At 56.6% G+C, this 57,671-nt stretch carries 44 protein-coding genes, 2 tRNA genes, 1 other RNA gene and 1 pseudogene (1 of these 48 only partly in view); 18 read left to right on the forward strand and 30 right to left on the reverse strand.

What is annotated here, in order from left to right:
- Positions 1-12 precede the first annotated feature (12 nt).
- The 10 genes from nusA to rlmE all read right to left on the reverse strand — a co-directional run bounded on the left by nusA (position 13) and on the right by rlmE (position 8,589).
- Positions 13-1,494, reverse strand: a complete 1,482-nt coding sequence (nusA, locus tag BK667_RS20905; RefSeq protein ID WP_008024459.1) for a transcription termination factor NusA — start codon at positions 1,492-1,494, stop codon at positions 13-15.
- Positions 1,495-1,541: 47 nt separating this feature from the next.
- A complete protein-coding gene (gene rimP / locus BK667_RS20910; RefSeq protein WP_185058257.1) occupies positions 1,542-2,000 on the reverse strand; it encodes a ribosome maturation factor RimP in 459 nt (152 codons plus the stop codon).
- Between the two features lie 138 nt (positions 2,001-2,138).
- Positions 2,139-2,215: transfer RNA gene (locus tag BK667_RS20915), tRNA-Met, on the reverse strand.
- A 96-nt stretch (positions 2,216-2,311) separates the two neighbouring features.
- Positions 2,312-2,397, reverse strand: a tRNA-Leu gene (locus tag BK667_RS20920).
- 22 nt (positions 2,398-2,419) lie between these two features.
- A complete protein-coding gene (secG, locus tag BK667_RS20925; protein WP_017336473.1) occupies positions 2,420-2,803 on the reverse strand; it encodes a preprotein translocase subunit SecG in 384 nt (127 codons plus the stop codon).
- A 4-nt stretch (positions 2,804-2,807) separates the two neighbouring features.
- Positions 2,808-3,563 (reverse strand): triose-phosphate isomerase, encoded by a 756-nt coding sequence (gene tpiA / locus BK667_RS20930; protein WP_123516465.1) that lies wholly within the window; start codon positions 3,561-3,563, stop codon positions 2,808-2,810.
- 66 nt (positions 3,564-3,629) lie between these two features.
- Entirely contained in the window at positions 3,630-4,967 is a 1,338-nt protein-coding gene (gene glmM, locus BK667_RS20935) for a phosphoglucosamine mutase (RefSeq protein ID WP_123516467.1), read from the reverse strand.
- Between the two features lie 16 nt (positions 4,968-4,983).
- Positions 4,984-5,835, reverse strand: coding sequence for a dihydropteroate synthase (gene folP / locus BK667_RS20940; RefSeq protein ID WP_123598751.1), 852 nt, complete (start codon positions 5,833-5,835; stop codon positions 4,984-4,986).
- An 8-nt stretch (positions 5,836-5,843) separates the two neighbouring features.
- Complete coding sequence (gene ftsH / locus BK667_RS20945) at positions 5,844-7,757, reverse strand: ATP-dependent zinc metalloprotease FtsH (protein ID WP_054050044.1); 1,914 nt, start codon at positions 7,755-7,757, stop codon at positions 5,844-5,846.
- Positions 7,758-7,959: 202 nt separating this feature from the next.
- On the reverse strand, positions 7,960-8,589 hold the full coding sequence (gene rlmE / locus BK667_RS20950) for a 23S rRNA (uridine(2552)-2'-O)-methyltransferase RlmE (RefSeq protein WP_123405147.1): 630 nt from the start codon (positions 8,587-8,589) through the stop codon (positions 7,960-7,962).
- Positions 8,590-8,694: 105 nt separating this feature from the next.
- On the opposite strand from rlmE, the gene BK667_RS20955 reads away from it, so the two are divergent.
- On the forward strand, positions 8,695-9,003 hold the full coding sequence (locus BK667_RS20955) for a YhbY family RNA-binding protein (protein WP_123516471.1): 309 nt from the start codon (positions 8,695-8,697) through the stop codon (positions 9,001-9,003).
- A gap of 9 nt (positions 9,004-9,012) precedes the next feature.
- Here the strand turns inward: BK667_RS20955 and BK667_RS20960 are convergent, their stop codons facing one another.
- The 8 genes from BK667_RS20960 to grpE all read right to left on the reverse strand — a co-directional run bounded on the left by BK667_RS20960 (position 9,013) and on the right by grpE (position 19,477).
- A complete protein-coding gene (locus BK667_RS20960; protein WP_123516473.1) occupies positions 9,013-9,417 on the reverse strand; it encodes an MFS transporter in 405 nt (134 codons plus the stop codon).
- A 28-nt stretch (positions 9,418-9,445) separates the two neighbouring features.
- Entirely contained in the window at positions 9,446-9,922 is a 477-nt protein-coding gene (greA, locus tag BK667_RS20965) for a transcription elongation factor GreA (RefSeq protein WP_123516475.1), read from the reverse strand.
- Positions 9,919-13,140 (reverse strand): carbamoyl-phosphate synthase large subunit, encoded by a 3,222-nt coding sequence (carB, locus tag BK667_RS20970; protein ID WP_123516477.1) that lies wholly within the window; start codon positions 13,138-13,140, stop codon positions 9,919-9,921. The genes greA and carB overlap by 4 nt, the downstream gene beginning before the upstream one ends.
- Positions 13,141-13,258: 118 nt before the next feature.
- On the reverse strand, positions 13,259-14,395 hold the full coding sequence (gene carA, locus BK667_RS20975) for a glutamine-hydrolyzing carbamoyl-phosphate synthase small subunit (RefSeq protein ID WP_123516479.1): 1,137 nt from the start codon (positions 14,393-14,395) through the stop codon (positions 13,259-13,261).
- Between the two features lie 259 nt (positions 14,396-14,654).
- Complete coding sequence (gene dapB / locus BK667_RS20980) at positions 14,655-15,461, reverse strand: 4-hydroxy-tetrahydrodipicolinate reductase (protein WP_123598752.1); 807 nt, start codon at positions 15,459-15,461, stop codon at positions 14,655-14,657.
- Between the two features lie 9 nt (positions 15,462-15,470).
- The gene (dnaJ, locus tag BK667_RS20985; protein ID WP_007933514.1) at positions 15,471-16,595 is read right to left on the reverse strand and encodes a molecular chaperone DnaJ; all 1,125 of its coding nucleotides are present in this window, start codon (positions 16,593-16,595) and stop codon (positions 15,471-15,473) included.
- Between the two features lie 296 nt (positions 16,596-16,891).
- On the reverse strand, positions 16,892-18,808 hold the full coding sequence (gene dnaK, locus BK667_RS20990) for a molecular chaperone DnaK (protein ID WP_123405132.1): 1,917 nt from the start codon (positions 18,806-18,808) through the stop codon (positions 16,892-16,894).
- Between the two features lie 102 nt (positions 18,809-18,910).
- Positions 18,911-19,477, reverse strand: coding sequence for a nucleotide exchange factor GrpE (gene grpE / locus BK667_RS20995; protein ID WP_123516483.1), 567 nt, complete (start codon positions 19,475-19,477; stop codon positions 18,911-18,913).
- Between the two features lie 241 nt (positions 19,478-19,718).
- Here grpE and recN point away from each other — a divergent pair, with 241 nt between their 5' ends.
- Entirely contained in the window at positions 19,719-21,392 is a 1,674-nt protein-coding gene (recN, locus tag BK667_RS21000) for a DNA repair protein RecN (protein ID WP_054050066.1), read from the forward strand.
- A gap of 75 nt (positions 21,393-21,467) precedes the next feature.
- On the opposite strand, the gene fur is transcribed toward recN, so the two are convergent.
- Positions 21,468-21,872, reverse strand: a complete 405-nt coding sequence (gene fur / locus BK667_RS21005) for a ferric iron uptake transcriptional regulator (protein WP_003197684.1) — start codon at positions 21,870-21,872, stop codon at positions 21,468-21,470.
- 97 nt (positions 21,873-21,969) lie between these two features.
- Between fur and BK667_RS21010 the strand changes: the two genes are divergently transcribed.
- Entirely contained in the window at positions 21,970-22,497 is a 528-nt protein-coding gene (locus tag BK667_RS21010; RefSeq protein ID WP_123516485.1) for an outer membrane protein assembly factor BamE, read from the forward strand.
- Positions 22,498-22,558: 61 nt separating this feature from the next.
- On the opposite strand, the gene BK667_RS21015 is transcribed toward BK667_RS21010, so the two are convergent.
- Genes BK667_RS21015 through BK667_RS21025 form a run of 3 tightly spaced genes read right to left on the reverse strand, consistent with a single transcriptional unit; the run spans position 22,559 to position 24,711 of the window.
- The gene (locus BK667_RS21015; protein WP_123598753.1) at positions 22,559-22,873 is read right to left on the reverse strand and encodes an RnfH family protein; all 315 of its coding nucleotides are present in this window, start codon (positions 22,871-22,873) and stop codon (positions 22,559-22,561) included.
- Positions 22,866-23,300, reverse strand: a complete 435-nt coding sequence (locus BK667_RS21020) for a type II toxin-antitoxin system RatA family toxin (protein ID WP_054050071.1) — start codon at positions 23,298-23,300, stop codon at positions 22,866-22,868. The genes BK667_RS21015 and BK667_RS21020 overlap by 8 nt, the downstream gene beginning before the upstream one ends.
- A 7-nt stretch (positions 23,301-23,307) precedes the next feature.
- Entirely contained in the window at positions 23,308-24,711 is a 1,404-nt protein-coding gene (locus BK667_RS21025) for a sodium-dependent transporter (protein ID WP_123598754.1), read from the reverse strand.
- 118 nt (positions 24,712-24,829) lie between these two features.
- Between BK667_RS21025 and smpB the strand changes: the two genes are divergently transcribed.
- Positions 24,830-25,312, forward strand: coding sequence for an SsrA-binding protein SmpB (gene smpB, locus BK667_RS21030; protein WP_008149046.1), 483 nt, complete (start codon positions 24,830-24,832; stop codon positions 25,310-25,312).
- A gap of 135 nt (positions 25,313-25,447) precedes the next feature.
- Here the strand turns inward: smpB and BK667_RS21035 are convergent, their stop codons facing one another.
- Positions 25,448-26,215: an FCD domain-containing protein gene (locus BK667_RS21035; protein WP_123516493.1), complete on the reverse strand. Its 768-nt coding sequence runs from the start codon at positions 26,213-26,215 to the stop codon at positions 25,448-25,450.
- Between the two features lie 261 nt (positions 26,216-26,476).
- Between BK667_RS21035 and BK667_RS21040 the strand changes: the two genes are divergently transcribed.
- From BK667_RS21040 to BK667_RS21080, 9 genes are all read left to right on the forward strand, one after another.
- Complete coding sequence (locus BK667_RS21040) at positions 26,477-28,171, forward strand: lactate permease LctP family transporter (protein ID WP_123598755.1); 1,695 nt, start codon at positions 26,477-26,479, stop codon at positions 28,169-28,171.
- Positions 28,172-28,316: 145 nt separating this feature from the next.
- Entirely contained in the window at positions 28,317-29,141 is an 825-nt protein-coding gene (locus BK667_RS21045; RefSeq protein WP_123598756.1) for a (Fe-S)-binding protein, read from the forward strand.
- Positions 29,138-30,592 (forward strand): LutB/LldF family L-lactate oxidation iron-sulfur protein, encoded by a 1,455-nt coding sequence (locus BK667_RS21050; protein ID WP_123516499.1) that lies wholly within the window; start codon positions 29,138-29,140, stop codon positions 30,590-30,592. The genes BK667_RS21045 and BK667_RS21050 overlap by 4 nt, the downstream gene beginning before the upstream one ends.
- Complete coding sequence (locus tag BK667_RS21055; RefSeq protein ID WP_123598757.1) at positions 30,592-31,263, forward strand: LutC/YkgG family protein; 672 nt, start codon at positions 30,592-30,594, stop codon at positions 31,261-31,263. Before BK667_RS21050 ends, BK667_RS21055 begins: the two co-directional genes overlap by 1 nt.
- A complete protein-coding gene (locus BK667_RS21060) occupies positions 31,260-34,079 on the forward strand; it encodes an FAD-binding and (Fe-S)-binding domain-containing protein (protein WP_123598758.1) in 2,820 nt (939 codons plus the stop codon). The genes BK667_RS21055 and BK667_RS21060 overlap by 4 nt, the downstream gene beginning before the upstream one ends.
- Positions 34,080-34,198: 119 nt before the next feature.
- Positions 34,199-34,477 carry a PA2433 domain-containing protein gene (locus BK667_RS21065; RefSeq protein ID WP_123598759.1) on the forward strand — a complete coding sequence of 93 codons (279 nt, stop codon included), beginning with the start codon at positions 34,199-34,201 and terminating at the stop codon, positions 34,475-34,477.
- Positions 34,478-34,718: 241 nt separating this feature from the next.
- Complete coding sequence (locus BK667_RS21070; RefSeq protein ID WP_123516507.1) at positions 34,719-34,970, forward strand: PA2433 domain-containing protein; 252 nt, start codon at positions 34,719-34,721, stop codon at positions 34,968-34,970.
- A 94-nt stretch (positions 34,971-35,064) separates the two neighbouring features.
- Positions 35,065-35,462: a transfer-messenger RNA gene (ssrA, locus tag BK667_RS21075) on the forward strand.
- Between the two features lie 185 nt (positions 35,463-35,647).
- A complete protein-coding gene (locus BK667_RS21080; protein WP_123598760.1) occupies positions 35,648-36,904 on the forward strand; it encodes an integrase domain-containing protein in 1,257 nt (418 codons plus the stop codon).
- Positions 36,905-37,410: 506 nt separating this feature from the next.
- Here BK667_RS21080 and BK667_RS21085 read toward each other — a convergent pair.
- The 7 genes from BK667_RS21085 to mads1 form a co-directional block, all read right to left on the reverse strand.
- Positions 37,411-38,178 carry an HNH endonuclease gene (locus BK667_RS21085; RefSeq protein WP_123598761.1) on the reverse strand — a complete coding sequence of 256 codons (768 nt, stop codon included), beginning with the start codon at positions 38,176-38,178 and terminating at the stop codon, positions 37,411-37,413.
- Between the two features lie 166 nt (positions 38,179-38,344).
- Positions 38,345-40,327: a hypothetical protein gene (locus tag BK667_RS21090; RefSeq protein WP_259698137.1), complete on the reverse strand. Its 1,983-nt coding sequence runs from the start codon at positions 40,325-40,327 to the stop codon at positions 38,345-38,347.
- Between the two features lie 15 nt (positions 40,328-40,342).
- The gene (locus BK667_RS21095) at positions 40,343-44,806 is read right to left on the reverse strand and encodes an Eco57I restriction-modification methylase domain-containing protein (RefSeq protein ID WP_123598762.1); all 4,464 of its coding nucleotides are present in this window, start codon (positions 44,804-44,806) and stop codon (positions 40,343-40,345) included.
- A 22-nt stretch (positions 44,807-44,828) separates the two neighbouring features.
- A complete protein-coding gene (locus BK667_RS21100; RefSeq protein WP_123598763.1) occupies positions 44,829-47,609 on the reverse strand; it encodes a DUF8741 domain-containing protein in 2,781 nt (926 codons plus the stop codon).
- Positions 47,606-52,900 (reverse strand): DEAD/DEAH box helicase family protein, encoded by a 5,295-nt coding sequence (locus BK667_RS21105; RefSeq protein WP_123598764.1) that lies wholly within the window; start codon positions 52,898-52,900, stop codon positions 47,606-47,608. The genes BK667_RS21100 and BK667_RS21105 overlap by 4 nt, the downstream gene beginning before the upstream one ends.
- On the reverse strand, positions 52,893-53,138 hold the full coding sequence (locus BK667_RS33100) for a hypothetical protein (RefSeq protein ID WP_148060151.1): 246 nt from the start codon (positions 53,136-53,138) through the stop codon (positions 52,893-52,895). The genes BK667_RS21105 and BK667_RS33100 overlap by 8 nt, the downstream gene beginning before the upstream one ends.
- Positions 53,138-53,332 carry a methylation-associated defense system helix-turn-helix domain-containing protein MAD1 gene (gene mads1 / locus BK667_RS21110; RefSeq protein ID WP_123598765.1) on the reverse strand — a complete coding sequence of 65 codons (195 nt, stop codon included), beginning with the start codon at positions 53,330-53,332 and terminating at the stop codon, positions 53,138-53,140. Before mads1 ends, BK667_RS33100 begins: the two co-directional genes overlap by 1 nt.
- Before the next feature lie 230 nt (positions 53,333-53,562).
- Here mads1 and BK667_RS21115 point away from each other — a divergent pair.
- The 5 genes and pseudogenes from BK667_RS21115 to BK667_RS21135 form a co-directional block, all read left to right on the forward strand.
- Positions 53,563-53,953 (forward strand): annotated as a pseudogene (locus BK667_RS21115) (transposase); the annotation flags it as partial.
- 299 nt (positions 53,954-54,252) lie between these two features.
- A complete protein-coding gene (locus tag BK667_RS21120; RefSeq protein WP_123598766.1) occupies positions 54,253-54,582 on the forward strand; it encodes a hypothetical protein in 330 nt (109 codons plus the stop codon).
- A gap of 72 nt (positions 54,583-54,654) precedes the next feature.
- Positions 54,655-55,623, forward strand: a complete 969-nt coding sequence (locus BK667_RS21125; protein WP_123598767.1) for a TIGR03299 family phage/plasmid-derived protein — start codon at positions 54,655-54,657, stop codon at positions 55,621-55,623.
- Positions 55,624-55,719: 96 nt separating this feature from the next.
- On the forward strand, positions 55,720-56,730 hold the full coding sequence (locus BK667_RS21130) for a YqaJ viral recombinase family nuclease (RefSeq protein ID WP_123598768.1): 1,011 nt from the start codon (positions 55,720-55,722) through the stop codon (positions 56,728-56,730).
- A gap of 94 nt (positions 56,731-56,824) precedes the next feature.
- A protein-coding gene (locus tag BK667_RS21135; protein WP_123598769.1) for a recombination directionality factor crosses the window boundary here: on the forward strand, positions 56,825-57,671 show its 5' portion. 62 nt of this gene lie beyond the right edge of the window; only the first 847 of its 909 coding nucleotides appear in the window; it begins with the start codon at positions 56,825-56,827; its stop codon lies off the right edge, out of view.

Here is a 57,671-nt window from a genome sequence, read left to right on the forward strand (position 1 = left end):
GGCCGCGCCTAATTACTCGAACCAGTGGGCTCGGGCGGCCATGATCAACTTGCCGGCACGATCATCGTCAATGCCGTCGATGTCGAGCAGGTCGTCAATAGACTGCTCGGCCAGGTCTTCGCGGGTAATTACGCCGCGCACCGCCAGTTCCATCGCCAAATCCTTGTCCATACCCTCAAGCGAGAGCAGGTCTTCGGCCGGATGGGCGTCTGCCAGCTTTTCCTCAGTAGCGATGGCTTTGGTCAACAAACGATCCTTGGCGCGAGCGCGAAGCTCGTTGACGGTTTCTTCGTCAAAGCCGTCGATGTTGAGCATTTCTTCCAACGGTACGTAGGCAATCTCTTCCAGGCTGGTGAAGCCTTCATCTACCAGCACTTGCGCCAGGTCTTCGTCGACTTCCAGCTCGTCGATGAAGTTGCGCAGGATGTCGCCGGTTTCTGCTTGCTGCTTAGCCTGGATGTCCGATTCGGTCATCACGTTCAGGGTCCAGCCAGTCAACTGGCTAGCCAGACGCACGTTCTGACCACCGCGACCGATGGCCTGAGCCAGATTGTCTGCGCCAACGGCGATGTCCATTGCATGGGCATCTTCGTCAACGATAATTGCCGCCACTTCAGCCGGCGACATTGCATTGATCACGAACTGAGCCGGGTTATCGTCCCACAGGACGATGTCCACACGCTCGCCGCCCAATTCGCCCGACACTGCCTGGACGCGCGAACCGCGCATACCGATGCAAGCGCCTTGCGGATCAATGCGTTTGTCCTTGGAGCGGACCGCGATCTTGGCGCGCGAACCCGGATCGCGGGACGCAGCCATTACTTCGATCAGGCCTTCAGCGATTTCCGGCACTTCGATGCGGAACAACTCGATCAGCATTTCCGGCGCGGTACGCGACAGGATCAACTGCGGGCCGCGGTTCTCGGTGCGGATTTCCTTGAGCAGCGCACGCAGACGCACGCCAACACGGAAGGTTTCGCGAGAAATGATGTCTTCACGAGCCAGCAACGCTTCAGCGTTGTTGCCCAGGTCAACGATCACGTTGTCGCGGGTTACTTTTTTCACGGTGCCGGAAATGATTTCACCCAGGCGTTCGCGATAAGCGTCAACCACTTGTGCGCGCTCGGCTTCGCGAACTTTCTGCACGATGACTTGCTTGGCAGTCTGTGCAGCGATACGGCCGAACTCGATGGATTCGATCTTTTCTTCGACTACATCACCTACCTGGGCGCCCGGATGCGTTTCTGCAACCTTGCTCGGCCAGGTTTCGATGGCCGGATCGTCCAGGTCTGCTTCTTCGACGACCGTCCAGCGACGGAATGTCTCGTAAGCACCGGTGTGGCGATTGATTTCCACACGCAGATCGACTTCGTCCTCGAAACGTTTTTTGGTAGCAGTGGCCAGAGCCAGCTCCAGCGCTTCAAAAATTACGTTTGCCGGTACGCCCTTTTCATTGGATACCGACTCAACAACCAGCAGTACTTCTTTGCTCATCGTACGCCTCGCCTTTCGCAAGCCATTGGATCCGCGGGATCCGCGTCTCAGTCAAAACTGGGAATAATGTTGGCCTTGTCGATCATATCGATCGGCAACAGGAACTCATGGTCTTCTACCTGCACCACGACGTCCTGCTCTTCTACACCGCGCAGAAGGCCCTGAAAGTTGCGTCGGCCTTCGAAAGGCGAGCGCAGCTTGATCTTCACTTGTTCACCGGCAAATTTTGCAAACTGCTCAATCGTGAACAGTGGGCGTTCCATGCCAGGCGAGGAAACTTCAAAGGTGTACTCAACGGCGATCGGATCTTCAACATCCAGAACACCGCTGATCTGACGGCTGACGATGGCGCAATCGTCCACCAGCACGCCGCCTTCTTTATCGATATAAACGCGCAACATTGAGTGGCGACCTTGAGCCGAAAACTCAATACCCCAGCATTCATAGCCTAGGGCCACGACCACCGGGGCCAGCAAGGCCTGCAACTCTTCTAGCTTGCTCGACACCTGAACCCCCTCGTGCATGTATGTGCATGCTATGCAAAATAAAAAAATGGGCGAAACGCCCATCCTTGAAACGCCGTCGAACAGCGGCGTTGAAAGTGTCCAGCTAACAAAAAGCCCCTTAAAAGGGGCTCCTTAAACTGGTTGCGGGGGCCGGATTTGAACCGACGACCTTCGGGTTATGAGCCCGACGAGCTACCAGACTGCTCCACCCCGCGACAAAGCTGGGGCGGAAGTATACGACCGATCCCTGACAGGGTCAATGTAACCTTCCACCTACAAGAAAGCCCGCAACAGCGGGCTCTCCTGATAATTGGTACCGAGAAGGGGACTCGAACCCCTACACCCTATGGGCACAACCACCTCAAGGTTGCGTGTCTACCAATTCCACCACCTCGGCAATACTACGTTTGAAACCCTTCTTACTTTTGCTCTTGAGCTGGAGGCACGTCAGTCGCTGGAGTAGCCGACTTTTGCTCTTGAAGCACCGGTACATCATCAGAAGCCGGTTGTTGCTTTGGAACTTCCAACACTGCTGGATTTGGCAAACCTACTTGAGTCAGCTGGTGAGCTTTCTCTTTAGCAAAGTAACCTAACCCTAAGCTGGTTATGAAGAAACCTGCGGCAAGTATAGCAGTAAACTTACTAAGAAAGGTAGAGGAACCTTGGCTTCCGAACACAGTATTTGAAGCACCTGCTCCGAAAGACGCGCCAGCATCCGCACCTTTACCCTGCTGCAGCAATACCAGAGCAACTACGCCCAATGCACCCAGCAGATGAAAAACGACTACGACTGTTTCCAGCATTTTTTCAGTTTCCCGCGGCGCGACAAATCGCACCGAACTCATCTGCATTCAGGGAAGCCCCACCAATGAGCCCCCCATCGATATCCGGCATGCCGAACAGTTCGACCGCATTGGCCGCCTTCACGCTGCCGCCGTATAGAAGCCGCACACCTTGTGCGACCTCAGAATTCTCTGCCGCCAACTGAGCGCGAATGGCTGCGTGCACATCCTGCGCCTGTTGCGGTGAAGCAGTCAGCCCGGTGCCAATGGCCCAGACCGGCTCGTAAGCAATTACTGCCTTTGCAAAAACACCAACACCCAGCTTCTCGATGATACTGCCCAGCTGATGCCCGACAACCTCAAGAGTTTTACCGGCTTCGCGCTGCTCAAGGGTTTCCCCTATGCACAACACCGGAATCAAGCCACATGCCTGTGCTGCTGCGAACTTGCGAATGAGTGTTTCATCATTCTCGCCGATGATCTGGCGACGTTCGGAGTGGCCCACGAGTACCAGTGAGCAACCTTCTTCAGCCAACTGACTCGGCGCAACCTCACCAGTCAGCGCACCTTGTTTGGATTCCACCGCAGCGTTCTGCGCGCCGACCTTGATCGACTTGCCTTCCAGACCATCAATCACTTGATTGATATGCAAGAAGGACGGGAATACCGCTACATCAACACCGCTCGGCAAGGCCAGGTTACCCAGGCCCTTGATCAGCTCAGCGACGCTGGCGCGGGTACCGTGCATCTTCCAGTTACCAGCTACCATAGGGCGACGCATGCTGTACCTCGTCGGTCAAAGTGGGCGCAGATGTTACCCAACACAATCAAGGCTGGCAAGCCGAATTCAGGCAGAAACTTCAGTAACCAGTTTTGCCAGCTCTTCGGCGTAACCACGAACCTGTGTTTCGTCCTCGCCTTCGACCATGACCCGCACCAGCGGCTCTGTCCCGGACTTGCGCAACAGCACACGTCCGCGACCCGCCATGGCTTGGGTGACACGCTCGCTGGCCTCCTTGACCGATGGATGATCGAGGGGGCTCGCACCACCTGCGAAACGGACATTGATCAGCACCTGCGGACACTTGCGCAGCGCCTGGCGGGCCTGAGCCAGCCCTTCGGAGCGAGTCTTCAGCGCCATCAACACCTGCAACGCAGCGATGATTGCATCACCGGTGGTGGTGTGGTTGAAGCAGACGATATGCCCGGAGTTCTCGCCACCGACCAGCCAGTTGCGCTCCAGCAGATCGGCGATCACATAGCGGTCACCAACATTGGCGCGCACGAAAGGAATCGCCAGATCTGCCAGAGCCAGTTCCAGCCCCAGGTTACTCATCAACGTACCGACCACACCGCCCTGCAGCTTGCCGCGCTCATGCAGATCGCGGGCAATGATGAACAGCAGCTCGTCACCATCGACGATAGCGCCAGTATGATCGACCATCAGGACCCGATCGCCATCACCGTCGAAGGCGATACCCAAATCGGCGTGTTCGGCCAATACGGCGGCCTGCAGCTGGCCCATATGGGTCGAGCCGCAATTATCATTGATGTTCAGGCCGTTCGGCTGAGCGGAAAGCACGACGACTTCGGCGCCCAACTCACGGAACACACTAGGCGCCACTTTGTAGGTCGCACCGTGCGCGCAATCGATCACGATTTTCAGGCCAGTGAAGGTGGTGCCGGTCGGGACGCTGCTCTTGCAGAATTCGATATAACGACCCGAAGCGTCGTTGATGCGCGATACCTTGCCGATCTTGCTCGACTCAACCACGGTCATCGGGGTGTCGAGCAACTCTTCGATCATCAGCTCAACTTCGTCCGGGAGCTTGGTGCCCTTCCCGGAGAAAAACTTGATACCGTTGTCATCGTGAGGATTGTGCGAAGCGCTGATCACGATGCCAGCCTCGGCATGGAACGTCCGAGTCAGATAGGCGATGGCAGGCGTCGGCATCGGCCCCAGCAGCATCACATCGGCGCCTGCGGAGGTAAGACCGGCTTCAAGCGCCGATTCGAACATGTACCCGGAGATACGGGTGTCCTTGCCTACCAGCACTTTGCATGCGCCCATTTTGCGGAATGCCATGCCAGCCGCCCAGCCGAGCTTGAGCATGAAGTCCGGAGTGATCGGATACTCGCCGACCCGACCACGAATGCCGTCGGTACCAAAATATTTCTTAGTCATAAGTGCTCCATCATTCTTATTCGGCTAATTCCACTGCGGCGATCATCCGCACCACATCGACTGTTTCGGCCACATCGTGGACGCGCAATATACGCGCACCCTTGACCGAAGCCAGCGCTGCGAGCGCCAGACCGCCAAAAAGGCGTTCGCCAACCGGGCGATTCAACGCCTGCCCAATCATGCTCTTTCGCGAAACCCCGACCAACAGGGGCCGCCCCAAGGCATGCAAGGCTTCCATATGTTTAAACAAGCTTAGATTGTGCTGCAGGGTTTTCGCGAAGCCGAAACCCGGATCAAGAATGATCCGTTCAGCCGGGATTCCTACCGATGCACATTGCGTCATGCGTTCGGCGAGAAACTCGCCAACTTCTTTCGTCACATCCCGATACTGCGGATTGTCCTGCATGTCGCCAGGCTCGCCAAGCATATGCATCAGACATACCGGCAACCCCGTGGCCGCAGCTGCATCCAGGGCGCCGTCACGCCGCAATGAGCGCACGTCATTGATCAACCCCGCGCCCAGTCGTGCAGTTTCGCGCATGACAGCTGGCGTGGAGGTATCAACAGAGATGATGACATCCAACTCACGATGGATGCGCTCGACAATCGGCGCAACACGCTCCAGCTCTTCGAGCGGCGAAACCGCCTTCGCGCCGGGCCGGGTCGACTCACCACCGACATCAATCAGCGTCGCGCCAGCCGCCACCATCGCTTCGGCATGGCGCAAGGCCGCATCGAGCTGACTATATCGGCCACCATCGGAAAAGGAGTCGGGAGTGACATTGAGAATGCCCATGACATGTGTATGGGCCAAATCAAGAACCCGGTTGCCGCAAGGCAACCAGGTCAGGGACTGAACAGAAGTCATTTCAAGCCTTAAACGTCAGCAGCCGGACCGCCGATCGGTGTTTCCGGACGCGGATCCTGCGCCACCGGAGGTGTTCCGGATGTGCCGGCACCACCGCCTGACCAGTCACGAGGCTCGCGAGGCGTACGACCGGCCATGATGTCGTCGATCTGATCAGCATCGATCGTCTCGTACTTCATCAGCGCATCAGCCATGGCGTCCAGCTTGTCCCGGTTGTCCGTAAGGATCTGTTTGGCCGTGCCGTAGCACTGGTCAATGATGCTGCGCACCTCAGAATCGATCAGCTTGGCCGTCTCGCCAGAGAAACTTGCACTCTGACCGCCGCCGCCACGACCGAGGAACACTTCACCCTCTTCTTCGGCATACATCAACGGACCGAGTTTTTCCGACAGGCCCCATTTGGTCACCATGTTTCGCGCAATCTGGCTGGCACGCATGATGTCGTTGGAGGCACCGGTAGTAACACCGTCGAAGCCCAAAGTCATCTCTTCCGCAATACGACCGCCATACAGTGAGCAGATCTGGCTGATCAGTGCACGCTTGGACAGGCTGTAACGATCTTCTTCCGGCAGGAACATGGTCACGCCCAGCGCACGACCGCGGGGAATAATCGAGACCTTGTAGACCGGATCGTGCTCAGGAACGACGCGACCGACGATAGCGTGGCCAGCCTCGTGGTAAGCGGTGTTCTGCTTCTCTTTCTCGGACATGACCATCGATTTGCGCTCGGCGCCCATCATGATCTTGTCTTTGGCCAGTTCGAATTCTTTCATCTCGACGATGCGCTTGCCGGTACGGGCAGCGAACAGCGACGCCTCGTTCACCAGGTTGGCGAGGTCGGCGCCGGAGAAACCAGGCGTACCACGAGCGATCACGGCCGGGGCGACGTCGTCACCCATTGGCACTTTGCGCATGTGGACCTTGAGAATCTGTTCACGACCACGGATGTCTGGCAGACCGACCACAACCTGGCGGTCGAAACGACCCGGACGCAGCAACGCAGGGTCCAGGACGTCCGGACGGTTGGTTGCGGCAATGACGATGATGCCGTCATTCATTTCGAAGCCGTCCATCTCTACCAGCAGCTGGTTGAGAGTCTGCTCACGCTCATCGTGACCGCCGCCCATGCCGGCGCCACGATGGCGACCAACGGCGTCGATTTCATCGATAAAGATGATGCATGGCGCGTGTTTCTTGGCTTGTTCGAACATGTCGCGAACACGACTGGCGCCGACACCGACGAACATCTCGACGAAATCAGAACCGGAGATGGTGAAGAACGGCACCTTGGCTTCGCCGGCGATCGCCTTGGCCAGCAAGGTTTTACCGGTACCCGGAGGACCGACCATCAGCACGCCGCGAGGAATGCGACCGCCCAGGCGCTGGAACTTGCCCGGATCACGCAAGAACTCGACCAGCTCGCCAACTTCTTCCTTGGCTTCGTCGCAACCGGCAACGTCACCCAAGGTGGTTTTCACCTGATCTTCGGAGAGCAGTCGTGCCTTGCTCTTGCCGAAGCTCATCGGCCCGCCCTTGCCACCGGCACCGCCCTGCATCTGCCGCATAAAGAACATGAAGACGGCTATGATCACCAGGATCGGGAAGCTTGCGACCAGGAGCTGAGTCCAGATGCTTTGCTGTTCAGGCTGCTTGCCTTCGACTACGACGTGGTTATCCACCAAATCGCCGATCAGGCCATTGTCCTGGATTGCCGGACGAATGGTCTTGAAGCTGTCGCCATCGTTGCGTTTGCCGGTAATCACATAGCCGTCTACGGCTACGCGCTCGACCTTGCCATCCTTGACCTGCTGGATGAAGTCGGAATAGTTGAGGGTCTGCGGCTCGTTAGGGCTGGAGAAGTTGTTCATCACCGTCACGAGGACAGCCGCGATGATCAACCACAGGATCAGATTCTTTGCCATATCGTTCAATTAACTACCCTCTGAAGCAAGCTCCGCTAATGGCGCGCGCTTCGCATGATATTCACCGGCCTAACTTACTACATTACCTACGACTCTGGCAGGCGCCGTCTGTAACCCTTTGTGAAACACTTTCTACACAATATTCGCTAATGCTCACGGGGCGAAATACGAAAATCCTATCGACCCGCAAAAAAACCTCGATTTACTCACTACGGCTGCGGTAGCCCCAAGCCAGCATGTATTGCTCGCGGGAACTGCCACGGGAAGAGTCCGGCTTGATCATCTGGACCTTGTCGAATTTCTGACGAGCGTCCTTCACGTAAGCATCAAACCCTTCGCCCTGAAACACCTTGATCACAAAATTACCACCCGGCTTGAGTATCCGAGCCGCCAGATCAAGAGCCAGCTCACATAGAAACATGGCTTTGGGCATGTCCACCTCAGGCGTACCACTCATATTGGGGGCCATATCGGAAATCACAAGGTCCACCTGCGAATTACCCACGGCTTCAAGGATCTGAGCGAGCACTTCGTCCTCGGTGAAGTCACCCTGGATGAAAGTCACGTCCGGAATGCTGTCCATTTCCAGAATGTCCGAAGCGATCAGGCGCCCCTGACCACCGATCAGCCGACTGGTGACCTGCGACCAGCCGCCGGGCGCAGCTCCCAGGTCGACAACACTCATACCTGGACGGATAAGTTTGTATTTCTCCTGGACCTCCAGAAGCTTGTAACTCGCACGCGAGCGGTAACCATCCTTCTGCGCCTGCTTCACATAGGGATCATTGACATGTCTTTGCAGCCACTTAAGGCTTGTCTTGGAACGGGCCACTGGCCACCTCGAAAATAAAACGGGTCGTGATTAACTGGGCGGTCCCGGACTCGCTCGGGTAAACTGGCCGCCGCTTTTTACAAGATCAGACACAGGGGTCAGATTATGCCGCTCAAACCAGAGCAGAAGAAACAATACAAATCCATTGGCCACCATCTGAAACCAGTTTTGACTGTGGCTGATAACGGTTTGACTGAAGGTGTGTTAGCCGAACTTGAACGCGCGCTGGCGGATCACGAGCTGATTAAAATCAAGCTCAACATCCTCGATCGCGAATCCCGCGTGGCTACCATTGCAGAAATTTGCAAGGCCGGCAAAGCGGACCTGGTTCAGGTCATCGGCAAGATGGCATTGATTTACCGCAAGAACTTCAGCGTCAACAAGCAGCTGTCGAACGTCCATCGCTTCGCGTGATGACAAGGGTCAAGGGTGTGCTTCGCGCACCCTGCCACTCCATCCAGGCACCGGTTGCAACACCAGCACCAGCCCGGAAAACCCCAGAACCAGATAGCTGAACGTTTCCCAGCGCACCGCTTGCGGCCAGCCGGAGCGGACGATGAAAAACATCCCGCACGCATACAGCGCCATCATCAGCAGTTGCCCGCGAATGTCCCGCCATAGACTGGCAAGGCCCTCGGCCTGAACCAGCACCAAAGCCTGAAAAATCACACACGCTGTGGCGAATCCCACCATCAGCGCATCCAGCATGCCTTCGATTTCGTCGATCAGCAGCGGCGCCAGGCCAATCTTGCCCAGCACCGGCAGCAGACCGATATGCAACAACCACAGGCCGCCAACCCACAACATCTGAGTCAACTGCCAAAGCATGGCGCCCGCACGCAGCGGGCGCCTTCTTTCAGATGTGGCGGACTTCAACAATCTCGTACTCGATATCGCCACCAGGCGTCTTCACCATCACTACATCGCCTTCTTCCTTGCCGATCAAGGCACGAGCCAGTGGCGAACCCACGGATATCTTGCCCTTTTTGAAGTCAGCCTCGTCTTCACCGACGATATGGTAGGTGACGCGCTCATCAGTGTCAGTGTTGGCGATTTCAACAGTAGTGCCGAAAATCACCTTACCGGTGTGAGCGATGGTGGTGACATCAATGATGACCTGATTCTGAATCCGGCCCTCGATGTCACGGATCCGCGCCTCGACCATACCTTGCTGCTCGCGAGCAGCATGGTATTCGGCGTTTTCCTTCAGGTCACCCAGCTCGCGGGCTGTGCCGATGTCCTGACTGAGCTTCGGACGGACGACCTTGGTCAGGTGAGCGTGTTCTTCTTCCAGGGCTTTGGCGCCCTGGACGGTCATTGGGTACTTGATCATGCCTTCAATCCTGCGTGTAGGTCCTGCAAGCGGCGCACGGTCTTCTCGGGACCGAACTTCAGCGCTTCGCAGATAGCTTCGCCAGCAGCAATGGTGGTTGTGCAGTAGATCTTGTGCTGCAGGGCATTACGACGAATGGAGTAGGAATCAGCGATCGACTGACGACCTTCGGTGGTGTTGATGATCAGGGTGACTTCGTCATTCTTGATCATGTCGACCACGTGCGGACGACCTTCGGTCACCTTGTTCACACGACGCACTTTCAGGCCTGCGGCTTCGATCAGCTTGGCAGTACCGGCAGTGGCAACCACTTCGAAGCCCAAGTTGATCAGATCACGGGCTACGCCTGCAACCAGTGGCTTGTCGTCATCACGCACGCTGATGAACGCGGTACCGCCGGTCGGCAGCACTTCGCTGGCGCCCATCTGGGCCTTGGCGAACGCTTCGCCGAAGGTGTCGCCCACGCCCATCACTTCACCGGTGGACTTCATCTCCGGGCCCAGGATCGGGTCCACGCCAGGGAATTTGGCGAATGGGAACACCGCCTCTTTCACGCTGTAGAAGTTCGGAATGATTTCCTTGGTGAAGCCAATTTCTTTCAAGGTTTTACCAGCCATCACGCGAGCCGCGATCATGGCCAGGGAAACACCGATGCACTTGGACACGAACGGTACGGTACGGGAAGCGCGCGGGTTGACTTCGATGACGTAGATGTCCTCGCCTTGCAGCGCCAACTGAACGTTCATCAAGCCGACAACGCCCAGCTCCAGAGCCATTTTCTTGACCTGTTCGCGCATCTCGTCCTGGATGTGGCCAGGCAGCGAGTACGGCGGCAGGGAGCACGCGGAGTCACCGGAGTGAACGCCCGCCTGTTCGATGTGCTGCATGATCGCGCCGATCACCACGTCGGTGCCGTCGCAAACTGCATCCACGTCCATTTCGATGGCGCAGTTGAGGAAGTGGTCGAGCAGCACCGGGCTGTCGTTGGACACTTTCACCGCGTCACGCAGGTAGCGCTTGAGCTCTTCTTCTTCGTAAACGATTTCCATCGCCCGACCGCCCAGTACGTAGGACGGGCGAACCACCAGCGGGTAACCGATCTTGGCAGCGGCACGAATCGCTTCGTCTTCGCTGCGCACGGTGGCGTTTGGCGGCTGACGCAGGTTCAGGCGCTCAACCATCTGCTGGAAGCGCTCGCGGTCTTCGGCACGGTCGATGGCGTCAGGGCTGGTGCCGATGATCGGCACGCCGGCTTCTTCCAGGGCGCGCGCCAGTTTCAGCGGGGTTTGGCCGCCGTACTGGACGATGACGCCTTTTGGCTTCTCGACGCGGCAGATTTCCAGCACGTCTTCCAGGGTCACTGGTTCGAAGTACAGGCGATCGGAGGTGTCGTAATCGGTAGAAACTGTTTCCGGGTTGCAGTTGACCATGATGGTCTCGTACCCGTCGGCGCGCAGGGCAAGGGCCGCGTGTACGCAGCAGTAGTCGAACTCGATGCCTTGGCCGATGCGGTTTGGACCGCCGCCCAGGATCATGATCTTGTCGCGGCCCGTCGGCGCAGCTTCGCACTCTTCCTCGTACGTCGAGTACATATAGGCGGTGTCGGTGGCGAACTCGGCCGCGCAGGTGTCAACGCGCTTGTAGACCGGGAACACTTCGAGCTTGTGACGATGGCGACGCAGGTTTTTCTCGGTCACACCCAGCAGCTTGGCCAGACGCATGTCGGAGAAGCCCTTGCGCTTGAGCTTGAACATCATGTCGCGGTCGATGCTGGCCAGCCCCAGGGTCTTGACCTTCTCTTCTTCCTTGATCAGATCTTCGATCTGCACCAGGAACCACGGATCGATCATGTTCATGCCGAAGATGTCTTCGACCGACAGGCCGGCGCGGAAGGCGTCAGCCACGTACCAGATACGCTCGGCGCCCGGCACGGTCAGTTCGCGCTTGAGCACGCTCATGCTTTCCGGGTTGCTCAGGTCGAGCTTCTCGTCCAGGCCGCAAACGCCCACTTCCAGACCGCGAAGGGCTTTCTGCAGGGATTCCTGGAAAGTCCGGCCGATGGCCATGACTTCACCGACCGACTTCATTTGAGTAGTCAGGCGTGCGTCGGCTTTCGGGAATTTTTCGAAGGCGAAGCGTGGCAGCTTGGTGACGACGTAGTCGATCGACGGCTCAAAGGACGCAGGCGTAGCGCCGCCGGTGATTTCGTTCTGCAGCTCGTCCAGGGTGTAGCCGATCGCCAGCTTGGCAGCGATACGCGCGATCGGGAAACCAGTGGCTTTCGAGGCCAGTGCCGAAGAGCGGGATACACGCGGGTTCATCTCGATCACGACCATACGGCCAGTGTCCGGGCAGATGCCGAACTGGACGTTTGAGCCGCCGGTTTCCACGCCGATCTCACGCAGTACCGCCAGGGAGGCGTTACGCATGATCTGGTATTCCTTGTCCGTCAGAGTCTGTGCTGGCGCAACGGTGATCGAGTCACCGGTGTGCACGCCCATCGGGTCAAAGTTTTCGATAGAGCAGACGATGATGCAGTTGTCCTTCTTATCGCGGACAACCTCCATCTCGTACTCTTTCCAGCCGATCAGGGATTCGTCGATCAGCAGCTCTTTGGTCGGCGACAGGTCCAGGCCACGGGCGCAGATTTCTTCGAATTCTTCGCGGTTGTAAGCGATCCCGCCGCCGGTGCCGCCCATGGTGAAGGACGGACGGATGATGCACGGGAAGCCAAGCTTCTCGAGCACTGCGTTGGCCTCTTCCATGCTGTGGGCGATACCCGAACGCGGGCAGTCCAGGCCGATGGATTTCATCGCCTTGTCGAAGCGCGAACGGTCTTCAGCCTTGTCGATGGTGTCAGCGTTGGCGCCGATCATCTCTACGCCAAACTTCTCCAGAACGCCTTCGCGCTCCAGGTCCAGGGCGCAGTTCAGGGCAGTCTGGCCACCCATGGTCGGCAGCAGCGCGTCCGGACGCTCTTTCTCGATGATCTTGGCAACGGTCTGCCACTTGATCGGCTCGATGTACGTGGCGTCGGCCATGTCCGGGTCGGTCATGATGGTCGCTGGGTTGGAGTTCACCAGGATGACGCGGTAACCCTCCTCGCGCAGGGCTTTACAGGCCTGGGCGCCGGAGTAGTCGAATTCGCAAGCCTGGCCGATAACGATCGGGCCAGCGCCGAGAATCAGGATGCTTTTTATGTCTGTACGTTTTGGCATGGGTTTGTCACTCAAATCCGCAGGTCAGTCGGCAAGCCGTCTTGTTCAATCTGTGAAGCCTTGAGGGGGCCGCCGGTGTCGGGACCACCCTCAAGCTTTGCTGCATCAGTGCTAGCGATTAGCGTCGCTTGGCCATTTCGTTGATGAAGCGATCAAACAGAGGCGCTACGTCGTTCGGGCCAGGGCTGGCTTCAGGGTGACCCTGGAAGCTGAAGGCGCTCTTGTCGGTACGTTCGATCCCTTGCAGCGTGCCGTCGAACAGCGATTTGTGGATCGCCCGGACGTTGGCTGGCAGGGTCGCATCATCTACCGCAAAACCGTGGTTCTGGCTGGTGATCATCACAACACCGGTGTCCAGGTCCTGGACCGGGTGGTTGGCGCCGTGGTGGCCGTGACCCATTTTCAAGGTCTTGGCGCCGGAGGCCAGGGCCAGCAGTTGGTGACCGAGGCAGATGCCGAACACCGGAATCTCGGTTTCGAGCACGTCCTTGATCGCCTGGATTGCGTAGTCGCAAGGCTCCGGGTCACCAGGGCCGTTGGACAGGAACACGCCGTCCGGCTTCAGTGCCAGGACGTCGGCGGCTGGAGTCTGTGCCGGCACCACGGTCACGCGGCAGCCACGCTCAACCAGCATGCGCAGGATGTTCAACTTGACGCCGTAGTCGTAGGCCACCACGTGGTACGGCAGCTCGGAGGCGTCGATGGTCGCGTGGCTGTCGGTCTTCAAGTCCCAGACAGTCGAGCGCCACTCGTACTTCTCTTTGGTGCTGACGACTTTCGCCAGGTCCATGCCCTTGAGGCCAGGGAAGCCCTGGGCGGCGGCGATGGCGGCTGCTTCGGAGATGTTGTCGCCGGCCATGATGCAGCCGTTTTGCGCGCCTTTTTCACGCAGGATGCGTGTCAGGCGACGGGTGTCGATACCGGCGATTGCCACAACGTTGTTGGCTTTCAGGTAATCGGACAGGGACATCGTGTTACGCCAGTTGCTCGCAACCAGTGGCAGGTCACGGATGACCAGGCCAGCGGACCAGACGCGGTCAGACTCGGCGTCTTCCGGTGTAGTGCCGGTGTTGCCGATGTGCGGGTAAGTCAGGGTAACGATCTGTTGGGCGTAGGAAGGATCGGTAAGGATTTCCTGATAGCCGGTCATGGCGGTGTTGAACACCACCTCTCCAACGGTCTGACCGTCGGCTCCAATGGCTTCGCCGCGAAAAATGCTGCCATCAGCAAGGGCGAGTATGGCTGGCTTAGTCAAGAAGACCTCCCGTAAATAAAGCCTGAAAGGGCGATCGCAGGTTGTAAAAAAGCGGAGTGACGTATGGACACGTCACCCCGCTTCTTCACCGAATTATTCTGCGCGCTTTTAGTGGACACACTAAAGCTGTAGCTTACAGAAAAAGGCATTTTTGGTCTACCGCCAATGAGCCTGAAAGGCTATGGAATGCGACAGGACGTCGCTTGGCGGAGTAAAACCGGGCTCAAACACGCTGTTTGAACCCGATTTCGGGCGCATCTTAACGCAGGTCGAGCACGTCTTGCATGTCGTAGAGGCCAGGCTCGCGCCCATCCAGCCACAACGCGGCACGTACCGCGCCCTTGGCGAAGGTCATGCGACTGGACGCCTTGTGCGTGATCTCCAGGCGCTCACCCTCGCAGGCGAACAGCACCGTATGATCGCCCACCACATCACCACCGCGAACGGTCGCGAAGCCGATGGTTTCCCGCTCGCGGGCACCGGTATGGCCTTCACGACCATAAACCGCGACCTTCTGCAGATCACGATCCAACGCACTGGCGATCACTTCACCCATGCGCAGCGCCGTACCTGAAGGTGCATCGATCTTGTGCCGATGATGCGCTTCGATGATTTCGATGTCCGCGTCATCACCCAGCACACGAGCCGCCATGTCGAGCAGCTTCAGCGACAGGTTCACACCCACGCTGAAATTGGCCGCGAACACGATCGGAATATCCTTGCCCGCCTCGGCCAGCAACTGCTTCTGCGCAGCGTCCAGACCCGTGGTGCCGATCACCATGGCTTTGCCTGCCTTACGACAGAACGCCAGGTTTTTCAGCATCACTTCCGGGAGGGTGAAATCGATCAACACATCGAATTCTTCAGCCACCGCTTCCACATGACCGGACAGCGGCACGCCGATCCGCCCGAGCGAAGCCAGCTCGCCAGCATCCACGCCGATCAACGTGCTGCCGGGGCGCACGATGGCCGCCGTCAGACCGGTGAGCGGCGCGCGTTGCTGCACCGCTTCGACCAGGATCTTGCCCATGCGCCCGGCAGCGCCCATCACCGCAATACGTCGCATGTTCACTCCTTACAAATCGCCGAAGAAGCGCTTCACGCCTTCGAACCAACCGGTGGTTTTCGGCGAATGGCTGTTGTCGTCCGCCAGGGAGCTGCGGAACTCTTCGAGCAATTCGCGCTGACGACGACCCAGGTTGACCGGGGTTTCCACCGCCACGCGACACATCAGGTCGCCAGCACCGCCGCCACGCACCGGCGCAACGCCTTTGCCGCGAACACGGAACTGCTTGCCGGTTTGAGTCCCTTCGGGGATTTTCAGTTTGACCCGGCCATCAAGGGTCGGAATCTCCAGCTCGCCGCCCAACGCCGCATCGACAAAACTGATCGGCACTTCACAGAACAGGTGCTTGCCGTCACGCTGGAAGATCGCGTGCTCGCGCACGTTGATCACCACATACAGGTCGCCAGTCGGACCACCCTGGGCGCCCGCCTCGCCTTCGCCGGACAGACGAATGCGATCACCGGTATCAACACCGGCCGGCACTTTGACCGAAAGGGTTTTGTACTCTTCGACACGGCCTTCGCCGTGACAGGAATCGCACGGATCGGAAATGATTTTGCCTTGGCCATGGCAGCGCGGGCAGGTTTGCTGCACCGAGAAGAAACCCTGCTGCATGCGAACCTGGCCGATACCACCGCACGTTGGGCAGGTAATCGGCGAGGAGCCTTTCTTGGCACCCGAACCGTCGCAGGGCTTGCAGTTAACCAGTGTCGGAACGCGGATATTCACGGTCGTGCCGCGCACCGCTTCTTCCAGGTTCAACTCCAGGGTGTAACGCAGGTCGCTGCCGCGCTGGGCACCGCCACGGGAACCGCCGCGACCGCCACCGAAGAAGTCACTGAAGACATCGCCAAAGATGTCGGAGAAGTTCTGACCGCCAAACCCGGCACCGCCACCACCCATGCTCGGGTCGACACCGGCATGACCATACTGGTCGTACGCCGCGCGCTTGCTGGAATCGGACAGCACTTCGTAGGCCTCGTTGGCCTCCTTGAACATCTCTTCCGACGCTTTGTCATCGGGATTACGGTCCGGGTGGTGCTTCATCGCCAGGCGACGGTAGGCCTTTTTCAGGTCTGCTTCGCTTGAGCCGCGCTCGACACCCAATACTTCGTAATAGTCACGCTTTGCCATAAGTCTTTGCACTCTTAAGGACGTTCGGCAAATCCCTCCTGAGCTTCGCCAAACTCGTTGAGCCCCAATACAGGCCCGGACCCAACTCACGTCAATTCAACGATCCTGGTCTTTGTTCACTGCGGTACTTTCGGCGCGAAAAGCAGGAGCATTCCCGGCCATACCACCAACATCCGAACGATGTCGCATGCTGTAAAAATTCGCTAACTCCAGACGCGCCAACGCGGGAGCAAGCCCCCGCGCGGCGACATCCTACCAGTCACTGCCCAAAGGCAGTCAACCGGCCGACCAACAACTTACTTGTGGTCTTTGACTTCTTCGAACTCAGCATCGACAACGTCGTCAGCTTTTTCAGCTTTTTCGTCGTGCGGTGCAGCGCCTTCAGCAGGCTGAGCCTGTTCGGCGTACATTTTCTGAGCCACTGGCGCGGAGACTTTCGACAGTTCTTCAACCTTGGCGTCGATGGCAGCCTTGTCGTCGCCTTTAACAGCGGCTTCCAGGGCAACTACGGCAGCTTCGATTGCAGTCTTCTCTTCAGCACTCACTTTGTCGCCAGCGTCAGCGACCATTTTGCGCGTCGAGTGAACCAGTGCGTCGCCCTGGTTGCGGGCAGCAGCCAGCTCTTCGAACTGGCGATCTGCGTCGACGTTGGCTTCAGCATCGCGAATCATCTGCTGAATTTCTTCCTCGGACAGACCCGAGTTGGCCTTGATCACGATCGACTGAGTCTTGCCAGTAGCCTTGTCTTTGGCGCCTACGTGCAGGATGCCGTTGGCGTCGATGTCGAAGGTCACTTCGATTTGTGGCACGCCACGTGGTGCTGGTGGAATCTCGGCCAGGTCAAACTTGCCCAGGGACTTGTTCTGAGCCGCTTGCTTACGCTCACCTTGCAGCACGTGAATGGTCACAGCGCCCTGGTTGTCATCGGCAGTCGAGAACACTTGGGATTTCTTGGTAGGAATCGTGGTGTTTTTCTCGATCAGCGCAGTCATCACGCCGCCCATGGTTTCGATACCCAGGGTCAGCGGGCTGACGTCCAGCAGCAGAACGTCTTTCACGTCACCGGCCAATACTGCGCCCTGGATAGCAGCACCCATGGCAACGGCTTCGTCCGGGTTCACGTCTTTACGAGCTTCTTTACCGAAGAACTCGGTCACCAGCTTCTGAACCAGTGGCATACGGGTCTGACCGCCAACCAGGATCACGTCGTTGATCGCGCCAACGTCGATACCGGAGTCTTTCAGAGCGATGCGGCAAGGTTCGATGGTGCGTTGAACCAGGTCTTCTACCAGCGCTTCGAGCTTGGCGCGGGAGATTTTCACGTTCAAGTGCTTAGGACCGGTGGCGTCTGCAGTGATGTACGGCAGGTTCACGTCGGTCGAATTGCTCGAAGACAGTTCGATCTTGGCTTTTTCAGCGGCTTCTTTCAGGCGCTGCATGGCCAGCGGGTCACCTTTAAGGTTCATGCCGCTTTCTTTCTTGAATTCGTCAACGAGGTAGTCGATCAGACGAATGTCGAAGTCTTCACCGCCCAGGAACGTGTCACCGTTGGTGGCCAATACTTCGAACTGGTGCTCGCCATCGACTTCAGCGATTTCGATCACGGAAACGTCGAAAGTACCGCCGCCCAAGTCGTAAACGATCACGGTGTGATCGCCTTTCGCTTTGTCCATACCGTAAGCCAGAGCGGCTGCGGTTGGTTCGTTGATGATACGTTTAACGTCCAGGCCCGCGATGCGGCCGGCGTCTTTAGTCGCTTGACGCTGGCTGTCGTTGAAGTAGGCCGGAACAGTGATTACTGCTTCGGTCACTGGCTCGCCGAGGTAGTCTTCGGCGGTTTTCTTCATTTTCTTCAGAATTTCAGCCGAGATCTGTGGCGGCGACATTTTCTGGCCGTTCACTTCAACCCAAGCGTCGCCGTTGTCAGCCTTGGCGATTTTGTACGGAACCATCTTGATGTCTTTCTGCACGACTTCTTCGTCGAACTTACGACCGATCAAACGCTTCACCGCGTAAAGGGTGTTGTGCGGATTGGTCACAGCCTGACGCTTGGCCGACTGGCCAACGAGGATTTCGCCATCGTTGGCATACGCGATGATCGACGGCGTGGTACGCGCGCCTTCAGCGTTTTCAATAACTTTGGCTACGCCGTTTTCCAGCACGGAGACGCAGGAGTTGGTAGTCCCCAGGTCGATACCGATAATTTTGCCCATGTTAACTCTCCCGAAACTTTGGATTTGGTTGCCGCAGCAGTGGTGGCTAACTGCGGTAGCACTTAAACGCTTGACTTCTAAATGGGGGCCTTGCGGCTAATTTCAAGCCTGCTCATCAATCGAAGGCGAAACCGGCGAAGGTGCCTTGCTGACCACGACCATGGCCGGGCGCAGCAGGCGACCGTTGAGCTGGTAGCCCTTCTGGAACACCTTGAGCACGCTGTTCGGCTCGACATCGGCGCTTTCTTGCATGGCCATCGCCTGGTGATGAACGGCGTTGAACGGTTCGCCATGGGGATCGATCGCTTCCAACTGATAACGCTTCAGGGTGTCCTGGAACATTTTCAGGGTCAGTTCGATGCCTTCGCGCATTGGGCGGATGCTCTCGTCATCCGGGTTGGACAACTCCAGACCACGCTCCAGGCTGTCGATGATCGGCAGCAGGTCGCCAGCGAATTTTTCCAGCGCAAACTTGTGAGCCTTTTCGACATCCTGCTCGGCGCGACGGCGGACGTTCTGCAGATCAGCCGCTACACGCAAAGCCTGATCATGAGCACCAGCCAATTGCTCTTCGAGCACTTGTACACGAGCCGCCAGCTCATCACCCGAAACCTGGGCAGCCTGATCGGCGTCTAGATTTTGCGTATCCACTGTCTGTTCGTCAGCCATAGATTTTCTCCTTTCAATATCGTCCGCGAGCTCAACTCGCGCTTCTGCCCAGCTATATGGGGCCGCAAAATTCAGCTTCAAGGGGTGCGGGAGGATTAACCCTACAAAAAGAGCAGCATTGTCATTCCCTGGCGTGCTAACGATTTCGTCGGATCAAGCAAATCGAGCTAAGGGAGGGCATTGTCAGCCAGAAACAAAACACTGTATAAATAACCAGACCTAAAGCCTGGGAGCGGCCTTTATGCTGGTGCACCTGTCCGTACACAACTACGCCATCGTTGAACATCTCGATCTCGAACTCGATCGCGGGATGAGCGTGATCACAGGGGAAACCGGCGCCGGCAAGTCGATCATGCTCGACGCCCTGGGCCTGACCCTGGGTGATCGCGCCGACAGCGGCGTAGTCCGCCCCGGCGCCGACAAGGCCGACATTCTGGCGACCTTCGACTTGATCGATATCCCGGAAGCCAGTGCCTGGCTGGCCGAGCGCGACCTGGAAAGCGACGGCCCGTGCATCCTGCGCCGGGTGATAACCGCAGAAGGTCGCTCCCGCGGCTATATCAACGGCACACCCTGCCCGCTTGGCGATCTCAAGGCCTTGGGCGAGTTACTGATCGATATCCACAGCCAGCACGAGCACCAATCCCTGCTCAAGACCGATACCCATCGCCGCCTGCTTGACGAGTATGCCGGCGCCACCGACCTTGCCCGCCAGGTACAACTGGCCGCCCAGCGCTGGCGCCAGACCCGCCAGGAGCTGGAACGCCTGTCCAATTCCGGCGATGAGCAACGCGCCCGCCATCAATTGCTGAGCTACCAGCTCGAAGAGTTGGAAAACCTCGGCCTCGGCGAGAACGAACTGGAACAACTGGAGCAGGAACACAAAAACCTGACCAACGCCGAAACCCTGCTGGGCATCTGCCGACAAGTGGTCGAGCAATGCAGCGAAAGTGATTCAGGCAATGTGCTGAACGCCCTGACCGCAAGCCTCAACCGCTTGTCGAGCGTGAACAACTCGATTGGCGCCTTGGGCGAGGCCAGCAGCCTGCTGACCAGTGCGCAGATTCAGGTTGAAGAAGCCGTCGGCGAACTGAACCGGTTCCTCGATAATTTCGACGCAGACCCGGCGCGTCTTCAATATCTGGAAGAACGCCTCGACGCGATCTACACCCTGGCGCGCAAACACCGGATTCAGCCAACTGAAGTGGCTGAGATGCAACAGAAGCTACTGGATGAAATTGAAACCCTGAATGCCAACGACGAATCCATTGAGCGCCTGAGCGATGAACTGGCGTCCTATGCCCGTCATTATCAGGAGAAGGCGCGCGACCTGAGCGACCTGCGCCATCAAGCCTCGGGCAGCCTCGCCAGCGCCGTGGAACAAGAGATCCAGCGTTTGGGTATGCCCGGTGGACGTTTCACCATCGAACTGCGCCCCAACAGCAGCAACGAATTGCTACCCAACGGACTTGAACAGGTCGAACTGCTGGTCAGCGCCAACCCGGGGCAACCGATGAAAGCCCTGGCAAAAGTGGCCTCGGGCGGCGAGCTGTCACGGATCAGCCTGGCGATCCAGGTCATCACCGCACAGACCTCCAGGGTTCCAACCCTGGTGTTCGATGAAGTGGACGTGGGCATCGGCGGCCCGACTGCGGAGATTGTCGGCCAATTGCTACGCCGGCTCGGGGAGCGCGGGCAAGTATTGACAGTCACTCACCTGCCGCAAGTGGCAGCACAGGGTCATCAGCATCTGTTTGTGCACAAGGTACGTGGCGAGGATGCAACCCATACGGCTGTGTCCAAGCTGAGCAAGAATGATCGCGTCGAGGAAGTCGCGCGCATGCTCGGGGGCATCGACCTGACGAAGGAATCCCTGGCCCACGCGAAGAAAATGGTCATCACTGCCAAAATTTAAGATCAGCAGAAAGCACGAAGGCGACCCTGGGGTCGCCTTCGCTCGTTTCGCGAACATCCTGTTCGCGCGACATGCTTACTTTTTCTTGCGTACGTACAGCACGAGATTGTGATCCACCATCTCGAAACCATACTTATCGACGATAGCCTTCTGAAGGCGCTCGATTTCTTCGTCGAAGAACTCGATCACTTCACTGGTTTCGACGTTGACCATATGGTCGTGATGCTTGCCGTCGTCCAGTTCGAAGACGGCGTGACCGCCGTCGAAGTTATGTCGCACCACAAGCCCAGCTGCCTCGAACTGAGTCAGTACACGGTAAACCGTGGCCAGACCGACGTCCTCACCAGCCTCCATCAGCGCCTTGTAGACATCCTCGGCGCTCATGTGGCGTTGCTCGGCGGAATCGAGCATTTGCAGAATTTTGACCCGTGGCAGGGTCACTTTGAGGCCGGCTTTGCGTAGTTCGCTATTTTCAACCATGGTCAGCTTTCTCGCGATGCTGCTTCGCAGCTTCTCTTAATGCGGGTATGATCGGCGTTTACGTTGTCCCAGCCAAGATAGTGGAAGTCGCCCACCGATGCAAAACACCAAGCTCTTGCTAACCAGTTTCACCTTCGTGGGACTGCTCGCACTCGCCGGTTGTTCATTCCCCGGGGTTTACAAAATCGACATCCAGCAGGGCAATGTCGTCACGCAGGACATGATAGACCAGTTACGCCCGGGAATGACCCGTCGGCAAGTACGGTTTATCATGGGCAACCCTCTGCTGACCGACACGTTCCATGCCGATCGCTGGGATTACCTGTATAGCCTGCAACCGGGTGGTGGTGAACGCCAACAGGAACGCATAAGCGTTATCTTCAACCCTAATGACCAGCTCGTCAGCCTGTCGGGTGATTTTATGCCTGGCGTGAGCCGCGACGAAGCCATTCTCGGCAAGGAACCCGGCACTAACGTGACCGCTCCTGCAGAAAACACCGAGAAGCCAAAACCAGAAAAACCGGTGAAACCAGGTTCGTTGCTGGACCAGATCCAGAAGGATGTAGACGGTGTAGAAACCGTTCCAGTCCCGAGTCCGGAACCATTGGACACCGCACCGCAATAATTTGCGACGCAATAAAAAACCCGGCATGTCCGGGTTTTTTATTGTCTGGCGTTTGATCAGATCACTGATTGCGCGCCTTGGCCTCGGCTGCTTTGGCCGCACGCAAGCGACGAACCTCTTTGGGATCGGCAAGCAGCGGTCGGTAAATCTCGATGCGATCACCCGCCTGAACCACGCGAGTATCGGGGTCCGCAATCGCTTTGCCGAAGATGCCGACCGGACAACCGGTCAGATCCAGCTCAGGAAACTCGGCACCCACGCCAGATTCAAGCAAAGCGGCCCGAACCGTAGCGCCCGCCGGCACTGCCACGCTCAGCAGTACCTGACGATCAACGGCGGCATACACCACCTCAACCTCAATCACCGACTCAACCATGCATCTGCTTGGCGCGCTGACAGAACGCGTCCACCAGGGTGTTCGCCGCCTGATTGAACAAAGGTCCCAGTGTCGCCCGCACGATTGGCCCGGCGTAGTCGAACGACAAGTCCAGGCTGATCTTGCAGGCTTTCTCGCCCAATGGCTTGAACACCCAGACGCCATGCAACTGGTTGAACGGGCCTTCTTCGAGATTCATCTCGATCGAATGCCCGGGCACCAGCGTATTTCGGGTGACGAAATGTTGACTCAAGCCACCCTTGGCCACGCCGACACTGGCACGCATGTGCTCAGGGGAGCTTTCCAGGACTTCGGCCGCTGAGCACCACGGCAGGAATTCCGGATAACGCGCCACGTCGTTGACCAGGTCATAGAGGGCTTGCGCCGGGTACGGCAGCAGGGCCGAGCGTTGAATATGTGTCGTCATGTCAGCGTCACTTCCACAGCTGGGCGGCAAACACTACGAGAATGCCGATGGGCGCCACATAGCGCATCAAAAACAAGGACAGGCCGAACAACATCGGGCTGCGGATCGACAATTCATCGCGAACCGCTTCACGCCCCATGATCCAGCCTGCAAACACCACGAAACACAAACCACCGAGGGGCAGCATGATCCGCGAGGTGAAGAAGTCGATCACACCAAAGAAGTCCAGACCGCCAGCGGCGCCCCATTGGTAGAGATGGAACATTCCACCTTCGTTCACGAAAAATTTGGCCTCCTTCCAGATATTGAAGGAAAACACCGTACCCAGCCCCACGAACCAGCAGGTAAATGCCAGCCAGAATGTGACCCAGGCGCGGCTGATTTTGGTGCGTTCAACCAGGTAAGCCACCATCGGTTCAAGCAATGAAATCGCCGAACTCCAGGCCGCCACTGCCACCAGCACGAAGAACACTACGCCCATCAACTGCCCGAACGCTACGTTACCAAAGGCAAATGGCAGACTGACAAACATCAGACCAGGACCTTCGCTCGGGTTCAGGCCCGCGGCGAACACAATCGGAAACAATGCAAGGCCGGCCACCAACGAAACAAAGGTATCGAGCAGCGCCACGCCAACCACGGTGCCGGAAATCGATGAGTTCTTCGGCATATAAGCGCCGTAGATCATGATCGAACCGACGCCCACGCTCAGGGAGAAGAACGCGTGCCCCATGGCGGGCAGCAAGCCGTCGAGGACTTTTTCAGGGTGGAAGTCGAACATGAAATGCACGCCCTCCATGAAATGGCCGGTGGTCATGCTGTAACCCAGCAGCACAATCACCATCACGAACAGCAGCGGCATCATGATCCGCAGACTGCGCTCAAGCCCGGCGACCACACCTTTGGCGATCACCACGGCGGACAACAGCATAAAAATCGTGTGCCAAAGTGTCAGGCACCACGGATCAGCGATCACATTGCCGAAATAGGCCCCCACCTGATCCGCCGTCACCCCCTGGAAGTCACCACGCCCCATGTCGATGATGTAATCCAGCGACCAGCCGCCGACCACACTATAGAAAGACAGAATCAGCAGTGCCGTGATCATCCCGGCGAATGCGCCCCAGGACCACTTCCCGGAATGCCCCGCCTCCAGCGCCAGCACCTTCAAGGCGTTGGCCGGGCTTTGACGGGCGCGGCGGCCGATCAGGGTTTCCGCCAGCATGACCGGCACACCGATCAGCGCGATGCACACCAAAAACATCAACACGAAAGCACCGCCGCCGTAGACGCCAACCATGTACGGGAATTTCCAGATGCTACCCAGGCCCACGGCCGAACCGGTCGCGGCGAGTATGAAAACCCAGCGGCTAGCCCAACTGCCGTGGACAGAAACCTTGTCTGTCGACATCGTTATCACGCCCAAGCGTTCAAAAAAGAGGCCGCATTGTCCGGGATTCAATCAACCTGCTCAAGCACGTAGCGATACCGTAGCCGACTTGCGTGCAACTCCCTATAATGCCGCCCCTATGGCTAAACAGAAGAAACACCCAACAGGGACCATCGCGCAAAATAAAAAGGCGCGACACGATTACTTCATCGAGCATAAGTTCGAGGCTGGTCTGGTCCTGGCCGGCTGGGAAGTAAAAAGTCTGCGGGCAAGCAAGCTACAGCTTGTTGACAGTTACGTACTGCTCAAGGATGGCGAAGCCTGGCTGCTCGGCAGTCACATCACGCCGCTGATGACAGCCAGTACGCACGTCATCGCTGATCCGACCCGCACACGAAAGTTGCTGCTCAACCGGCGCGAGCTGGAAAAGCTTGCCACCGCCGTGCAGCAAAAAGGTTATGCCTGCGTATGCCTGTCCTGGTACTGGAGCAAGCACATGGTCAAGTGCGAGATCGCTCTGGGCAAGGGCAAGAAGGAATACGACAAGCGTGATACCGAACGCGAACGCGATGCCGGTCGCGAGCTGCAGCGCGCGGTGCGCAACAAGGGCAAGGAAGATTAATCTTCTGGCCTGATGATCGTTCCCACGCTCCCGCGTGGGAATGCATCCCGTGACGCTCTGCGTCACAAAGCGGACGCAGAGCGTCCATTGCTGCATTCCCACGCGGGAGCGTGGGAACGATCATGATCTACCTGGCTACATTCCTTTGCGCCGCTCCGCCCGAGCCATGCGCTGCACTTCCTGACGCACCTCCTCCAGCACTTCCTGCACATACAAAATGTGTCGGCTGGAGACTTCCCGTGCCTGCTCCGCCCGCCCTTCGATAATCGCCAGGTACAACTCCCGATGCTGACTGATCAGCATGTCGCGAGTCTCAGTGCGCTGCTTGTACATGCCACCAATGTTGGTCACCACGTTGCGCTTGAGCAGGTCGAACAGCCCGCGAATGGTGTGCAACAACACGGCGTTATGACTGGCTTCGGCAATCGCCAGATGGAATTTCGCATCCGCCGCGCCCTCTTCCACCCGGCTCACTTCATCGTGACGCGTATAGCAATCCTGCAATTCGTCGAACGCCGCCGTCAGCCGTTCGCGATCCACATCGGTGGCGCGCAACGCTGCGTAATAGGCGCAGGAAGCTTCCAGGGTATGACGAAACTCCAGCAAATCTCGCTGGGCCTCGGGGTTGCTTTCCAACAGATGCAGCAGCGGATCGCTGAACGTCGAGCCCAGGGAGTCCACCACATAATTGCCGCCGCCCTGGCGACTGACCAGCAAGCCTTTGGCCGCCAGTTTTTGAATCGCTTCGCGCAACGAAGGGCGTGACACACCGAACTGCTCGGCCAACGCGCGTTCGGCCGGCAAGCGCTCACCGGACTTCAGCGTGCCCTCGAGAATCATCCCCTCGAGCCGCTCGACAATATCGTCAGACAAACGGCGCTGACGAATCTGATCAAACCCCATAACTCAATTCTCCACGATCCCGGCAGCTCGCCGGGCTCTCTATTCTGGCCTATCGGCGCTGTGGCAGCACCTACCAGACGACGCTTGATCGAACAGATCAGATGCGTTCTGCACCGCTTATTCGACAAAAGTTTTAGGGCGACAAATTGACACACCGCCTACAACGCTTTTACCCTAGCCAACAGCGATTGTAAATTGGTATTACCAATTAACCAAGAACGCTGACAGTGCCTGACCAACAACAATTAGGGGCCACCCCATATGCAAACCTGGCAACAGCTCTACAGCCCGCTCGGCAATCTCGGCGTGTCCGCACTCGCGGCCGTCATCCCCATCATATTTTTCTTCCTGGCCTTGGCCGTGTTCCGTCTCAAAGGCCATGTGGCCGGCAGCATCACCCTGGCCTTGTCGATTGCCGTGGCGATCTTCGCCTTCCAGATGCCGGTGGATATGGCGTTCGCCGCTGCCGGGTATGGCTTCGCCTACGGTTTGTGGCCGATTGCCTGGATCATTGTTGCGGCAGTGTTCCTCTACAAACTGACGGTCAAGAGCGGCCAGTTCGAAGTGATCCGCAGCTCGGTGCTGTCGATCACCGACGATCAGCGTTTGCAGGTTCTCCTGATCGGCTTCTGCTTCGGCGCGTTCCTGGAAGGTGCCGCCGGTTTCGGTGCGCCGGTAGCGATTACCGCCGCACTGCTTGTAGGACTGGGCTTCAACCCGCTGTACGCCGCCGGCCTGTGCCTGATCGCCAACACTGCGCCCGTCGCATTCGGCGCCTTGGGGATTCCGATCATCGTCGCCGGGCAAGTCACCGGCATCGACGCGTTCAAGATCGGCGCCATGACCGGCCGCCAATTGCCTCTGTTGTCGCTGTTTGTGCCGTTCTGGCTGGTGTTCATGATGGACGGCATGCGCGGCGTTCGTGAGACCTGGCCGGCCGCACTGGTAGCGGGCTTGAGCTTTGCCATCACCCAGTACTTCACTTCGAACTTCATCGGCCCGGAACTGCCGGATATCACGTCAGCACTGGTCAGCCTGATTTCCCTGACGCTGTTCCTGAAAGTCTGGCAGCCAAAACGCGCCGCCGGCCAACACATCGCCGGCGCCGTGTCGGCGTCCGTGGTGACTGCGAGTGTCGGAGGTTTCGGCCAGAAACGCACAACCGTGGCTTCGCCTTACAGCCTGCTGGAAATTTTCAAGGCCTGGTCGCCGTTCCTGATTCTCACCGTGCTGGTCACCATCTGGACCTTGAAGCCGTTCAAGGCCATGTTTGCCGCAGGCGGTTCGATGTACAGCTGGGTATTCAACTTCGCCATTCCGCACCTGGACCAACTGGTGATCAAGGTCGCGCCGATCGTAACCGTTCCGACCGCCATTCCAGCGGTGTTCAAACTTGATCCGATTTCCGCGACCGGCACGGCAATTTTCTTCTCCGCGTTGATCTCGATGCTGGTACTGAAGATCAACTTCAGAATTGGTCTTACCACTTTGAAAGAGACCTTCTACGAACTGCGCTGGCCAATTCTGTCCATCGGCATGGTGCTGGCGTTTGCCTTCGTCACCAACTATTCGGGCATGTCATCGACCATGGCTTTGGTGCTGGCAGCAACCGGCGCGGCATTCCCGTTCTTCTCGCCATTCCTTGGTTGGCTGGGCGTGTTCCTGACCGGTTCCGATACCTCGTCCAACGCACTGTTCAGTTCGTTGCAAGCGACCACCGCGCACCAGATCGGCGTCAGCGATGTTCTGCTGGTGGCGGCGAACACCAGCGGCGGCGTGACCGGCAAGATGATTTCGCCGCAATCGATCGCCGTAGCCTGCGCCGCGACCGGGCTGGTGGGCAAGGAGTCGGACCTGTTCCGCTTCACCCTCAAACACAGCCTGTTCTTTGCCACGATCGTCGGCCTGATCACCTACGCCCAGGCCTACTGGTTCACCGGCATGCTGGTGCACTAAGCCTACGAGCAACACGGAAAAAACCGACGCCGGACCACGACTCCGGCGTCAGCTATTCACAACCCGGTCTGTAAGGCTGCTGAAAGCTTGCCGCTTTATATTCAGCAGCCTCAACGGACGGGTAACCGGCCGAGAGACACGCCTGATGAGCGAGCTTTTTTACAACGCGGTGCCGAACGCGACCCGTGTCGCCCCGCCACTGCCTGAGCCTCGGCAATACCCCAACGAGAAACCGTCACGGGTCTATCTGTTCGGGACCTGCGTGGTGGATCTGTTCTATCCCGAAGCCGGGATGGACGCGATTCACCTGCTGGAACGCGAAGGCATTCGTGTCGAATACCCGCAAGGCCAAAGCTGCTGCGGGCAACCGGCCTACACCTCGGGTTACACCGAACAGGCGCGGACCGTGGCGCGCTCGCAATTGGCGCTGTTTGCCGGGGATTATCCGGTGGTGGTGCCGTCGGGTTCTTGCGCGGGCATGTTGCGCGAACACTACGCCGACTTGTTCAAGGACGAACCGGACACGTTGAAACAGGTTCAGGCGCTTGCAGCCCGGACTTATGAATTGGCGGAGTTCTTGCTGTTTGTTTGCAAGGTTCAGCTAAAGGACAGCGGCACACCGGTAAAAGTGGCGCTGCACACGTCGTGCTCGGCACGCCGGGAGATGAACACTCACCTGCACGGCCGCGAGTTGTTGGCGCAGTTGAGCAACGTGGAACGGGTCGAGCACAGCCACGAAAGTGAATGCTGTGGCTTTGGTGGGACTTTCAGCGTCCGTATGCCAGACATTTCCGGCGCGATGGTGGCTGACAAGACCCGCTCGTTGAAGGAATCCGGCGCGCATCAGGTACTCAGTGCCGATTGCGGCTGTTTGATGAACATCAACGGCTCGCTGGAGAAACAAAAGGAAGCGTTGCGCGGCCAACACCTGGCCAGTTTCCTTTGGCAGCGCACCGGGGGTGTTCTATGAACGCCTCCGCGATTATTCCTACGGTTGCCGTAGAAGAAGATTTTCGCAGCCGGGCTCACGAGGCTTTGGCTGACACGCAATTGCGAAACAACTTTCGCAGCGCGATGGATTCACTGATGACAAAACGGGCAGCGTCTTTCAGCGATGCCCATGAAAGAGAACATCTGCGAGTGCTGGGCAATGCTGTCCGCGCCCGTGCGTTATCCAAGTTGCCCGACCTGCTCGAGCAGCTTGAACAGAACCTGACCCGCAACGGTGTGACAGTGCACTGGGCGGAAACGGTGGACGAGGCCAATGGCATCGTCTTATCGATCATCCGCGCTCACGAGGGGCGGCAAGTGATCAAGGGCAAATCGATGGTCAGTGAAGAAATGGAGATGAATCATTTCCTCGCTGATCAAGGCATTGAATGCCTGGAATCGGACATGGGCGAGTACATCGTCCAGCTCGACCACGAGAAGCCTTCACACATTATTATGCCGGCGATCCACAAGAATGCCGGTCAGGTCGCGTCCTTGTTCCACGACAAACTTGGCGTGGAATACACCAAGGACGTTGACCAACTCATTCAGATCGGTCGCAAAGTCTTGCGACAGAAATTCTTCGAAGCGGACATCGGCGTCTCCGGCGTCAACTTCGCCGTGGCCGAAACCGGCACCTTGCTGCTGGTGGAAAACGAAGGCAACGGGCGCATGACCACCACCGTGCCACCGGTGCACATCGCTGTCACCGGCATCGAAAAAGTCGTTGAAAACCTGCGGGACGTGGTGCCGCTATTATCGCTGCTGACCCGTTCGGCCCTCGGCCAACCCATCACCACCTACGTCAACATGATCTCCGGCCCGCGCAAGCAACATGAGCTCGACGGCCCTCAGGAAGTGCACCTGGTATTGCTCGACAACGGTCGCAGCCAGGCGTTTGCCGACAGCGAACTACGCCAGACCTTGAACTGCATTCGCTGCGGCGCGTGTATGAATCATTGCCCGGTCTACACCCGAATCGGCGGCCACGCCTATGGGGAGGTTTACCCCGGGCCCATCGGAAAAATCATCACCCCGCACATGGTCGGCCTGGCGAAAGTCCCGGATCATCCGAGCGCGTCGTCGTTATGCGGTGCCTGCGGTGAAGTCTGCCCGGTAAAAATTCCGATTCCCGCATTGCTGCGACGCCTGCGGGAAGAAAACGTCAAAGCCCCGGACAGCCCGCATCCAGTCATGCGCGGCCAAGGTAGCAAGTACTCGCGCAAGGAACGCTTTATCTGGAACGCCTGGGCCCGGCTCAACAGCTCGCCGACGCTCTATCGTTTGTTCGGCTTCTTCGCCACTCGCTTGCGCGCCCTTGCGCCGAGCAATGTCGGCCCCTGGACGCAAAACCACAGCGCGCCAAAACCCGCTGCCCGCTCGCTGCATGACATGGCCCGCGAGCATCTGGCCAAACAGGGAGACCGTTGATGAGCGCCAAGCAAAATATCCTCGCTAAATTGAGGAATAGTCTGACCGGCACCACGCCGGTGGCCGACGAATTCGACGTCGAACTGCTAACCAAGCCGTACACCTACACGCCTGAGCAACGCATCCCGCAACTGCGCAAACTGATGGAAGCGGTGCACACCGAAATCCACCTGACCACGGATAAAGATTGGCCCGAATTATTGGGGCAACTTTTAAGGGATCGTCAACTGCCGAGCCTGTTGATCGCGCCGACGACGCCCCATGGTCAACGAGTCACTCAGCACTGGTCGGAAAATCCCGACCTGCCAACGCTCAAATCCTACGACCGCCCGGTAGAAGAATGGAAAGCCGAGCTGTTTAACGACACGCCGGCCAGCCTCACGACTACACTCGGCGCTATCGCCGCGACGGGCAGCCTGATTCTCTGGCCGACGCGGGAAGAACCGCGACTGATGAGCCTGGTACCGCCGGTGCATTTTGCGCTGCTCAAGGCCAGTGAAATCCGCGACAACTTTTATCAGGTGCAACAGGAATTCGAGTGGGCTCAAGGCATGCCGACCAACGCGCTGCTGGTGTCCGGGCCATCGAAAACCGCCGATATCGAGCAAGTGCTGGCCTACGGCGCCCACGGTCCGAAAGACCTGGTGGTGTTGATCCTGGAGGACCAATGACTTTACCGGCAGCGTTTCTGCGTGATGCGCAGCAATTGATCCCTGAAGATCGACGTTTCGACGATCCATTGTCGACGTTGGCCTTCGGCACCGACGCCAGTTTCTACCGTCTGATTCCACAACTGGTGATCCGCGTCGAGTCCGAAGACGAGGTGGCCGAGCTGCTGAAACTGGCGCAACGGGATCAGGTCCCGGTGACGTTTCGTGCGGCCGGCACCAGCCTGTCCGGGCAGGCCATCAGCGATTCGGTTTTGATCGTGCTGGGGGATAACTGGAACGGTCGCGAGATTCGTGGTCAAGGCACACAAATCCGCCTGCAACCGGGCGTGATCGGTGCCCAGGCTAACGCCTGGCTGGCACCGTTCGGGCGCAAGATCGGACCGGACCCGGCCTCGATCAACGCCTGCAAAATTGGCGGCATCGTCGCCAACAATGCCAGCGGCATGTGCTGCGGCACCGCGCAAAATACCTATCACACGTTGGCCGGGATTCGTCTGGTGCTGGCCGATGGCAGCCGTCTCGATACCGAAGACGCCGCCAGTGTGGCGGCGTTTCGTCAGAGCCACTCCGAGCTGCTTGAGCGTCTGACAACATTGGGCCGCGAGACCCGCGCCAATTCCGAATTAGCCGCAAAAATTCGCCATAAATACCGTCTGAAAAATACCACTGGCCTGTCTCTCAATGCTCTGGTGGATTTCGATGAGCCTGTGGATATCTTGAGCCACTTGCTGGTGGGCTCCGAAGGCACCCTCGGGTTTATCAGCGCGGTGACTTACGACACGGTCATCGACCACCCGAACAAAGCGTCGGCGCTGATCGTGTTCCCCGACGTGGAAACCTGCTGCAACGCCGTCACCGTGCTGAAAAGCCAACCAGTGTCGGCCGTGGAACTGCTGGACCGCCGCAGTCTGCGCTCGGTGCAGGACAAACCCGGCATGCCCGATTTCGTACAACAGCTGTCGAATAATGCCTGCGCCTTGTTGATCGAATCCCGCGCCGCCTCGTCCACTTTGCTGCGCGAACAACTGACGCAAATCATGGCGTCCCTGACGTCGTTCCCGGTGGAGAAGCAAGTCGACTTCACCGAAGACCCGGTGGAAAACGCCCGGCTCTGGGCAATCCGCAAGGACACCTTCCCTGCGGTCGGTGCTGTGCGCAAAACCGGCACCACGGTGATCATCGAAGATGTGACCTTCCCGGTGGAACAACTGGCCATCGGTGTTAACCGGTTGATCGAGCTGTTCGAAAAACATCACTACGACGAAGCGATCCTTTTCGGACACGCCCTGGAAGGTAATCTGCACTTCGTCTTCACTCAAGGCTTCAACAACCCGGAAGAAGTCGCACGCTATCAAGCGTTCATGGACGACGTGGCGCAACTGGTGGCCGTGGAGTTCGGCGGCTCGCTGAAGGCGGAACACGGCACCGGTCGCAACATGGCGCCCTTCGTCGAACTGGAATGGGGCAGCGATGCCTACCAGTTGATGTGGCAGCTCAAACGCCTGCTCGACCCTAACGGCATTCTCAACCCGGACGTGGTGCTCAGCGACGATCCACAGATTCACCTCAAGCACCTGAAGCCGCTGCCCGCCGCCGACGAGATTGTGGATAAGTGCATCGAGTGCGGTTTTTGCGAGCCTGTCTGCCCGTCGAAAGGACTGACCCTGAGCCCGCGTCAGCGCATCGTTATCTGGCGCGACATCCAGGCGAAGAAACGTGCCGGCGTCGACACCACCGAACTCGAAGCCGCTTACGAATATCAAGGTATTGATACCTGCGCCGCCACCGGGCTTTGCGCACAACGCTGCCCTGTAGGAATCAATACCGGCGAACTGGTGAAAAAGCTTCGCAGCCGTAAGGCGACGCATACGAAAACCGCCAATTGGCTTGAAGGAAATTTCGCCACTGCACTGCAAGGTGCGCGTTTTACCCTGCACGTGGCCAACGGTGCCCGAATGCTGCTGGGGGCGCCGCGTCTGGCGAAGCTGTCGGCAACGTTGACGCGATTGTCCAAAGGCCAGGTTCCGCAATGGACCAACGCCATGCCACAGCCGGAAAAAGCTATTCGCTTCAGCCCGGTCGTGTCGGACGAACGCCCTCGGGTGGTGTACCTGGCGGCCTGCGTCTCGCGGGCAATGGGCCCGGCGGCGGGGGATAAAGAGCAGATGTCGCTGTACGACAAAACCCGCGGGCTGCTGGAAAAGGCCGGTTACCAAGTCGTCTTTCCAGACAATCAGGACAACCTCTGCTGCGGTCAGCCGTTCGCCTCCAAGGGCTACGCCGAACAGGCTGAACACAAACGCCAGGAACTGATCGGCGCGCTGCTGCACGCCAGTCGAGGCGGGCTCGATCCGATCTACTGCGACACCAGCCCCTGCACGCTGCGGTTGGTTCAGGACCTCGGCGACGTGCGCCTGGATCTGTACGACCCTGTGCGTTTCATCCGCACGCATTTGATGGATCGACTGGACTTCACCCCTCAGGAAGCGCCGATCGCAGTCCACGTCACTTGCAGCACTCAGCACTTGGGCGAGAGTCAGGCGCTGATCGATCTGGCGCGCAAGTGCAGCAACAACGTGGTGATTCCCGAAGGCATTCATTGCTGTGGGTTTGCGGGCGACAAGGGCTTCACCACGCCAGAGTTGAATGCGCATTCACTGCGCTCGCTCAAGGATGCGGTGCAGCATTGCAGCGAGGGGATTTCCACCAGCCGCACCTGTGAGATTGGTCTGACGCAACACGGTGGAATTGACTACCACGGGCTGGTCTATCTGGTGGATCGGGTGACCCGGGCGAGGGCCATGCAAGAAAAATAGAACCCTGACGAGGCGCCGTAGTCCACAGATTAAGCCCGGTAAATGCTGGGCCTTACCCAAACTCGGCAGCCCGTCCTGATGGCCAGCGATGCCTGGACCCTCAGTTCAAGGAGATACTCATGAAACGTTCTGTACTGTTAGGTCTGTTCGTTACTGCCTCGCTGATGGCGTCCACCTCGTTCGCCGCCGAAAAAGATCTCTGCGCGACCAATTTGCAAACCATCGAGGATTCCAAAGCTCAGATCTCTCCAGAGATGACTGAGCAGGTACAGGCCTCCGTCGACAAAGCCAAAGCCGATCACGCGACGGGCACCAAAAAAGGCACTGAAGATTGCATCGCCGAAACGACCCAAACGATTCAGGATATTCAGAAGTCCGGTGACGGCGGCAAGCAATAGCCCCCGACGAGGCCAACCTTTGGGCTGGCCTAGTTCGCAGACATTGATGTTAAACACACAGGCCTGTTGCTCAGCACGATTCACAGAGCAACAGGCCTGTGGCCGTTCAGAAATGCCAAAACCGAATTACTGCGCAGCGCCGTGGTCTTTTAAGTAGGCCCCTTTTTCAGGGTGGCCTGTTTTCGACCTCGGCCGCCCGCTCATACGGCAGCACCGAGACCATCAGTACTAGGAGATTTCCATGAAACGTACCGCACTCGCTGGTCTGTTCATGTCTGCTGCAATGTTGGCCTCTCCCGTGTTTGCTGCGGACAACAACCTGTGTACGAGCAAGCTGCAAGAGCTCGAAGCCAAAGTGAACTCACTGCCGGCGACCTCCCCCAACGCACCGGAGATCAAAAGACTGCTGGCCAGCGCCAAAGCTTCACAGGCCTCCAAAGATGACAAAAAATGCGCCACCGAGGCCAGCCAGGCGTTGTCGATGGCAAATTGAACAACGAGGCCAACCTTGCGGTTGGCCTTCTGAGCTGCATTGGCGTACACTGCGCAGGCCTGTTGCTCACTATGATTCACCGAGCAACAGGCACGGGGCCGTTTAGGATTCGACGCCGGTCGCGAAACTTTAGGTGCATGCCGAGTTGGTAACAGAACTCGTAAATCCACTGTTGCAACTTCTTATAGTTGCCAATGACGAAACCTACGGCCAGGAATTCTCTCTCGCTGCGTAAGCAGCTTTAGATCCTGAGCTTCTGGTACCTTCGGGTCCAGCAATCACCAGGGGATGTCTGTAAACCCAAAGTGATTGTCATATAGAACAGAATCGCCGTGCAGTACGTTGTGGACGAAGCGGCTAAAACTTACACAACTCGCCCAAAGCACCCTGCCCTTCGGGTCGCTGAGGGTTAACTTAATAGAAACGGCTACGCATGTAGTACCGACAGCGGAGTACTGGCGGACGGGGGTTCAAATCCCCCCGGCTCCACCAACTTTACATCTAAAGACGTCCACGGACGTCTTTTTTTGTGCCTGAAATCCAGAAAAATCAAGGCTTTAGGGTCTATTAGGATCCATGGACGTCCGGCACAATCCACGACATCGGGTATTCCAGATGGTATTCCAAGCCCTTCAGTGGTAATTTTTGGAATACCAATTGATGTCATGGAACTCCTCATGTGCGCCCAAGCCACCCGCCTCTCTGACCGCCAGCTCAAAGCGGTAAAGCCGAAAGACAAAGACTACGTCCTCAGCGATGGAGACGGTTTACAGCTGCGCGTAAGGGTCAATGGTTCTACGCTCTGGAACTTCAACTACCGGCAGCCGATTACCAAAAACCGCATCAATATGGGCCTTGGCACCTACCCAGAACTCTCACTTGCGCAAGCCAGGAAGAAAACTGTCGAAGCCAGAGAGCTTCTCGCTCAGGGCATCGACCCGAAAGAACAACGTAGCGAGTTGGAGCAGACAAAAAGGCAGGCAACCGAGCACACATTCGAGAACGTGGCGTCTGCCTGGTTTGAACTGAAAAAGGATTCTGTGACTCAAGCTTATGCCGAGGACATCTGGCGCTCACTCACGCTGCATGTCTTTCCATCACTTGGCACAACACCCATCTCGCAGGTCAATGCCCCGAGAGTTATCGAGCTTCTTCGCCCTTTGGAAACCAAAGGCAGCCTGGAGACAGTGAAACGACTGACCCAACGGCTCAACGAGATCATGACCTACGGCGTGAACTCTGGAATGATCTTTGCCAATCCGCTCAGTGGCATCCGAGCGGTTTTCAAAAAGCCGAAAAAGCAGAACATGGCCGCCCTTCGTCCTGAAGAGCTGCCAGAACTGATGGTCGCCATTGCCAATGCGAGCATAAAAAGAACAACTCGCTGCCTGATAGAATGGCAGCTTCACACCATGACCCGTCCTGCGGAAGCCGCGACGACTTCTTGGGCTGACATCGATCTCGACAAGAAAACTTGGACGATTCCAGCCGAGCGGATGAAAAAGCGACGTGCACACGTCATACCGCTGACCGGACACGCACTAGCTCTGCTTGAGACTATCAAACCCTACAGCGGCCACAGAGAGTATGTGTTCCCTGCTGACAGAAACCCACGAACTCACTGCAACAGCCAGACAGCAAACATGGCCCTGAAACGCATGGGCTTTGAAGGTCGATTGGTGAGCCATGGCATGCGCTCCATGGCGAGCACTATCCTAAACGAACAGGGATGGGATCCAGAGCTGATCGAGGTCGCACTTGCTCACGTAGACAAGGACGAAGTGCGTAGTGCCTACAATCGTGCGGATTACATTGAGAGAAGACGCCCGATGATGATCTGGTGGAGCGAGCACATCCAGCGTGCGGCTACCGGTAGTTTGTCGATCTCAGCCGTTCAGGGGTCAAGGAGTCTGAAACTAGTATCGACCGGTTAACCACACCTCAATTGAACTTATGCAATTGCCATTGCATCAACTTGACCAGAATTAATGGTAAGGATGTCGCGTTTATGCTTAAGTTGACGGCTACAGTAAAGAAGAAGGAGAAGAAACCACTTCAACCTACAATCAATCTACTGAATGGGGAAGCTAGTGTGGGGAATGAAAATCTCTTAATAGCTAAATACTGAGAACTACGCCCTGCAATTTCCCACCCGGGGGAAATTTAACACATACACACCCTTATAGTTGTTCATGAAACGAAATTTTGCAATCGAGCCATGAGGGTAATATTTTCATGAAATCATGTATCGAATGTGAAGATCGCAGCCTACTTCGATCAAGCACATGACTATAAACCTAAAACAATCAATTCATGCTTACTCAGATTTCTAAATTCAGTATTGCAGCCCTCGGGCTGCCATACTGAATCATTATTTTTTTGCTTTAGCTTACGGCTAACGATTGTCAAAAATACACTACCATGGTTAAACATCTCCTGCTTAACCGAATGACTTATAAATTGAGCGGTGGAAGCACAAGTACCTCCTATGCTCATCCGCCAACCAGCGCAGCCTCATCCCAGGATGAATGCCTAACTTCTGTAGATCCACACCAAGAAGTCGAGAAGAAACCAGCAGACCTCCCTGATCATCGAAGCTGATCAAAAATCGATCGAACAACGCGTCCAGATTTGCGGTAAGAAGAAAGCCGTTAAAAACATCTAGCCGCTCAGCATCGGATGGACATTCCGCCCAGGGTTTGGCGTGACTGGCACGCAATACCTCAGGCAGTGAGACACCTGTCACGGCACATGAGCTGCCCCAATACTCAAGCAAAGCCTCACGGAATTTTTGCTGCCCCACACGCAGGCGCACCAACCGCTCGATTTCGGTACCTGCCAAACCATCAGGCAAAGCTGACAATGCCTCGGTAACAGCCTTACTGTAGCCAGCTGCAGCCTGGCTAGGTAGTGCAATGGATAAACTAGCAGTACGACGCAGCAAAGCTGCTAATGCTGCTTCGTTGGTTACTCTAAATTCGCCGCTGGCCTGCTGTTCTGCTGAAAAACTGCGTATCAACTCGGGCAGCAAAGAAGCGATGCCTGACATGACGAAGATGTCGAAACCACTGCCAACAACCGTCACTGTGGCACAGGTCGGGTGTCGGGCCGACGCAAGGGTGACGCTACCTACTTCATCAGCAAGTGTGTGTTCAAAGCCATTATCCGTACCGCTTTTTTCTATTAGGGCTCGCTGAAGAGAATTCATCGAAACATCATCCGTGCTTGCTTATGCTGGTTGAATAGGCAACAGAGCTGCACACGTTTTTTGGATTTTCCAGGTAACGTCATGACAAAAAAGCCCTGCATCGAGCAAGTTCGACCTATAAGCCGTATCCGACTAACTTGTCTGAGCCATTGAGAGAAATTCGCTATTATAGCGCTCCAGAAAATCGACGTTTGAAAAGCATGCCATCGTCAAAACTCGGATCAAGTACCAGGCACACCTGCTCGCTACCGATCAGCTCCTCTGGCGGAGGTGTGGTCGTGGTCACTATGTACTGAAACGGAATATTCGCGCCGACGTCAAAAGCTTTCTGCAGACGATCGGTTAACAACAGGAACCCCTCATAAAGCCCGGCGCTCATATCTGCTTCGCGTGGGCAATCGTGAATGACTAAACCAGGAAACGCATTACCATCTCCTGCGCTTTCCACAAGGCATGCGATATCGCCCAATAGAACCTCCAGCACACGGTAGGCTTCACCGCCTCGCATCGAAATTCGGAAAGGTCGATTTTCATCGCGGGGATCAAATGCGCCAAACGCGTCATTGGACAGAAGTTCTCCTGTAAAACGATCCATGATGCTGGCTATACGTTTTTCCCGGGTTGATAAATCTTTCTGTACTATCGCCAACTGAATTCGGGTGCTACTTATATCGCGTCCAATGCCGTCAGACTTGGCACAGGACTGATCAATAGCAGCTTGGGAAACGGAGGAGCCTGCCGACCTCTCCCAACGTTCCATTTCAACAAGCAGTTCTTCTCCGCGACGAGCCTCATGAGACGTCTTATCCCGAACTTCACGAATTTTATTGCGCTTGCCAACCAATTCAGTTTCGACCATCTCCAGACTTTGAAGCTTAGCTTCGAACTGCTTCTTACGTTGAAGTACAGCTATTGCCCGTGATGCAGATTCCTCCATGGCACGACTCAAGCTTTTCTTATCACGCTCATCTCTTAGATTAGCCACCTGCAAGCGCCCAACTTCTGCCTGGATGTGCTGGCATTTCGAAAATGGAAGATTCCCCTCTTGGCAGTCCCCTGCAAGTTGAGTGAGCCTCAGTAGTTTCACACCAATTGTTTTATAGGCGTCCTCATCTCCCACCCTTGCTGCCTCAACATAGTCGTACTCCAAGCTTGCCCTGTTGAGCTGAGTCTGTAGTTCCGCTACTTCTGCACGCAGCTTTGCCAGATTTTGTTCGGCTTCGTCTTGACGCTCATTCCAGTCCTGCAATACAGACGCTGTTTTATCAGCAGCATTACGCACTTCCTTTACCACTGAGTTAGCAAACAAATCCTCAGCGTGCATCGGCAAACTATCCGATAGATTCCGCCAAGCACGTAGGTCAGACTCAATGCGCCTGCGGATCAAAACTGGCTCATGCAACAACGCGATCGTTTGCTTCTTAGCATGTTCCAAGTCCGCTTCCAACTCAGCCAAGCGACTCATGAGACTTGATTCCGCCTGATCCAGCAAACCCAACACTGCACGCATGATAATGGGTGGATCCTGGCGACTGCGTTGCAAACCTGTGCCCTCGCCCTCGCGCCAAGAGAAAAAAGACTTAAAGCGCGAACCTTGGTCCCGGCTGATCCAAGCCAAGAGGTGGCGCCATTCAATAGCCTGGTCTGTTTCCGGGATGACGCGTGGCGTAACCTTAGCCATCATTACGTCGGAAAGGTGTTGTATAAATGAGCGGTCTGTATCGCCGGTTTCCTCGCCCCATAGCGCATTGATGTCGTCACCTTCCAGAGCAATGCCTTCCTTGTAGGTATTGAAATGGCGGAACAGAGTAAATACTTGGTCCTCTACATGCAAAACGGCCGCGACACCACCTTGCGGGAACTCACCGAACAACTCCTCACGCACCTCACTGACAGCCTTGGCTGTATCTCCCAGACACAGACGCAGTAATAGGCATAAAGAGGTCTTGCCAACTCCATGGCCTGCTGCACGTGCGCCAGAGGCACTACCAGCCACAGGTTCCTTGGCCCAGACAATATTCAGGCCACGCCGAAAAGCTACGGTGCGAAGAATGTGGTCAGGGCCCGCTTCACGAAAGAGGGTCAAACGTTCGAACCATAAACGTGGACTGTGCCTCACTTCTGGTAATTGCTGGATCAATTCCTGCACCGTTTCGCTCCTTGCTTAGGCTTTTTTGCTTGATTGTTGGCTGGTCTGGATCTCTTCGTCAGCGGCACCAAGCTGCATCTGTTCCGCAGCGTTCAACAGAATGCTCGCGACCGATGTAGCTTGAGTATCGACAATCAAATGAGCTGGGATATCTCGTCCCTTTAGCGCGACAAGATGGTCGGACTCTACCCTCACCAGCCCCGAGGCCTCAAAATAACGAATCCAACTCTGTATACGATCACCTGCCAGTCGTGTGGATTCGAAGATTCCGGCATACTGGTTTTGATAGGTCGTAACATTTTTTGCGTTCGTTTCCCCTACATAAGACGACAACAACTCAGAGCGGGCCGCAAGAAGCGAGGCATCGATTAGCTTACGACGCGCCAAACGTCCCGCTTTCTGAATAAGCGTGAGCAGCAGGCCAGCCAGGCGAGCATCTAGCTCATCGCGAAGAGCGCCACGCTCCGAATAAGTTGGCTGCGCCTGTTGTCCAGGTGGCGGCACTAGGGGACTGACATAGGCTTCACCACTGGCTTCCGCCAATGTCATTCGGTCGAATTCACGCATAACCAAACGTTGAGTGCGGTATTCGCCGAACGCCTTAGTCTCATTGTTTTTGAGTACACGAAAGGTTTCACTTGGATAGTCTGGGCCCATCAGGTCGGCAGGATCGAGGATGTAGCGCAGCTCGTCACGGGTGAGACCATAGAGTCTTGCGTAATACGCATCAAGTTCAGCACGTAGTTGGGACCGTCGTATTTCGTCCCAGATGAAGGGTTGCCCAGCAAAGCCGAGATCTTGTGCCCAAGCTGTAAGGTCATAGGAAATATAGGTGAGCTCCAGCACACGAGGAACAATAAAGGCCAAATCAACTTCGACATAGTGGCTAGGCGGTAGTACTGGGAGTTGCTTTGGAATGAAGAAATTGAAGTTAGCACCTCCAATTTTCTGACGAGCAACGAAATCAAAAATCAAGACCGAAATGTTTGAAATTAAGCAAGCAATTTGCTGTGGGGCAATTTCATTCGACGGCAATACCAAATGACAACTATTACCAACACCAGATAATGGCAATATTCCTCCAATGACACTTCTCTCATCCGATGCCCTAGCAATCCCTCGCCACCCCATTAACCACCCCTTGTTCCAACCTTTAATTTGCAACCGATCACTCACCTCTTTCGCGCTCACCCAATAGCGCGGGGTGATAGAGTAATCCGGGTCGGCTTTCTCAAGTAGACTCACATCGCGACTAGTACCATCCGGCGTGTATGTGCCCCAGCGGTGGTCGTACTGGTGGATCATCTTGGCCTCATACAATGGCAACAATCCAGGACCAAAAGAGTTCTCAAATAGGTGACTGTCATTAGACATGTGCATCATTGTCATAAAGGAAATGCCCCAAGGGTTGCCTTCGGGGTTACCTTCTTCAATTAGCACCGGTACGGCACGGTAGATCTTTTTGGTCAGTTCGGCATCGCACTCACTGCGAAACACCGGGCAAGTGAGCGTGTTAGGGTTGATGAGGCGGAACTCATTGCTAGACAAACTGAAAATCCGTCGTCTATCAAGCAAATCTGATGAGTTCTTTGCCAGAAAAATAAACTCCGCTGTTTCACTGAAACCCAGCGTAAGAAGACAGAATGGATCTCGGCTATCCGTACCAGGGAAAATTCGGCGAATCTCCCAAAACCCTTTCATACTCACTAAATGTCTGTTTTGGGTAATGTGAGAGAAAAAGGCTTTAGTGCTGTCGTCGGTGGCGATGCCGGTAGGCACGATAAAACCGGCGCGCCCCTCTCGTTGTGTAATCTGACTAATTGTTTCTGCAAACAGTGCGTAGGTGTTCACGTCGCCCACGCCTGTGAGCGGATAGCGGCCACCATCAGCTTCCTTTACATGGGCAAACAAGCTTGCCGCTTCAGCGGTGCGGCGAGCACTGATGAACTCCGCATACAGGCGCTGTTCAGCCTCGCAATCGGGTGGGCTGTGGTCGTGCTGCCGGTACAGGTTCTTCGCTAGCATACCCTCGCTTAACCAACGGATACGCTGACTGCGTTCGGCCTTGTTTTTGGCTTTCACCACATCACTGTGACGAGTAGCGAAGAACTCTTCCTCTTGCAGCTTGATGCGTTCCCATGGAGGGTTACCAAGCACGCAATCAAATCCACCAGCGGCAAATACTTGTGGAAAGGCCAGCGGCCAGTGAAGCACACGAGCCTCTAAACACACTGCTTGTGCTGCGGCGAGTTGGTGGGCGTTTGCGATAGGGAGCACATCGCCAAGTAACGTTAGATAGAGAGTGCCACTGGTGGGAATTGCGCTTTGGTTGGCCTCGGTCTTAGGTAGTAAAAAAGCTCCCAGCACTAGATCAGCCGCATGAGCTAGGCGGCTGGTTTTGGCCTTCGTCAGAAACTCGTGGTATGCGGCTTCTTTGTTAGCAATCTGTTGGGCGCTGTCTTGTGGTAGAGCTTCGATGGTCTGCAGTGCAGCCAACCCACTACCTTCCGTATAAATGACCTCAAATTGACCAAAAGCATGTGCATTGCGCTTTTTCTCTAAGTCTCTTAGTGCGGTGGCATTGGCCTTAGCAAAGACCTTACACACCTCTTTATCGTCACCACTCAAAGGCCTGAAAGCATCTTTGGCGATGCCCAACTGCAGTGACTTTAAGTCGGTCAGGCCCAGCAGCGCATCACCACATTGCAGGTGGTGATCGAGAAAGCCGAGAGGGCGGCCTTCTTCAAATCCTTCTAACCACAGGGCCGTGCGCGCCAGCTCCAGCGCCATCGGATTGCGGTCCACCCCAAATATACAGCGGCTGACCACTTCGCGCAGAGCGTGGCGGTAGTCCTGCGGTTTCACTGCGCCTTCGGATGTTTGCAGGTGCACCAATTTTTCCGCCAGGCGGCGGGCAGCTGCAAGCAGAAAATGGCCGCTGCCGCATGCCGGATCTATCACACGGATCGCCAGCAGGGCCTCCACTGGATTGGAGGGATTGTCAGCCAGACGCTGCTGGATCACAGGGTCGAGTGCTGACTTGATCAGCTCCTGGACCAGTGAGTCGGGTGTGTAGTAGCTTCCGGTTAGCTTGCGAGCGTTGCCTGCGGTGCTGCCCTCACTGGTCAAACCGATAAAGCCGAAGCGTTTGGCTGGCAGATCGATTTCCGGTACCAATTCCAGCAGGCTTTCGTACACACTGCCGAGCTCTTCTGGCCCCATATTGCGATAGTCCACCGGGGCGGGCGTGCCACCGTGGTTGGCCCAGCGAAGGTTCTGCATCACGGCTAGCAAGTCAGCGTTGCTCAGGTGTGCCGCATCCAACGAAGGGCACTGACTTTGGGCAAACAGTCCCCCGAGCGCAGGCAAGGCGAGGCGCGGCTCGCCTGCACTCAGCCCCTTGAAGACGATGCGCAGAGCTTGCCAGTGATCTTCAAAACGATTACGGGCGCGACGTTTCAGGCACAATTCACGCAAGCGAGCTACAGCATACCCCTCTGAATAAGCACGACGGGCGGCGATAGCTTCCTTATTCTCGTCTGCTGGATGCAGCAGGCCACGCTCCTCCACGCTAAATAGAAAGATCAGCCGATAGACAAGGCGCAACAATTGCTGGAAATACGCATCCTTGCTCAGCTCGCCGTCGTGCAAGGCACGGCGCAGGGCCTCGTTGCTGTGGTGTTGCAAAAAACCTTCGCCGAGGGTGAGCAGAGCTTGGGTAACTCCCAGGCGCAGACCATCGCGCACACGAGTGCCTTCCTCCTGCCCGGCTTCGCGCCAACTTTCCCAGATGCAACTTTGTAGGCCATTGCCAGCACGGCTGGCGTGCAACAGGCGCCAGACGTTGGTGAACTCAGCATAGCGCTGACCGCTCAGTAAATCTTGCAGGTCCACTTCCAGAAAGCTGGGGCGGGTGAGTGTGGCCGCATCGCGCAACAGCCGAAGTTGTTTGCCATTGCTGACAATCGCCCACAGGTGTTCGGAGCTGGCGTTAAGCAGTTCCTGTGCGAGCTGGAAAGCGGACTTTTTTCGGCTACCACTTCCCGCGATAGCAAAGCGTGCATCGGCATCATCCAGACCCATTGTGTGCGGTGCGACAACGATGGGCAGGTTGCCTGCGAGTAGCTGCACTGGGTAGTGCCGTTCACCCACGGTGATACATTTGACTTGCGAAAGATTGCTGTAGCCAAATGCATCGCGCAGAAGCTCGAACACCAGGTGTTGCGTGATCGCCGCAGCATCCACATCTGCACGATCCATTTGCGCAGCGAAGTGTTTGTACTGGGCACTGGCAATCTGGAAGGCCCGGCTGTAATCGTCCTTGAGCTTAAGCCCCTTAGGGATGAGGTAATCTGTTTCGGTTTGCCATTTGGCACTTCCAAGAGCGGCCTTTTCCAACTGGTCAGGCAGGAACAAACCTCCTTCTAGCTTAAGCGTAGGTAAGTTGAGCGCGGCCTGGGTTTTGCGGAGCTTTCTCATTTTTGACTTTCCTTAGGCGCGCTTACAGCGAATCCGGTAGCAACACATACACACCAATCACATCCACTGGTAGACAGGGGCTAACGCTGTACTGGCCAACATCTCGAGCGGCCTCGCGCACACGCCGATGGTCGTCCAACAACGAATTGGCGCGATCGGTAGCCAACGTTTCTAGCTGCTGCTGGTTGCTGACAAGGAAATCAAGAGCGGTGCGGATTTCGCGCTGCATGGTTTCAGTGGGTAGGTTGCCACTAGGAGTACATTGCAATAGTTTGCTGGCCGATTCATCACTCAACCACTGCGGATTACTGCGACCTTTAACGGCCAGCGCTACTGTCTCTTCGGCCATCATCTGAAAGGGCTCGCGGCGACGTACATAGCCGAGCTGGTGGCGTAGTCGCAGCAGGTAAATGGTGGTAACCACGTCCACCGCATCGGTGAGAGTGGCAGCGCTGCGGGCAGCGATGGCATGCTCACTGGAAAGGCTATCTTCGAGCAGATATTCAGCCAGCACGGTAACCAGTGGATGGCTGCGGTGCAGTTCGTTGAAATCAATTATCAGTGGCTTACCGATCCCTTCATCGGCTAGACGCATCCTTAAAGCCTCGGGCAAGTGCTGTGGCAGCAATCGCTGGTGATGCGGCTTATGCGTGGGCTCCAGGGGGGCATTCAATCGGGCGCAAGCACTATGTACAAAGCGTTGAACGTCGGCCTGGGTACCGAGAGCCTGCTGCTGTTTTTTCCATTCTGGCAACACTTCATCAGGACGAATACGTCGCTGGGCGAACACTGTGCGGTTTGCCTTGGCTTTTTCCAATGCGTCCTGCCACTGGGCTTGCAGCGGCTGCAGTTCGACATTCGCGGCAGCAAACATATCTGGCGTATAAGGAGCATTGATGCCGCCGCGCTTCATAAGGGCTGCTTTCACCAGCGCCTGACTGATGCGCTGCTCGTCTTCGGGCATGGGTACTAACACGCCGAGTTCTTTCTGGATGGCCTCGCCCTTGCGCAGAATGACGTTAATCACAAAGCCATCAACTGGGTTGTCCTGCCCATAGAGCATCGTGCAGCGCACTTCCGCCGATTGCTGACCAAAGCGGTCGACACGGCCTTCACGTTGCTCGTGACGGGTAGGATTCCAAGCTAGGTCGTAGTGGACGACGGCGGTGAACAAATGCTGCAGATTAATGCCTTCAGAAAGGCAGTCTGTGGCGACCAGAATGCGCTGGCTGCACTCCTCCATCGCATCGACCCGCTCGCGACGCTCTTCTGGTGTGTATTCGCCGGTGATGGCGTCGATGGTGACCTTGGGGAAGGCTTTTTTCAGGTGCTCGGCGACATAGTGCGCGGTAGCGATATAGCGACAGAACACCACCGGCTGATACCCGTCCTTAATCAGGGATTGCAGGTGCTGAATAAGGCTAGAGAGTTTAGGGTCGCCGGCCTTGCCAGAAAGGCGCTCAGCCTCTTTGATGAGGGTTTGCAGGCGACTGGCATCTTGGAGTTGAGCTGGCGGCTCCAAGTCGCTGCTTTCAAGATCGTCAGCCTCGCCGTCATGCAAACGTCCGTCGGTTAGCAGATCGTCGAATTCGAGAGAGCCCTCGATTCGGGTGGTCAAGGCTTTAACTGCCGCTGCCGGAGAGGATGCAACGCAACGCAACAGGGCAAGGGTGGCGTACCAGATCAGACGTACGCTGCCGGACTTTGACTGCTCAATGCTTTCGGCCAGCTCACGGCAGTAGCTTTGTACTGCATCGAAAAAACGGCCCCAGTCACCACTAAGCTGGTAGGTAACTTCGGTTTTCATGCGGCGCGGAAAACCACGGCCATCGCCGGTTTCCGCCTGCCATTCGGCTATATCCTTGCGGCGACGCTGGACGAAATGGCGGGCGAGCTCCTGGCGCAACGGATCAGTGGTGGACATGCGTCCTTGCAATGCAATAAAGCGCGGGTCAAGCAAGGAAAGTAAGTTGTAGAACGCGACTTCGTCGCCAGAATGCGGTGTGGCGGTGAGCAGCAGCAGATGGCGACTTTCGTCTTTCACTAAGCGCTGCAGCAGCTCAAAGCGCAGTTGCTTGCCAGCACCACTCCTAACGCAGGTATGTGCCTCATCGACGATTACACATTCCGGAGCAATGGAAAGGAAGTGTTCGCGGTGGCGTTCGCTTTTGATGTAGTCGAGGCTGACTACAACCACAGGGTAGTGGTCAAACAGGCTAACACCGTGTGGCAGTTCACGCTCAATGCGGCTAGCGCTGCTAGAGGTAAGCGCCACAGCTTGCAGATTGAAGCGGGTTTCCAACTCACTTTGCCATTGTTCGACGAGGTGCGGCGGACAAAGTACAGCTAGGCGGCTGATCTCACCACGATCCATCAGCTCGCGGGCAATCAAGCCGGCTTCGATAGTTTTTCCGACACCTACGTCATCGGCAATTAGTAAACGTACAGTCGTCAACCGTAGGGCCATCAACAGCGGCACCAACTGGTAACCACGCGGCTCGACGGCGATATTGCCAAAGCAGCGGAATGGGCCACCACCGTTGCGAAGCTTTAAACGCAGAGCATCGCGCAATAACAGAGCCGCCGCATGGTTGCCAGCCTGTTCGGGCTGTGGCCATGGGAAGGTAGCAGGCTCGACGGGCTCAAACTCAAGCTCAGGAATCAAGGCGATGATGTCGTCATCTGCGCCACCCAGTGGGCGCAATCGCAGCCAGTCACGTCGAGAGTCGCTTTGCACCACCCACTCTCGCCCACGGGCGCGAATCAAGTTGCCGGGCATGAAATCGTGTTCGAGTGTAGTCATTGTTGTTTCTCTGGCATGTCAAACACGTCAGCATGGCGGGCGAACTTGACTGACCATTGTGATGGGTCGGAAAAGTCAAGCACTTGCCAGCCTTTGTCGACTAGTAGGCTATGCAACTCATTAGATACCGCCTTAAGGAATACCAATGCGCGGACAGCTTTGTACTGTCCGGCTGCAGTAGCCATCCCATTAAGGACTGACAAATTGACGGTATCGGGCTGGCGGTGCCCTGCCCGACTAAGGACTTGCAGCCATTGCTCCAAAAGGTCATCACTGCTGTTGACTGAATTGCATGCCGCCGCAACAACAGGTACCTGACTCGGTTGTACTTGGGCATTGGCCAACGCGACCAGAAGCTTGAGCGCATCGGCGTTGCGGCGATTGATGTGTTCGTGATCGGGCTGATTGAAGTAGGAAAGTAGGCATTGGTAGCAGCCGGCTTCGCAGATACGGCTTCCTTGTGCGTCGGTTTGTTCCAGCTCGGGTAGGTTGTCGAACTGCCACCCACCTTGCGGTACGTTGTAATGCATAAGACTTAGGGCGCTGCTAGCGACTTGCGCAAGGCTGGCAGGCTCGCTTGCTAGGCGGGTTAGCACTCCTGCACCGCCTTCGGCTGCCTCGTAAAACATCAACGCTCGGCGTTCGTCGCCTTTGGGCAATGGCTCAGCGACCAGTTCGGATTCTTCGATCTGAAAGGTCATTTCAATACCGCGCTTGAGCGCCGCCTGCAAGGTAGCCATCGCCTCGGTGGAAAGCGGGTGCAGCGGTGCCAAAATCAACAGATTTCGATGATCCTCGACAAAAGGAACGATGCGCTGATTGGGTATTTTGTCGAGTAAGGCTTCGTCACTGCCGCCGTCTTCGCTGCCACTAGGGTCGTCCTGCTTGCTCCAGGTACCAGTAATGGGATTAATGTAGAAACCGAGCTGTTCCTTATTCTTACGCCGGCGCCAGCCTCGATTTATCCGCCACAAGCGGGCGGCGGGAGCATAGGTGAGCTCGGCCAGTACGTCTCCGCCCTGATGTATTTCCGCCTTACGCTTCTGGATGACACCATCAGGCCCAGGCAGGAAGCGGTAGGTCGTTTGTAAGTCGAAGCCTTGACGTTGTCGGTCTTCATCATTAATTGAGATGCGCTCGACAGCTACGGTTTCGACAGTCTCGATGCGATACAGCTCGCGCACCCAATCATGCTCGGTTAGCAGTGCATCACAGTTTTCACAGGTGTTAACGGCGAGCTGCCCGCCGCCGGGCTCGCCAACGTGACCATAGCCGCACTGGCTACAGACCAATGAGGCAACCGTAGCCAACTGACTGTTGCCCGAAATGTGATCAGACGAACCGACGTTAAGTTTGGCACGCACCACGCGATACATGCGGCCTTGGTGGTAGATAAGGCTGCGCGGGCCAAATTCAGAAAGGCCTAGAAAACGCGGACGGCTTACCATACTGCCTTCGTCGTCCTTGCCGGAATTAGAAATACCGCCACGGGCGGGAATCCAAGCCATAAGCGGCAAACGAGGGAAGTTGTAACCGGGCAGGAATCCTTGACTGGCCAAGTAGCGATAAGTATAGAAATCCGAGTTCTGCGTATTACCGCTCTTGAGCAGTACGGCGTACTGGCGAGCGGCATCCCCATAGCGACGCTGGGCGTTTTGTCTTTCGCTGTTGGAGGCGGTATGACTTTTTACAATTTGGTCAGCCATATTCATCTGTGCGCGGGTGGCATCGAACAAGACCCGCCAGCGCTCAAGTGCGTTGGAGAACTCTTGTGGCGCCTCTTTAATGACCTGTTGCACGTAGTCGGGTTTAAACCAGTCGCTGCCATTTAGTTCGTTTTGCAACTGGGCGATGACTCGAGAGGCGCTGAGCTGCGCTCTTGCCTGAACCGCGGGATCATTGAGGGCATCGTAATAATGCTGGATAAGTGGTTTTTCTGGCGGATCTAGATCGAGCATAAGTGCGATGCTGGAGTCCAGGGCTACTTGTGCGCAGGCTAGCCAGACGGCGTTCAGGTGACTTTGTACGAGATCACGGTTGGCCAAATCGAGAGTAGGGGGTCGTACTACGCCATGCACCATCTCATTGGCATGATGGAAAAACCATTGGTCGTGCGGGCTCTGAGAAGCGCAGTAAGTGATGACCAAAGCCTGCTGTCCGGAGCGGCCTGCCCGGCCACTACGCTGCGCATAGTTAGCTGGGGTAGGTGGCACGTTTCGCAAGTAAACGGTGTTAAGCGCAGAGATATCTACACCCAACTCCATGGTTGGCGAACAAAACATGACAGGTAAACGCTCAAGCGGCGCTTCATGTGCCGGGTTGCTCGCCCAATCCTTGCGGTCTTTCTCGGTATAGCGGAATCGCTGCTCCAGCAATTGCCGCGTTCCTGCATCGACTTGGGCAGTGTGTTCATGGGCCTCAAAATCGAACAGCGAATGGCCGCTCTGTCTCAACACCGTGGCGACACTGAGATAGAGCGTACGGAAGAAAGCATTAGCTCGACTATCGTCACCCTGGGCATCGTCAGTGATCAGACACCAGTCCAGCGCCGCTGCATTCAAACGCCAACCCACCAGTCGCTGGTCAATCGGGTGCTTTTGCACATAGCCATAAAGGTTAGCGGCCTGCAGCAAGGCTTCCACTAAGTCGCGCCAGTCTGCATCTTTCCAGCTCGCCACTTGGCCAGCTACTGAAGTTTGCTTCCAGAAAGACGCTGTTTTTATGTCGCGCAAAAGACGCGAACGTGGGCCACCTGGCATCAGATCGGTTCGCGGCTTGCCCTTGTAGTCAGGTCGCTTGTCCAGGATTAAATACTTGGCGGTTTCCAACTGCTCGTCAGAGGCAAAGGCCCAGCGATCATTGAGGTAGGAGAAAGCACTAGTACGGGCTTTATCCTGCTCTACCGCATCTAGGTATCGGCTCTCCAAACACAGGCCGCGCCGCATGACATCAAAAACTTGCTGGCAGAGGGTGGCGCGATTGTGCGCATTCAGTTTGCTCAGTGTGGAGTTTTTGGCAAAGGAGGCGTCGTCTGCACAGAACTCATCCAAGCTGCGATACCGAATGGCAAGTAGACCCAGCTGATCAAGGTTCGGATTGTTGAAGCGCCAGCCTCGACGAAGGTCGCGCAGCAGCCGATATCCGATGATGAAACGCAACGTGCGTTGCGCCTCCTGCCGTGCCAGCCCCATGAGCTTGGGAGTACGCAGATATTCAACGAGAGTGGCGTCATTCAGTTGGTCAAAGCCGAGCGCCTTGAACACCGAGTCGGCCAACTGCTCTTCGGTCAGGAGCCCCTCGCTATTTTGCAGCGCGCCGATCAAGCCGGAACGCAGTGTCAACAGAAAAACAAAATCGTTGAAATGCCCAGCCTGCAGAGCGGCATCCTGACGGTTGTCGGTAAAGCCCAGTAGTTTACGAGGATCGGCTTGCCCTGGCCCCGGCTCTCCCTCGGCAAACAGTTGACGCAACGCACTCAAAGTAAGGATGGTTGTGGCAGATGAACGCCCCTCACCCGAAAGGCTAGCCAGGCGGTTTATGTCTTTGCCATGGGCTTCATGCGCTTGCGAGCATTTTAGGCAGAAACGGAATTTGCCTGGGATATACCAGAAAGATTCGCCAGCCCCCTCATCACCTCTCACGCTCACTGATGTTTGGTAAGGTACTAATTTTTTGTAATTCTGCTTGAGTTTGGGTTCATCTTTACTCAAGTCCAACCAAGTCTCGGGCAAATCCTCTAAAAGCCCACCATACTTTTGGCCGGATTGCACCGGACAGAGAAAACCAAAGGTAACGTCTTCATTGTCATCGGCGGCTATATCGTCAATTTCGCGCGGCTGGTAGCTGGTGGGCAGTTGCTTGGAAAGCCACACAGGGTGGTATTCCTGGCCGCAGTCGCGACAGAAATGTACTGGATATAAATGGACACCTTCGTCCTGGCGTCCCGGCGCAAACCGCTGCGCGTCGAGGGTCACATGGCGCGCGCCCTGAGCCTCCAGAGTAGCCAGAACTTTTCCCGGACCACTGATGAACTGATGCAGCTTGAAGGCAAAAGGCGGGCGGCCTTGCGGGGTTCTAATTTCATGAGCTGCGACTAAAAAGCGCTGCAAACTAACGCGAGCATCCTCCGGAGTGACTCCAGCCACCTTTGCAAGTTTGGCGCTAGCATCATGCAAAGTCATGGGCTTGGCACGACGTGGAGGTTCGTTGTCTGAAAAATCGATCCCAAGATTTAGCTCTACCCAGATTGCCATTGGGTCAGCGCGAAAAGACTCGAATCCCTCCCAGGCAAACTCCTTACGGCTCAACGCAATCTTCAGTTTCGGTAGAATGGCCGCTACATCCTTGAGCGGATCTGTTACCCGTTCCAGCGTTTCGCCAATGACGTCTTGCTCAGTAATGCAAGCGCCAAAAAGTTTGCTAGCGACCTCTGCCACCGTTTTGTTGCGGTCGGCTTGGCTTCCTGTGCTGGACATAGTCGCAGAGGTGCCAATGCAAACTAGTTCATCGGCTTGTAAGCGCTCGCGCAACCGCCGCACCAGCAACGCAACATCAGCCCCCTGCCGCCCGCGATAGGTATGCAGCTCGTCAAGAATTAAGAACTCCAGGCCATGACAATGCTCAACCACCCGCCGATCGTCCTCATCGAACCGAGTAAGAATAAGCTCTAACATCATGAAGTTAGTGAGGAGAATATCCGGAGGATTGTCAGCAATGGCGGCGCGTTCGATACGCGACTCCTGCCCGGTGTAACGAGCGACGGTGAATGGCTGCAGCCCTTCTGGGTAACCATGCAAGAATTTGTCTAGTTCTTCCAGCTGGCTGTTGGCTAAGGCGTTCATTGGATAGATGACGATGGCGCGGGTACGCGGACTTTGATCCTGATCCTTGGCTTTTAAGATTCGATCGATCACAGGAATAAAAAAGGACAAAGATTTACCGGATCCTGTGCCAGTCGTGACTACATAGCTCTGGCGACCCTGACCTTTGGCCAGGGCTTGTAGCTGGTGGGCGTAAAGATGCAGCGGTTCCGGATAACCTTCCGTTTTCCCTACCTGAAAAATCTCGGCACAGGCTTTGTGCAATAGACCATCCGCAGCAAGTTGCTGCACCGTACCCTTGCGCTGATAGTTTGGATTGATCTGGATAAGCGGCTCAGGCCAATAACGACCACTGGCATACTGCCGCTCGACTTCTTCTCGGATATCAGTAGCCTGAATCCGGGAGAAGCTGCGGGAAAAGCTGCTGTATTCACTTATCAATTGATCGCGGAAATTGAATACGTTATCCATGCGTTTTTTCTCCTTCCACTTCGATTTGATAACCAGCGGTCATGAATGCGTTGTTCTCACCTTCGGGCACTCGCGGACGAGCCAATCCAATGTGCGCATACACGTTCACGGATCCGTTGACGGGTTCCCCTAGCCCCCCAACGTTGTCCCATGACAAATGGCGACCGGCGATCCGCTCAACCGCCATAGCAAACAATGCGCTCACTGCATAGGACAAGCGATAGCGTTCAGCCATCATCACGAGTCTACTGCGCAGATGTCACTGGCACCACCGGCCTTAACCCAAGCATCCACCTCTGTTTTTTGGAATTTCCACAGCCTGCCGACCTTGTGGGCAGGCATATGTCGCTTGGCAATCCAGGCGTACACGGTGTCTTTGCTGACGCCGAGGTGCTCAGTGATTTCTTCAACGCTAAGCCAACGGTCTGTCATGACTAGATCCACGGAAAACAAGATCGAGGATCTTAGCGGATTTGGCCTGCTTTAATAGGGTTAAACTGGAGCGCCAGCAAAAAATCAACCGGCTTAACAGGCCCGCATCCTTGGCCCCATCGCTTCCGAGATAGCAGTCATCCGCTGCAAGCTCCAGTACCGATCCGACAATCATCGATCACTACAATGATGCTCATCCGACCAGTACCTAGCTGGATAGCGTAATTGGCATGGACATCGTCAAGAAGGTTTTCCAGCGGCACACCGTAGATCGGTGTACTGGGAGGATCGAGCGTATCAAGTTGCGCCGTGACGAAGTGCTGCCATTCTTTGCAAATTATCCGACCCGCCTGGTGCCAATCAAGACCTGTGAAAATGCCCACTAGTGGGCAAGTCAGCTTCACACCAGGGGCATGAGGTACGACTACCTGCCTCTCGTTCGGTACGCCCCTTTTTGCTGCGAAACAAAACCGATACGGCTGACCCTCAAGCCATCTTGACAGCGGCGCAGCAGCCCGGCGCTTGCCTGGTGGCAATCAACTCTCGCTACACCGTATCCGCTCCCAGTTACTGAAATTTCGCATCATGCAGAGCAATGGCTTACGTGGGCTGCTTTACGATAAGACTGCTCCTACCTATACGTCAGAATGGTTCCCTGTTGAGCTCTGGGAGACGTCCATATAAGTTTCCCTAGATCGTCGGTAAAATAGTCCAACTTCAAAACCTGATGCTCAGGTAAACCGCCGAGTTTTTCGATTTACCCCACGACACCTACTGACTGCAACTACCTGCCTGTTCTCCAACTTCCAAGTTTTTTCAGACCTATATCACCTCCTGAATCCCTACCGGTATCAACCTCGGCAGGGACTTTGCCGTGCCTGCATTTCGCACGGCACGCCCATCACAGGAGGATGTTCCCAATGTATACCCCTTGCCCCAGCTGCAACGCTGGGCGTGTCGTCACGAAGAATATCGGTAAGCAAACAGGCGGTTTTATTGGTGCGGTGGGCGGTGCCGTCAGCGGTGGTGCCGGTGCGCTGTCGGGCGCACAGGTCGGGGCGACGGTGGGAGTCATCGCCGGGCCGGTCGGCAGTATGTTTGGCAGCATCGTCGGGGCAATTATCGGCAGCTTGTTTGGCGGGGTCGCCGGTGGCATTGCCGGGGCCACTCTAGGTCAGCACGTGGATGACAAGGTGCTGAACAACTACCAATGCCTGGACTGCGGTTACAGCTTCAGCGTCAACCATTAATCCGTTTTGAACAGCCGTCGGCATGTCGCTGACGGCTTCGCTGTTTCTTCATCTATTGATAAGGATCTTCTCGTGGCTCATCTCATCGAACAAATGGCTTATGTTGGCGCTACCCCTTGGCATGGCCTAGGCAGTCGCCTCACTGAAAAACAACCGCTGGAAGTCTGGCAACGTGAAGCTGGTATGAACTGGCAGATCCAGGAAAGCCCGGTGCATTACAAAGCAGACAGTATCGGCCCACTCGGCTCCATTCACTCCTTCCCCGAACAGAAAGTCTTGTATCGCTCCGACACCAAGGCCGCACTGTCGGTCGTATCCCAGCGCTACCAGGTGGTGCAGCCCCGTGAGGTGCTGGAGTTCTATCGCGACCTCACAGACGTGTCCGGCTATGAGCTGGAAACTGCCGGAGTGCTGAAAGGCGGACGCAAGTTCTGGGCACTGGCGCGAACCGGGCAATCGGCGGCGTTGAAGGGTAACGACGAGGTAAATGGCTACCTGTTGCTGGCGACCTCCTGCGACGGCACGCTGGCGACCACCGCCACGCCAACCACCGTGCGTGTGGTGTGTAACAACACGCTGGCGATTGCCTTGGACGGCACGACCCGCGCGATCAAGGTGCCGCACAGCACATGTTTCGATCCACAGGCGGTAAAGAAGCAACTCGGTATCGCAGTCTCCCAATGGGACGCCTTTATGTACCGCATGCGTGCGCTGTCCGAGCGCAAAGTGCAATGGCATGAAGCGCTGGGGTACTTCATGAACGTGCTGTGTGAGACTAGCCCGAACAATCAGCTACCGGCTGTGCTGCCCAATGAGCGGGCGCTGCGCAAGGTGCAAGCGCTGTATGAAGGCCAAGGCCGAGGCTCGACGTTGGCGTCCTCGCAAGGCACCGCCTGGGGTCTGCTCAACGCAGTCACTGAGTATGTCGATCACGAACGTCGAGCACGCAGTAATGAGTACCGCATGGATTCGGCTTGGTTCGGCCAAGGCGCGCAGATCAAGCAGCGGGCACTGGCGGCGGCGCTGCAACTTGCGGCCTAGTCGCTGGACCGTCGAACTTCACCCTCTCATTCCTCCACGACCTAAACGCCCGATCAGCCTAGTGCTGATCGGGCGTTTTCGTATCCTTTGAAGGACATGCTCACGAACACTCAAGCGCTACCAAATGTCAGGACTAAACCCCGCCCGGCGTTACGCCTGGTGGACACCAAACAACTACCTCACGCCGATTGGTTGGCGGTACGCAAAAATGGCATTGGCAGCTCGGATGCCGCCGCTGCCGTTGGCCTGAATCCGTATAAATCCCAATTGGAATTGTGGATGGAGAAAACCGGGCGCGATGAAACCCTGCCCAAGATCGACCCGCATGACGAGGAAAGCCCAGCCTACTGGGGCAACATTCTGGAGCCGATTGTGGCAACGCATTACACCCAGCGCAGCGGTCATCGGGTACGGCGAATCAATGCCGTATTGCAACACCCAGACCCGACACTGAGCTGGATGCTGGCCAACATCGACCGCGAAATCATCGGTACGCCACAGGTGCAGATCCTCGAATGTAAAACCGCTGGTATCAACGGCGCCCGCCTCTGGAAAGAGGGCGTGCCGGAATATGTGCAGCTACAGGTCATGCACCAGCTCGCCGTCACCGGCAAGCAGGCGGCAGATGTAGCGGTACTGCTGGGCGGGCAACACCTGGAAATCCACCGGATTGAACGGGACGATTCGATGATTGCCCGACTGATCGAGCTGGAACGGTTGTTCTGGGATTACGTCGTAAGCGACACCCCACCACCGGCTGACGGTTCAGCATCCGCCGATCAGGCACTGCGCTGTCTGTATCCACAGGACGTCGGACACACCCTGGACTTCACCCAGGATGTCCGCCTCAGCAGCACCTTTGCCGACTTGCAAAAGGTGCGCGACTCGATTGCTCAGCAGGAAGCGCAAGAGGCCCAGCTCAAGCAGGCCTTGCAGCAAGCCATGGGCGATGCCAGCCGTGCGCTATTTGAAACCGGTAGCGTGAGCTGGAAGAAAGCCAAGGACAGCGTGGCGCTGGATATCCCGCGCCTGCTGAAGGACAAGCCCTACCTGCACGTACACTATTCCACCACCAAAACCGGAAGTCGGCGTTTTCTGCTGACGTGAACGTCTGCCGGTTATTCCGCGCCCCCCCTCAACGCCATCTAGCCCGTTCACGCGGTCTCGGTGGCTTTTTATTTTCAGATGCAGGAGACACCTCATGCTCAAAGGTTTGGCGATAACACCGCCCGTACTCGGTCGCATTTCCATCGGCAAAGTGGTCGAGCGAAACGGCAAACGTCTTCCCGAAAAAGACGATCAGTTCACCATTACCTCTCAGGTGCAAAATCGGGATGGCTGGTTGCTGCATCCCCTCGACGAGGAGCTGCGCAAGGCTTCGGAAAACAAGCTGCGCAGCATCCCGATCCGTTTGCTGTTTAACGAACCCGATCTCAACTTTCGCGCTGACTACAGCCTGTTTGACCGCAGCACCGGGCGCCCGCTGTGTGTCGGTAACGGCGAGACCTGCAAGCGCCAATGTGAAGACGGCATCAAGACGTTGCCTTGTCCCTCGCCCGATGGCTGCTCACTGGCCCAAGGGCATGCCTGCAAGCCTTACGGGCGGCTCAACGTGGTGATTGGTGACGACGACCTACTGGGTAGCTTTGTATTCCGCACCACCGGTTTTAACAGCATTCGCACCTTAGCGGCACGCTTGCAGTACTTCCAAGCCATTTCAGGGAACCGTCTGGCTTACCTGCCTCTGGAACTACGGCTGCGCGGCAAGTCCACACGACAGAGCCACGGCACGCCGATTTTCTATGCCGACATTACCGTGCGCAGCGGCATGGACATGGACGCCACACTGCGCACGGCGAAAGAACTGGAGAGCGTTCGTGAAGCTATGGGCTATGACCAAGTTGCTCTAGACAACGCAGCTCGCCGAGGGCTGGGCAATGGTGCTTTCGAAGACCATGCGGAAGACCGCGATGCGATTATTGAAGAGTTCTTCTCTGCGCAAGAAGCGGAGAGAACGGGGCGCGATGTAACTCCCAACTCTCGACCGT

Origin of the sequence: Pseudomonas frederiksbergensis, from assembly GCF_003732705.1 — a bacterium.
GTDB lineage: Bacteria > Pseudomonadota > Gammaproteobacteria > Pseudomonadales > Pseudomonadaceae > Aquipseudomonas > Aquipseudomonas frederiksbergensis_F.

Bases quoted from the DNA above. Each gene is read 5' to 3' on its own strand.
- nusA (WP_008024459.1), bottom strand. From the start codon at position 1,494: ATGAGCAAAGAAGTACTGCTGGTTGTTGAGTCGGTATCCAATGAAAAG.
- secG (WP_017336473.1), bottom strand. From the start codon at position 2,803: ATGCTGGAAACAGTCGTAGTCGTTTTTCATCTGCTGGGTGCATTGGGC.
- tpiA (WP_123516465.1), bottom strand. From the start codon at position 3,563: ATGCGTCGCCCTATGGTAGCTGGTAACTGGAAGATGCACGGTACCCGC.
- glmM (WP_123516467.1), bottom strand. From the start codon at position 4,967: ATGACTAAGAAATATTTTGGTACCGACGGCATTCGTGGTCGGGTCGGC.
- folP (WP_123598751.1), bottom strand. From the start codon at position 5,835: ATGACTTCTGTTCAGTCCCTGACCTGGTTGCCTTGCGGCAACCGGGTT.
- ftsH (WP_054050044.1), bottom strand. From the start codon at position 7,757: ATGGCAAAGAATCTGATCCTGTGGTTGATCATCGCGGCTGTCCTCGTG.
- BK667_RS20955 (WP_123516471.1), top strand. From the start codon at position 8,695: ATGCCGCTCAAACCAGAGCAGAAGAAACAATACAAATCCATTGGCCAC.
- BK667_RS20960 (WP_123516473.1), bottom strand. From the start codon at position 9,417: ATGCTTTGGCAGTTGACTCAGATGTTGTGGGTTGGCGGCCTGTGGTTG.
- greA (WP_123516475.1), bottom strand. From the start codon at position 9,922: ATGATCAAGTACCCAATGACCGTCCAGGGCGCCAAAGCCCTGGAAGAA.
- carB (WP_123516477.1), bottom strand. From the start codon at position 13,140: ATGCCAAAACGTACAGACATAAAAAGCATCCTGATTCTCGGCGCTGGC.
- dapB (WP_123598752.1), bottom strand. From the start codon at position 15,461: ATGCGACGTATTGCGGTGATGGGCGCTGCCGGGCGCATGGGCAAGATC.
- dnaJ (WP_007933514.1), bottom strand. From the start codon at position 16,595: ATGGCAAAGCGTGACTATTACGAAGTATTGGGTGTCGAGCGCGGCTCA.
- dnaK (WP_123405132.1), bottom strand. From the start codon at position 18,808: ATGGGCAAAATTATCGGTATCGACCTGGGGACTACCAACTCCTGCGTC.
- grpE (WP_123516483.1), bottom strand. From the start codon at position 19,477: ATGGCTGACGAACAGACAGTGGATACGCAAAATCTAGACGCCGATCAG.
- recN (WP_054050066.1), top strand. From the start codon at position 19,719: ATGCTGGTGCACCTGTCCGTACACAACTACGCCATCGTTGAACATCTC.
- fur (WP_003197684.1), bottom strand. From the start codon at position 21,872: ATGGTTGAAAATAGCGAACTACGCAAAGCCGGCCTCAAAGTGACCCTG.
- BK667_RS21010 (WP_123516485.1), top strand. From the start codon at position 21,970: ATGCAAAACACCAAGCTCTTGCTAACCAGTTTCACCTTCGTGGGACTG.
- BK667_RS21015 (WP_123598753.1), bottom strand. From the start codon at position 22,873: ATGGTTGAGTCGGTGATTGAGGTTGAGGTGGTGTATGCCGCCGTTGAT.
- BK667_RS21020 (WP_054050071.1), bottom strand. From the start codon at position 23,300: ATGACGACACATATTCAACGCTCGGCCCTGCTGCCGTACCCGGCGCAA.
- BK667_RS21025 (WP_123598754.1), bottom strand. From the start codon at position 24,711: ATGTCGACAGACAAGGTTTCTGTCCACGGCAGTTGGGCTAGCCGCTGG.
- smpB (WP_008149046.1), top strand. From the start codon at position 24,830: ATGGCTAAACAGAAGAAACACCCAACAGGGACCATCGCGCAAAATAAA.
- BK667_RS21035 (WP_123516493.1), bottom strand. From the start codon at position 26,215: ATGGGGTTTGATCAGATTCGTCAGCGCCGTTTGTCTGACGATATTGTC.
- BK667_RS21040 (WP_123598755.1), top strand. From the start codon at position 26,477: ATGCAAACCTGGCAACAGCTCTACAGCCCGCTCGGCAATCTCGGCGTG.
- BK667_RS21045 (WP_123598756.1), top strand. From the start codon at position 28,317: ATGAGCGAGCTTTTTTACAACGCGGTGCCGAACGCGACCCGTGTCGCC.
- BK667_RS21050 (WP_123516499.1), top strand. From the start codon at position 29,138: ATGAACGCCTCCGCGATTATTCCTACGGTTGCCGTAGAAGAAGATTTT.
- BK667_RS21055 (WP_123598757.1), top strand. From the start codon at position 30,592: ATGAGCGCCAAGCAAAATATCCTCGCTAAATTGAGGAATAGTCTGACC.
- BK667_RS21060 (WP_123598758.1), top strand. From the start codon at position 31,260: ATGACTTTACCGGCAGCGTTTCTGCGTGATGCGCAGCAATTGATCCCT.
- BK667_RS21065 (WP_123598759.1), top strand. From the start codon at position 34,199: ATGAAACGTTCTGTACTGTTAGGTCTGTTCGTTACTGCCTCGCTGATG.
- BK667_RS21070 (WP_123516507.1), top strand. From the start codon at position 34,719: ATGAAACGTACCGCACTCGCTGGTCTGTTCATGTCTGCTGCAATGTTG.
- BK667_RS21080 (WP_123598760.1), top strand. From the start codon at position 35,648: ATGTGCGCCCAAGCCACCCGCCTCTCTGACCGCCAGCTCAAAGCGGTA.
- BK667_RS21085 (WP_123598761.1), bottom strand. From the start codon at position 38,178: ATGAATTCTCTTCAGCGAGCCCTAATAGAAAAAAGCGGTACGGATAAT.
- BK667_RS21095 (WP_123598762.1), bottom strand. From the start codon at position 44,806: ATGAGAAAGCTCCGCAAAACCCAGGCCGCGCTCAACTTACCTACGCTT.
- BK667_RS21100 (WP_123598763.1), bottom strand. From the start codon at position 47,609: ATGACTACACTCGAACACGATTTCATGCCCGGCAACTTGATTCGCGCC.
- BK667_RS21105 (WP_123598764.1), bottom strand. From the start codon at position 52,900: ATGGATAACGTATTCAATTTCCGCGATCAATTGATAAGTGAATACAGC.
- BK667_RS33100 (WP_148060151.1), bottom strand. From the start codon at position 53,138: ATGATGGCTGAACGCTATCGCTTGTCCTATGCAGTGAGCGCATTGTTT.
- mads1 (WP_123598765.1), bottom strand. From the start codon at position 53,332: ATGACAGACCGTTGGCTTAGCGTTGAAGAAATCACTGAGCACCTCGGC.
- BK667_RS21120 (WP_123598766.1), top strand. From the start codon at position 54,253: ATGTATACCCCTTGCCCCAGCTGCAACGCTGGGCGTGTCGTCACGAAG.
- BK667_RS21130 (WP_123598768.1), top strand. From the start codon at position 55,720: ATGCTCACGAACACTCAAGCGCTACCAAATGTCAGGACTAAACCCCGC.